This is a genomic window from Paenibacillus sp. NPDC058177 (assembly GCF_042883835.1).
Taxonomy (GTDB): Bacteria; Bacillota; Bacilli; order Paenibacillales; family Paenibacillaceae; genus Paenibacillus_AQ; species Paenibacillus_AQ agri.
In genome coordinates this window covers 230,926-271,533 of record NZ_JBHVVB010000003.1, presented here as the reverse complement: position 1 = coordinate 271,533, position 40,608 = coordinate 230,926, and the positions used below count along the sequence as shown (strand labels likewise).

Genomic DNA, 40,608 nt, shown 5'->3' with positions numbered 1-40,608 from the left:
GATCAGACGGCCAGCCCATAGAGTCACCTGAGTCCGTTAGCTTCCCTAGCGGTCGAATATATAGACAATAAGGTCTCTGGGGTCCGTTAGGCGGCGGTGTGAGCACCAGACTTTACTCGATACTTGCTAAAGTGACCTCACCAGATAGGCCTTAGCTTATGCAAGGAGTGTAACCAATCTTGCTAAAGTGGACCTCACCAGTGAGGCCATAACTAACACAAGGAGTGTAACGGACTGTACAGCCGCTATTTGCGATTACAACTGGGTTTTAGACATGTAACGGACTCCAGCGCCGCTATTTACTCCAAAACCTCGCATTTTGAACAGCCAGCCTGCCCATAGAGTCACCTGAGTCCGTTAGCCCCCCTAGCAATCCAGCATATAGATAATAAGGTCTCTGGAGTCCGTTACTCGGTGGGGCCAGCACCAGACTCTACTCTTTACTTGCTAAACTAACCTCACCAGAGAGGCTTTAACTAACGCAAGGAGTGTAGCGGACTGTATAGCCGCTATTTGCAATAAAACTATATTTTGGAACCAGTAACGGACTGCAGTAACTACTCGGCAACTAACACTCTATGCTCTCGTTACAACATCACCTTTTGCGGCAGGCGGATCTGAACTGTGGTCCCTATGCCCAGTCTGCTGTACACTTTTACGCCATAACGCTCCCCGAATTTCAGCTTGATTCGCCGATCCACGTTCGATATGCCATAGCCCCGTCCAGGCTTGTCCTCCAACAGTGTTTGTAACTTGTCTGGTCTCATCCCCATACCGTCATCGATCACGGACAGGATAATGTCGTTGTCCTCGATGATCCCTTTGATGTGAATATTCAGCGGGCTCTCCTGATTCCACACGGCATGAATGACCGCGTTTTCAATAAAAGGCTGCAAGGTCAGCTTCACCGTAGAGTAGGGCAGGATGGCTTCATCAATCGTATAGGTAATATTCAGCTGCCCTTTGAAGCGAATCAACTGAATGGCATTGTAGCTTTTCGTTAGCCTAATTTCCTCATTGATCGTCAGGATGCTCTTCCCCTTATTGAGAGAGATACGGTAGAACTTGGCTAAATTCAGGACCATATCCTGAATCCGTTGGTCTTGATGCTTGATAGCCAAGGAGGAGATGGAGCCCAGCGTATTGTACAGAAAATGAGGGTTAATCTGGGCTTGCAGCAAATCCAGCTCAGCTTCCTTGCCCAGCAGCTCTTTCTGGTACACCTCGGTAATGAGGCTTTTCAGGCGGTTCGTCATTTGCCGGAAAGCAAAATGCAGCTGTCCAATCTCATCATTGCCGAGCTGCTCGTCCTTGGTCGTAGTGAAATCGCCTCGCTCAATGCGCCGGATCATGCGGATTAACATGCGGATACGTTTGCTGAACAGCGACGCAGTGATATAAATAAGCAGCAGAGCCACGCCAATAAAGGCCAGCGAGATTTTGATGATCGTTTGCGATAATGAGCGGGCGTTCTTGATGATGCTGTCATACGGGAAGATGGACACTGTCTTCCAGCCGTTTTTGAGCGTATTGTAGACGGCAAAAGCCTTGACCCCGTTGTACGTAGTATCGAATCTGCCTGATGATGCCTCATCAAACTGATGGTCCAGCAGATCCGGCAAATTCGTGTTCAACAGCTGTTTGTCGGCGGAAGACAGGATCACACCGTCATTGTTGATGATAAAGATGTCTTTCCCTTCCCCGCCAGCCTCCTTCTCCATTAAGGAGTAAATTACCGATTCGGATATACTGAAGACCAGAATTCCGTACGGATATTGGTTGCGGTTATTATTAAGCTGCCTGGCCAGTGTGAACATGGCGGGACTATCCTGGGTTTGCGGCGAGGACAAATGAACAATATTACCGTAAGTATGCTGCAACTGCTTGAACAATTCTGTCTTTTCAACTTCCGGTGTAACCGGTTTGATATAGTAGTTGTCTTTGGGCAGCGATGCATTATTTGAATAAATGAATACGCTATCAAAATCAGGGTAAGCAGCCATCACTGTGTCAATTCGATTAGCAATGTATTTATAGACATCCAGGTAAGAAGGGTCATCCTGATATTCGCTTGTCAGATAACTGGCCAATCTACTATCCAAATAAATAGAAGCTGAAATATGTTCATAACTATCCAGCTTGTTCTCCAGATTCTTGGTGATCTGGGCGGTTGAATTCATCATATTGATATAGATTTGTTCTGTGAGCTTGGACTTTGTCAGCTCGAATGATATGTAGGCCAACAGCATCATTGGAACAATGGTGACCAGGACAAACACCAGGAACAGCTTGGAACGAAAGCTTAGATCCAGGAACGGCATGTAGAAGTATTTTCTATAAAACTGACGCATCGAAGAAGCCCTTTCTCTAAGGAGTATTTGGTGTACCTTAATGACTAACAGGCAGTGATATACATATTTTTCCTGACTCACAAAGACAAGTTTTCCAAGTTTATCATAGCAGACTGAATATCGAAATCCAACAATAGTTTGCGGCAAAACATCTTTAAAAAGCGGTATCTTTCGGAGGATTCAAGTATAGAAAGGAACCTGTAGCGGCCTTAAGATAAGGAGGAGAGAAGTAAAGCCAAGAGATGGCTAGGCATGCTGTGTAAAGAGAAAGGGAGGGTATTTGATGTATAAAGCAAGCGCTATCAAAACAGTCAGGGGCAACAGTCTGTGGTACAGACTAAAAGAACAAAAGTGGTTATTTGTACTTATGTTCCCTGCCTTTATTGCGACATTGCTGTTTTCTTACGGTCCTATGTTTGGATTGTATATGGCATTTACGAATTATCAGCCGGGTGGAGGATCATTTTTACATCAGTTCTTTGGTGCTGAATTTGTTGGCTTAAAGTGGTTTGAATATTTCTTTAGCACAGGAGATTTCTATCGGGTAATGCGGAATACGCTTGCAACAAGCTTGCTGACGCTGTTATTCGGATTTCCTGCTCCAATCATACTTGCATTGATGCTGAATGAAGCCAAACAAGGATTCTTCAAGCGTTTTACACAGACGGTTTCTTATCTGCCGCATTTTATCTCCTGGGTTATCGCAGCGAACATTGTAATTACACTGCTTGCCTCGGATGGAATGCTTAACAACTTCCTGGTTATGCTGGGAGTGATCAAAGAACCGGTAGCCTTCCTGCAAAATGGACCGTTGTTCTGGTGGATTATCGCCTTATCAAATATGTGGAAAGAAATGGGTTTTAGCGCAATTATGTACCTTGCAGCGATTTCGGCCATTAACCCGGAGCTTTACGAAGCAGCAAGAGTGGATGGAGCCAGCCGGTTCCGCCAAATGTGGCATATTACGCTGCCAGCTCTGCGCCCAACCATTGTAATTCTGGGAATTCTCGCAGTCGGTGGCATTCTGAACGCAGGCTTCGAACAGCAATACCTGCTGCAAAATAATACAGTCCTTGAATATTCGGAAGTTATCGATATTTATGCTTATAAATACGGACTACAAAACAGCATGTTCTCTTACGGGGCTGCCGTGGGGATGTTTAAATCAGTCGTCGCCTTTATTCTAGTAGTGATTGTGAATAACATTTCCAGAAAAGTGAACGACCAGGCGTTGTTCTAAATAAAAACAGGAGAGGAGCGCTTGCGATGGTTTCAAGTAGATTCGGAGATTATTTCTTTAAATTCTTTGTGTACCTCATTCTCACAATTGTATTGCTGGTTACATTCCTGCCTTTTTGGAACATTCTCGTTCTTTCATTAAATAGCGCGGAGGATACGGTAAGAGGAGGCGTCTACTTATGGCCAAGAGCGTGGACGCTGGACAGCTACAATCAGATATTGAAAGACAGTGAGATCATGAACGGTCTCTGGGTAACCGTGAAACGGACCGTGATCGGTGCACCGCTGTCAGTCCTCGTTATTACGATGCTGGCTTATCCGCTAAGCCGCCGGAATTTGGTAGGACGCAAAGGATGGAACCTTTACTTCGTCTTCACAATGTATTTTGCCGGTGGTCTGATTCCTTATTATATGGTTCTAAAAGCGCTGAACATGATTGATACGTTCTCCGTATTCATTCTGCCAAGTTTGATGAACGTCTTCTATATGATTATTGTACGGACCTTTATGGAGGGGTTGCCTTATGAGATTGAAGAGTCAGCAAAGGTAGACGGAGCGAACGATTTGACGATTTTCTTCCGGATTGTTCTGCCGCTGACAACGCCTGTGCTTGCAACCGTCGGACTCTTCCAGGCCATTGGACATTGGAATTCCTGGTTTGACTCCTATGCGTTCACCTACAGTTCAGACCTGAAAACCTTGCAAGCCGTACTCGTTAAAATATTAAGCCAGTTCCAGACCGGAAGTATGGTGTCACAGACGCAGATGCTAGCCAACTCGGCCAAGCGGAATGCCGTCTCAAGCGATACGATCCGAATGGCAGCGACGATGGTTGCGACCTTGCCTATCGTGCTTGTATATCCATTCCTGCAAAAGTACTTTGTCAAGGGTATGACTTTGGGTGCTGTTAAGAGTTAATATGGTTAAATAAAACCGAACGCCAGCTGGAGAAGACTTGTCCGGCTGGCGGCCCTGAAGGGGGGTGAGGTGACAGACTTGCTTGGTTGCTTGAACGACATGTAAAGTAACTTATTCAATGGGAGGAATTAGGGTGTCAATGATAAAGAAAAACAAATGGATGAGCGTAGGTATTACGGCTGCACTAGCTGCTGGTTTACTGGCGGGATGTGGTTCAAATGACGCAAAAGACAATACAAACCAAACGGCCGGAGACAATACAAAACAAGAGCCGATTACACTAACCTGGTTTGATTCTAATACAAAGGGAGAGCCCTTTACTGATGCTGTAGCACAGGAAATTACTAAAAAGACGGGCATTTCGCTCTCTATACAACAGCCTACCGGAAACCCGACAGAGAAGCTGAGCTTGATGCTTGCCAGCGGTGACTACCCGGACGTAGTGGTAATGAGCCGTGGGGACGCTTCACTCGATAAGTATATTACAAGCGGAGCATTCGTACCGCTCGATGAGTTGATTGAGAAATATGGTTCTGATGTGAAAGAAATGTATGGCGACACATTGACTAAAACACGCTATAAAGACGGCCAAAACTATTATTTGGCGAACTGGTATGGACTGGATAGTGATCCTGTCTTCGGGATGCTGATGAGAAAAAATCTGCTTTCGGAACTGGCTCCGGATAAGGCAGATGGTACTACACCACTCACAACTGACGATCTGGAAAAAATATTGAAAGATTTTAAAGAGAAACACAAAACTATTGATGGAAAAGAATCCGTTCCGATGACAATGAACGGTGAGAATATGGGAGCCAATCTTGGAACGTTCAAAGGTATGTGGGGCCTGAAAACCTACTACGATAACAATGGAAAATTGCAGTATGATGTAAAGGATCCGAAGTATCGTGAGATGCTGCTCTATGTGAACCGTTTGTATAGAGAAGGTCTGATCGAGAAAGAATTTGCTATTAGTAAAACGCAAACATGGATTCAAAAGCTGGCTACTGGCGCAGTATTCTCCTCACCAGGCGCTTATTGGGATCCAGGTAATGGTAATGCAGCTTTGAAGAAGGATGGCGGCGTAGATAACCAGCTCTTCCCGTACAAGGTTGTTGCACCAGGTACAGACCCTGCCCAAACAACATTTGGACCAAGAAGCTCGCTGGGATGGGATGCAATCGCTATCACGAAGAATAACAAGCACCCTGAAGAAACAATGAAACTGTTCAACTTCCTGGCAAGTGATGAAGGTCAGCATTTGCTGCTGTGGGGTCAAGAAGGAACCAACTACACGATGGTAGATGGCAAGAGAGAACCGGATCCTGCATTCTTGCAAAGCTTCAAAGATAACTGGGATGATACCGTGAAGAAGAGCGGCGTCCGCAAATGGCTGTGGTTCATCAAGAATGGTCTGGATCCAAACGGACAGCCTTACGATATGGCGGTTAAATTCCAACGCAACGAAGTAGATGAAATGGCGATCAAGAATCTTGGGGATTCCGTTTGGGATACAGCGGAATATGATAACCTGACTCCTGATGGCGGAACACCTGAAGCACTGACAGCTCAGAAGGTTAAAGATATTATGGAACAAAGCACTACCCGAGTAATCATTGCTCCTACTGAGGCTGAAGCTAATGCCACATTCGACAAGATGCTTGACGATATGAAAAAGGCTGGCGATGAGAAGGTAGAAGAGATTATCAACCAGAAGTATGAAGAACGTATGAAGCTTTGGGGCGGAAAATAATTAGCCCAGTTCTGAATGGATAAATAACCCGTAAGACGAACCTCTGCTGAGGCGACGGCTTACGGGTTATTTTTTTTGCTGTCCTTCATACCGGTGTTAAAATAGTACATTCTCTGCGGTAATCTACTACAAGAAATCAAACGCTTTAGCTGATACACTTTCTTTCAGCAATCAAGTTCCAATCATAACGACAAAAATCCAATCGTTGTTATATGGATGCGCTTACAGAACGGCACTATAATGACAATACAAGATGATTAACGTGCTGAAAGAGGTGATGAAATGCTTGCAAGACTCTCTAAATACCGCTGGCAATATGTAATGATTCTGCCGGCTGTAGTGCTGTTGTTTCTATTCAGTTATATTCCGATGGCCGGCATTCAAGTCGCCTTCAAGGATTTCCATATCGGGGGAACGATCTGGAACAGCCCGTGGGTAGGGCTGGAGAACTTTTCTTTCTTGCAGGATGACCAATTCTGGATTGTAGTGAAAAATACGATTTGGATTGCTTTACTCAAATTTATATTCGGATTCCCTGCGCCGATTATTCTGGCATTGCTCATTAACGAAGTCAGAAATAACGCTTTTAAACGTTTCGTGCAATCGGTCAGTTATCTGCCTCACTTCTTTTCATGGATCGTGGTGGCTTACATTCTACAGTCCCTGCTGACCCTCGATGGCGGTCTAGTCAACCAGCTGATCGTCAATATGGGCGGAGATCCGGTTTTCTTCCTTGGTTCGACCGAGTGGTTCCGTCCGATGATTGTGGCGAGCGGCTTGTGGAAGGAAGTCGGCTGGAATACGATTCTGTATCTCGCAGCAATCACGACTATTGACCCGCAGCTCTATGAAGCGGCGAAGGTGGAAGGCGCAGGCAGACTCGCACAGATTCGCCATATCACGTTGCCGGGTATGATGCCGACCATTGCGATTGTACTGATCCTCAGCATGCCGAGCTTGATTGCAGTGGGGATGGATCAGATCTATCCGCTGATGAATCCGGCCAACCAGCCGGTTGCAGATGTGCTGGATACGTACATTTTACGCAGCGGCTTGCAGCAAGGCTATTTCGGGATGGCTACTGCGATCGGTCTGTTATCTTCAGTGATCAGTTTGATTCTGGTACTCGTTACGAATCAGCTGGCCCGCAAATTCAATGGAGAGGGGCTGTGGTAGAGAGATGAAGACTTCGTTAAGAGATAGAACAGCCCAGGTAATCATTATTGTTCTACTGTCCCTGCTATGCGTATCGGTCATCTATCCGTTCCTGTATATGCTGGCAGTTTCCCTCAACGTAGGCAGCGATGCTGCCAAGGGCGGGGTGTATCTATGGCCGCGGGAGTTCACACTGTACAATTATGAAATTGTACTTGGCAACGTTGTAATCCGCCATGCCTACCTGATTACGATTGCCCGGACGGTGCTGGGAACGCTAATCGGACTGGCGGTGACGCTCCTGATGGCGTTCGGCATATCTTACCGGCTGCTGCCATTCAGAAAGCAGATTCTCGCTTACGTTCTGCTTACGATGCTCTTTAGCGGCGGATTGATTCCGCTGTATATTCAGCTGAACAATCTGTCTCTGCTGAATTCCTTCTGGGTATATATTATTCCGTCGGCCTTCTCAGCCTGGAACATGTTCGTTATGATGAAATTCATTCAGGGCATTCCCGAGGCGTTGATTGAGTCAGCAGAGATTGACGGCGCCAACCCGCTGCGCATTCTGTTCGTAGTCGTGCTGCCGCTCTCCAAGCCTATGCTGGCGGCCATCGGATTATTTACCGCAGTAGGTCATTGGAATGACTGGTTCGCCGGCGCATTCTATGTCAGCGATCAGAATCTCATTCCGGTGCAGACCTTCCTGCAGCAGCTCTTGTCCGCTCAGGATATCTCTACAGTGCTTGGCTCCAACAATAACCAGGAAGCACTGGCACGGGGAACGATGCTCTCCAACGTAACGTTGATGTCTATTAAGATGGCTACCGTAATGGTGAGTGCAATTCCGATTCTCTGTGTGTATCCGTTCCTGCAAAAGTATTTTGTCAAAGGGGTTCTGATCGGTTCCGTCAAGGGATGATGCAGCTCCTGTATTAGTGGGTATGAGGCAACAACAATATACCAATCTGTTATCCATGAGGGGGATAAATAGTGAATCTACGTGGCTGGAGAAATAAAGGGGCGGCGGTACTCAGTACTGCCATGCTAGTTTCTGTACTGTCCGCATGCTCAGGCGGTGCAGGCACACCTGGCACAGATGAAGGCGCCAGCGGTTCCAAGACATTCAAGCTGTGGCTCGGCTGGTCGGCGACCGTCAACAATGACAGCATGGTACAGAAGTATTGGAGAGAGAAAGAGCCGGGTATCAACGTTCAATTGGAGTCTACGCAGGGTGATGCCATGACCCAGTTAAATCTGAAGCTGAACACCGGCGGTTTTGAGGATGCAGCCATTTTCTCACGCGGAGATGTGGTGACCAATGCCATGATTCGTTCGAAGAGCGTTCTTCCGCTCGAGCAATATTTCGATATGCCGGACAAATATCCAAGTCTGGCAGCCATTCCTAAAGTATATCTTGATAAAATGAAGGATGCCGATGGTCACATCTGGTCGATCCCGACCTGGTTCGATCAGGATCCTGCAGACCCGTGGCCGGGCTGGGCTTCCTTAGGCTGGTTCGTCCGCAGCGACGTGCTGGAGCAGGTCGGCATGACCAAAGATGATCTGAAAACGATTGATGGTGTGGAGAAGTATCTGAAGCTGGCAGCAGGTCAGAAGGATGCATCCGGCAAAAATCTGCTTCCGCTCAGCTTCATGTCTGATGCCAATGACGAGAACGTTGTTCTCAGTACCTTTGGTGTGACCGTCAGCTCGGCAGGCGGTGTAATTCCGGTAGAGAAGAAGGGTAACGATTACGAATTCATCTATGACAACCCGGAGTACAAAGCGGCATACCAATGGATGAACAAACTGTACAGAGAGAACCTGCTTGATCCTGAAGCGATTACTGATAAGAAGGAACGCTACAAGGAGAAGAACAAAACGGGTCGGGTAGCTATGAACGTAGGCGGATTCTTCAACATGGACGCTTCCCTGTGGGAAACGTTGGATGGCCCAACCGAACCAGCCTGGTTCTATGATGTCATTCCTTACCCGAAAGTTCCGGGTGTTGACCATGTCGGTGCGAATCAAATCATTAATCCTTACCCGGCAAACGATGTATACATCAACAAGAACACCAAGAATCTGGATGCAATCCTGTCCTTCTTTGATTACACATTGCAGCAAAAACCAGAGCAGCAGCAGGTAGCGAACGAAGGACCAGCCGGAGTGTTCTGGGATTGGGTAGATCAGCCGCTGGGTAAATGGGTGTATACGGATGCCAAGTACAAAGAGCTGCATGATTCCGGAGACTCCGCCAAGAAAGCAAGTACGACACCGGAGCTATATGCGACCTCTTCTTACAGCAACAAATGGTATCCTTGGTGGAACTACGGCGTAACCGATCCTAAGGGCAGACTCAAGACGATTGAATTCACCGAAAGTATCGGTAAAATGGGCGGTGCCCGTGTGGCCGAGGACTATGATATGGTTAAAGCTAAACCGGGCGGTCTTTGGGAAAAGTATCTGCCGGAGCTGGAAAATGTGCGCAAGGAATACAAGGCCAAGCTGATCATGGCCAAGGATGAGGCCGGGTTCGAACAGGCCTGGACGGAATTCCAGGGTGCCTTGGAGAAGCGCGCACACTGGAGCGAGCTAAAGAATGAATGGCATGAGGAGTTGCAAGCTCAGGCAAGCAAGTAAAATGCAGCACCGCCGGATGACGGCGGCTCCTGTCAGGACATCGAAGAACGGGGACCTTCCTTTTTTTGGGGAAGGGCTCCCGTTTATTCCTGTTTTAAGACGGTTTTATACATGAGGGGATGGCGGGAGGAGGAACTTTCTTGAGACAATGGTTGGAGCGCAGGATTATCGGGTTCACACAAGGGATGGATCTGTACGGCAAAATTTTATCCATGTATATTCTAATCCTGCTGATTCCGACGCTGCTGCTTGGTAGCGGTGCCATTTACCTGGTCATTCAAAGCTTTCATAACAGCTTTCTGGCTACGGTTGATGAGGCAGTCCGGCAGACGGCGCGCAATGTGGATTTTGGCAAACAGAGCTATGATCTGTTAGCTGTCCGCACCGCCACCGACGGTGAGCTCGTGGCCCGGCTGGGGCGGGAATATACAGACCGGGCGGATATTGTGGATACGGTTAACTATGTGGATCGGACGTTTCTGGTTACAAGCAAATATTTGCCGGGAATCGCGGATTTCCGTATCTATCATACCAACGACACCCTGGTGCAGGACGGACAGCTGCTGTGGCGCCCGGAGGACCGTCCTCTGGCCGGACGGGATGAACAATCCTGGTTCGAAGAGGTGGTGAATTCCCCGGATTCACTGCACTGGGCTAGTGTTCCCGGTAATCCGAACCAGATTGTTCTCTCCCGTAAAATTATCAATCCGACGGGAAATATTCTGGGTGCAGTCTATATCCTGCTGAATTACGATGCTGTCTTCGGCGATTTGCTGGGTCAGCCGTTTAACGACAACGGGAGCCTGTATGTGATCGATAGCTCTCGTCAGATTCTGGCGGGGACAAACCGCGAAGTCATCGGGAACCGCATGCTGCCGGATGAAGCTGCCGGAGGGAAGGCGGCTAAACCGGTGAATGCCAATGTCTACAATCCGCATGAAACCAAAGCGATGGTGATCAGTAAGCCGCTATCTTCAGGCTGGCAGGTTGTTGCTGTCATTCATGCGAAATTTGTAGACGGCCAGAATTGGACTGTACTGATTCTGATGATCAGTATTATGGCCTTCTTCCTGCTCTTGTCCATCTTCCTGATGCTGACTATTATCAAGAACATCGTGCTGCGCATCCGCAGGCTGGGCAACCGGATGAGCGACCTGTCCCGCGGTGAATTTGAGGTCATGGTGCGGAGCTCCGGGCATGATGAACTGGGCGAACTGGAGAATATCTTCAATTCCATGTCTGGCCGGCTGGGCAAGCTGGTGCAGGATATCCGTATGGCTGGTGTAATGGAGAAGGAGCAAGCCTTCAAGGCGCTGCAGGCGCAGATTAATCCTCACTTTGTCTATAACTCGCTGGGATTGCTTCGCTGGCGGGCACTGGATTTGCAGGATGAAGAACAGCTTCGGATTATCGACGCGCTCACCGCCTTTTACCGGCTAACGCTCAATAATAACATCAGCGTGGTGCCGATTGCAGAAGAACTCCAGCATGTTCAGGCTTATATGGAAATTCAGCAGCTTCGTTATCCGGACCGGGTGCAGGTGGAATGGGAGATTGATGAGGAGGCGCTCCGTTATTTTACCGTCAAGACGATTTTGCAGCCGATTGTAGAAAATTGTTATCAGCATGGTTCCATTACCCGTAAGAAAGATGCCCTGATTATTATTTCTGTACGGTATGAACAGGAGAAGATCGCGCTAACCGTCTTTGACAACGGGAAAGGAATCCCGGCCGAGGAGCTGAAGGATGTCCGGGAGGGACGAACGGTGAGTAAAAATAGAAGCAACGGCTTTGGGACAGCCAATATTAAAGAGCGGCTCAGTCTTTATTTTGGCGGGGAAGCGTCATTTGAGATCGAGAGTGAAGCAGGCGAGTGGACGCTGGTGACGATCAAGTTCCCGGCTTGTACCGAACCAATGAGTCTGGGAAAGGATGTGTAGCATGCTGAAGGTACTGATTGTGGATGATGAACCGTCCAATGTCTATGGGCTGGTCCGTTATATAGAATGGGAGAGCCTTGGTTACGAGCAGCCGATGACTTGTGAATCAGGTGAGGAAGCGCTGGAGCTGCTTAAGGAGACGGCTTTTGATGTGCTGATCTCGGATGTGTCGATGCCTGAAATGAGCGGGATAGAGCTGGTAGCGCATGCCAAGTGGATGTACCCTCAGCTGCAGGTGCTGATGATTAGCGGATATAACGAATTTGAGTTTGTCCGCGACGCTATTGATGTGGGAGCTCAGGCTTATGTTTTGAAACCGCTTAAACTGGAGGAGGTCGCAAGCCGTCTGACTTCGCTGCGGGTGACGCTGGAGAAGATGAATGCGATTAAGGATCAGACCCGTGAACTGGAGCAAAAAGTATCGGAGAGTATCCGGGTGGCGAAGGAGCGCTTTGTCAGCGACCTCATTGCCGGGATTGCTCAGACGGAGGAGATGCTGTCCTCCTGGGAGCGGTTGTTGGAGCTACCGCAGATGGAGCAGGGGCTGCGGGTCATTGTCTTTGGTCTGGATCATTTTCTAACCTCGGGGCAGGAGGCGAGGGAGCGTGTTGTCCTTGGGGGGCTTTTTCGCAAAACGATTGATATCGGCCTATCCGACCTCGGTTCCCTGTTATTTCAGGGGCAAACCGCACCTGATGAGATCGTGGTGCTGGAGCTGAACGCAAGTCCCGAGGAACGTGCGCGGATGGAGAAGCAGTTTAGCTTTATCCAGGAGATGGTGCTGGAGCAATATGGATCCACAGTGACCGTTGGCTGCAGCAGAGAAGGCAGCGGCTGGGGAGAGGCTCAGCTGCTGTACAAAGAGGTCCGATTCATGATGGCTCAGTCGCGCCTGATTGCCGATGGGCAGATTGCCCGGTTTGAGCAGCTCGATTCTGCGGGCTTCAAGGATTACCGGCTGCGTGAGGAATTGATGCCCAAGATGGTGAAGCTGATGGAAGAGGGAGATGCCCCCGGCGTGTCTGGGCATATGCAATCCATCTTCGATTTGGTGCTGGGGCAGGAACCCATATCTTTTTCACATGTGCAGGCTTTCGGCATGAGCTTCCTTAGCGAGCTGATTCGGGCACTCAAGTGGCACAGCAAAACAGAAGGCGAAATCAATATCCTCATGTGGCGGCGGCTGCTGGATTGCAGCAGTACCCTGCAGATTGTTGAAGTACTGACCGAGGTTGTAGACCGTTATATGACCGAAGACCAGCATGATCAGCTCAACCAGCAGCGCAGTCTGATTCGCAGAATCGCCGTTTTTATCGAGGAGAAGGTGAAGGAGAACTGGACAGTAAAGCAGCTTGCGGAACAATTCAACCTGAATGCCAGCTACCTAAGCGTGTTATTCAAAAAAGAAATGGGCATCACCATCTCCGACTATGTCCAGGAGACCCGGATCAAGCTGGCACGGGAGCTGCTGCAGGACCCTAGCGTTAAAGTCTATGAAGTAGCCGAGCAGGTCGGTATCCAGACCTCGGCGTATTTCACCTACCTGTTCAAGAAGATCGTCGGCTGCACCCCGCAGGAGTACCGGAATTATCACTCTAAGGAGGAAGGGCGGGATAAGAGGTGAGCTTTTGAACGGTTCGAATCAGTACCGGCTTTTTCGGACCCCTCATATGATATAGAGTCTTTTACGCTTCAGTATGCCTGTTGCGCATCTATCACCCTTTATGTGTGCTGCGGTACTGCGAGGGCGAGCAACCCATAATCTTCTTGAACAGTCTGGAGAAATAGTAGGGGTCCTGAAATCCCAGCCGATGGCTGATTTCCTTGATGCTGTGATCTGTCAGGTCGAGATGCTGGCAGGCCAGCTGCACCTTGAGGCGCAAGTAATAATCGATCGGCGAATAGCCGGTCGTTTTTTTGAACCTGTGGGTGAAGTGCGGGACAGACAGGTTGCTCTCTGCCGCAAGCTCTTTGAGTGACAGATTATGCTCCAAATGCTCAGTCATAAACTTCACGGAGCGCTCAATATCGTGCTTGTTGCGTTGCTGCTGGCTAGTGAGCGGCTGAAGCTGCGAGAACTTCAGGATGGCCGCCAGATGACAGGCGAGCTGTGAGACATAGATGATATGGTGCAAGGTGTATCCTTTTTGCAGCAGCTCATAGCACTCATCGAACAGTTCTACGATCTTCAGGGATTTGTCGACCGGGATCGGAATCGGTTCACATGCCCCGTCGCTCCCCGAGAAGAAATCGGCGGCGTTCTCTCCTTTCATATGCCACCAGTAAATACTCCATGGATGCTCCGCGGAAGAGGCGTATTCATGCGCCATTCCTGCGGGGATAACGACTGCGGAACCCTTGTGCAGTGTCTGTGTTTTCTGGCCTTGCACCCTGTACCAGCCTTCGCCGCTGATGCAGTAGATAACGATATACGCTGCGCTGCCTTCCGGGCGTTCCCTGTAGTGATGCTGCGCCAGTGGAAAGTAGCCGATATCGGTTAAATGCAGCGGGCGGATCAGGGGATGCTGGGCATAGTCTCTAATAATATGATCCGGCAGGACGATTAATTTCTGGGCATTGAAGCCTTCCTCAATTCGTATATTTTCCATATATACACTATGCTCGAGCGGAATTTCTTTGTCAAATCTATCAATGGCTTACAATCATCATATAGTCCATCATCCTCATGAGATAGTCAATGGTGTCTATGCGTGTTCACTCGTAAGATAAAGGTAGCAAGTGAATCCCTTACAAGAGAGGATGGGCACCCGTGTCAACAATTCAAGAAGTGAAGATTTGGGAGGAAAGTATCGAGATTCCCACCTATGAAGTCGGACAGCCGGACAAGAATCCGATGTTCCTGGAAAAGCGGGTCTATCAAGGAAGCTCGGGACGCGTGTATCCGCTTCCTGTCATTGATAAAATTTACGATGAGAAGGTCATGAAGCCTTACCAGATAGTCTTTTTGGAAAATGAGTTCGTACAGATTCAGATTATGCCGCAGATCGGCGGACGGATCTACCGGGCGATTGATAAAACCAACGATTATGATTTTGTCTATCACAATCAAGTTATTAAGCCAGCACTGGTTGGCCTGACCGGGCCGTGGATCTCTGGCGGTATTGAGTTCAACTGGCCGCAGCATCACCGTCCCAATACCTTTGGTCCGGTAGAATACCGGCTGGAGCAGGGTGAAGACGGAAGCGCTACGGTCTGGGTCAGCGAGATTGACCGGATGAGCGGCACCAAGGTGACCGCAGGATTCACCCTGCATCCCGGCAAGGCTTATCTGGAGATTTCGGCGCAGATGTACAACCGGACACCGGAGCCACAAACCTTCTTATGGTGGGCGAATCCGGCGGTTGCCGTCAACGATCACACTCAGTCCGTGTTCCCTCCGGACGTAACAGCGGTTTTTGACCACGGCAAACGTGATGTCTCGCGCTTCCCGATAGCGACTGGCACCTATTACAAGATGGACTACTCCGAAGGTGTAGATATTTCCCGCTACAAGAACATCCCGGTGCCGACCTCTTATATGGCCTACAAGTCGGACTTTAACTTCGTAGGCGGTTATGATCATGGGGTACAGGCTGGATTATTGCACGTAGCGAATCATCATGTCTCACCGGGTAAGAAGCAGTGGACCTGGGGCAACGGCGAATTCGGCCAGGCGTGGGACCGCAATCTAACGGATGAGGACGGCCCGTATATTGAGCTAATGACAGGCGTGTTCACGGACAACCAGCCAGACTTCACATGGCTCCAGCCGTATGAAGAGAAATCCTTCAAGCAATATTTCATGCCTTATAAAGATATCGGCGTGGTCAAGAATGCTTCGATTGAAGCCGCTGTCAATCTGGAAGTGGATGAGACAGAACGCACGGCTACAGTGTTGGCCTATGCGACATCGGTCTTCGAGGGTGCCGTAATTGAGCTGAAGGGCCGGAGCCGCACCTATGTCTCCGATGAGGTGACACTCTCTCCAACCTCGACCTACAAGTCAGTCATCACGCTGGACGACGGCGACCTTCCGCATGATCTTACGGTTACGGTAAGGGATGCTTCTGGACGTCTGTTGATTGCCTACCGTCCGGCGAAGCCGTCCATTGAACAGGTCCCGGATGCAGCTAAGCCACTGCCGAAGCCGGAAGAACTGCTCACGAACGAGCAGCTGTATCTGGCCGGTCTGCACCTTGAGCAATATCGCCATGCCACCTTTGAGCCGGAGTCGTATTACCTCGAAGGGCTGAAGCGCGACCCGAATGATATCCGGATTAACACAGCTTACGGTACACTGCTGCTGCGCCGCGGGCGCTTTGCCGAGGCGGAGGGACATTTCCGCACCGCAGTGAAATCGCTGACTTGGCGGAATCCGAACCCTTATGATAGCGAAGCCTACTATCAGCTCGGGATGGCCTTGAAATTGCAGAACCGGAGCGAAGAGGCCTTCGCTGCGTTCTACAAAGCCGTATGGTCCGCTGCTTGGCAGGACAGCGGATACTTCTCGCTGGCTGGCATCGCTAGCGGCCAGGGGCAATACGGTGAAGCGCTGGAGCTGGTGGAGCGTTCGCTCATCCGCAACAGTCGCAACTATAAGGCGCGCCATCTGAAGGCGGCGCTGCTACGCAGGCTGGGCAAGCCTGCGAAGGGTCTGGCCTTTGCGGAAGAGACGCTGGCGCTCGATCCCGCTGACTTTGGAGCCGCCAACGAACGGTGGGCGGCACTGTTGGCGCTGGGCGAAGCCGCCCAGGCGGAAGCTGCGCTGGCTGAACTGCAGCGCTTCATGCGCGGCGATGTTCATAACACGCTGCAGCTGGCTGCCGATTATATCGGCTCGGGCCTGTATGAAGAGGCCGTGCAGGTCATGGCGCGGATCGCACCGGATGCGGGCACATCCGCCTATCCGATGCTGCACTACACCCTGGCCTATGCCTACGCACAGCTTGGCTCGGCTGAGCTTGCGGCAGCACACCGCCAGGCCGGCAGCCAGGCGCCTGCCGACTACTGCTTCCCGAACAGCCTGGTAGATCTGGCTGTGCTGGAGAACGCCATTGCGGCAAACCCTGCCGATGGCATGGCGAACTACTATCTGGGCAACTGGCTGTATGACAAGAAACGCCATGCGGATGCCATCGCCCGCTGGGAAGCGGCTGCGTCGCTCCAGAGCGATTTTCCAACGGTACACCGTAATCTGGCGCTGGCTTATTTCAACAAACGCAATGATCCACAGGCCGCACTCCAGTCACTGGAACGCGCTTTTGAATTGAACACAGCCGATGCCCGTGTCTTCTATGAATTGGATCAGCTCTACAAGAAGCTGGGTCGTCCTGCCGACTGGCGCTTTGCCAAACTGGAATCCCATTCGGACCTTGTCGGCAAGCGTGATGACCTGTATGTGGAGTTCGTGGCCTTGCTCAATTCTCTGGGGCGGCACGAAGAGGCCATCTCGGTACTGGAAAACCGCAACTTCCATCCATGGGAAGGCGGAGAAGGCAAGGTGACCGGACAGTATGTGTTCGGCCATGTGGAGCTGGGTAAGAAGAAATTGCAAGAAGGAAACTACGAAGAAGCGGTGTCCTTGCTGCTGAAGGCGCGTATCTATCCAGAGAATCTCGGGGAAGGCAAGCTGGACGGCGCGCAGGAGAACAATATCCTGTACTATCTGGGTAACGCGTATGAGGGCTTGGGCAACCGGGAGCAGGCCGAATTCTATTGGAGCGCCGCTTCGCAAGGGCTGGAGGAACCAGCGGGAGCGATGTATTACAACGATCAGCCGCCGGATATGATTTTCTATCAAGGGCTGGCTTGGCAGAAGCTACAAGTCGAGAAGGAAAGCAAACGCCGTTTTAACAAGCTGGTAGATTACGCAGAAAAGCATCTGTTCGATGAAGTGGAATTTGATTACTTTGCTGTGTCGCTCCCGGATTTCCTCGTCTTCGAGGATGATCTGAACAGACGCAATGAAATCCATTGCCGCTACATGCTGGGTCTCGGATTACTTGGATTGGGACGCACAGAGGAAGCCAAAGCCCGGTTCCAAGAGGTGCTGGCGCTGGAAGCCAATCATCAGGGAGCTTTGATCCATCTTAACCTGAGCTAGCGGCTCATAATGAACATCACTGACAAAATAGCGGCAGAATAATACTGGAAGAATACTAGCGGGTGTATACTGGAGGATGATTATTGCAGGGTCGTCTGCGATGATCATCCTCTGGTGGTCTAGAGGGAGGGATATCATGACACATTGGCGGGAAAGTAAAATCGAAGGCCATGACGCCTGGATTGGCGAATCGTCACAGCTCTTGGTCTGCATAGTGCCGGGGCTTGGGGCTAAAGCGGTGTCGCTACGGAGCACCCGGACCGGGCGGGAATGGCTATGGCGCAGTGAAAAAGCACTCGGGAATGAGGGATATGGTTCCCCTTTCCCGAATGGGGATGAGAGCGGCTGGGATGAGATGTTTCCCTGCATCGACGCTGGTGAGTATCCGCTGGAGCCTTGGCAAGGCCGGACCATCCCGGATCATGGAGAGGTTTGGTCTCTCCCGTGGGAAGCTCACAGCACAGGGGCCACCCTGAATTGCCAGGTAAAAGGTGAGCAGTTCCCATACCTGCTGGAGAAGACGTATTCCTTCGGCGCAGATGGTACGCTGCGGATAGACTATGCCGTCACGAATACATCCGCTGCACCGTTCTCCTTCCTCTGGGCAGCCCATCCGCTGCTGAAGGTACATGCGGGGATGAAGCTGCATGTGCCGAATGGTCTCGATGAGATTGAGATTTCTTATTCGGCAGAGGAAAGGCTTGGCGTTTTCGGGGACAGACAGCCTTGGCCTCTGGCCCCCAGCTTTGGCGGAACCGTCGATTTGAGTGTGACGGAAGCGAATGAGGGACGATTTGCCGAGAAATATTATTTCACCGGCAAGGCAGAGACAGGAGTCGCAGCAGTCAGCGATCCTGCGACTAGAGAGTCTATCACGTTCAGCTATCCCGCTGAACAGGTTCCTTATCTCGCCGTCTGGGCCAATTACGGCGGATTCGGCGGCAATTATCAGCTTGCGCTGGAACCGGCCACCGGACGAATGGACCATCTCGGGGAGGCCGTGCGGCGCAGCGAGGTCGCCGTTGTTGCAGGCGGCGAAGTGTACCGCTGGCACCTTGAGGTGAGTCTTGTTTAAACTGGGGAAATTTAATATATACAAGACGAATAAAAGAAATAAAAACTATATAAGCGAACGAAATTAACAAAAAGCGAAGATGAGTGAAGGGGAAAGTTTGGGACTGTAGGAGCGGGAGTGCTCGCCTGAAAGCTTTCCATAGGAAAGCTGGCAAAGGTAGCGTATGCCTGAAAGCATTCCATAGGAAAGCTCGCATCGAAATATAGATTGTCAGCAGCAAGACCTATAATCCATGGCTAATCAAATTCAGCGATGTCGCCAGAAGCGGTATATTTTCTTTCTCCAGTCGTCTTAACGGTGAATAAGAGGGGCAAATTCACAACTAAGAGCATTTTTGTACCTTATTTTTCTTGAAAATAGATAAATGAGTAAAATAAGTGCATTATTGTATCTTATTTTTCGAAAAAGTACGCTGTAATGGGGATTCTGGAAGATTTAAGGTACAATATTGCACTTAATCTCCATAAACCCTTAGCTGCAGAGGATTTAAGGTACGAAAATGCCGTTAATTACACTTCGGTCCTTCTTATATAAGCCCTCTTGTTCTTGGCAATGGTTGTTTTTTATGCGTTCTATATAGCGAGAAAGAATGCAAAGGGAAGGTTTGGAACTGTAAGAGCAGTAGTGTATGCCTGTAAGCTTCTATAGGAAGCTAGCATCGAAAGCGCACGACTGCAAGCTTTCCGCAGGAAAGCTCTCACCCGTAAGCGTAAGCATAAGCATAAGCTCACGTGATTTCGACCGCCAGAAGCGGTTCATAAAGTAGAAATCCGGGGACAACAGCGGCCGGAAGTCCAAACATCCACCCTAGTGGCGATCGAGCCTTACGTTTGGAACTTACGTTTGGAGCTTACGTTTGGAACTTACGTTTGGAGCTTACGTTTGGAACTTTCGTTTGGAACTTACGTTTGGAGCTTACGTTTGGAACTTACGTTTGGAGCTTACGTTTGGAACTTACGTTTGGAGCTTACGTTTGGAGCTTACGTTTGGAACTTACGTTTGGATCTTATGTTTGGATGTTAAGTTCGGATCTTAAGTTTGGAACTTAAGTTTGGAACTTAAGTTTGGATTTTAGGTTCGTCATATATAATAGAACAAAATAAAAGAAAAAGATCAATTTATACAGCAGGAGGGACACAGGAATGATCAAATGGCTGTTTATGAACCGGAGCATCCGGACCAAAATCGTATGGAGCAATATGGTGATTTCTCTCGTCCCTCTGCTGATTTTGTCCTATCTGTTTTACCAGACAAGCACCAGCTCGCTGGAGCAGGCAATGATCCGCAGCTCTGACCAGAACGCTGAATATGTGTCGGATAATCTGGACCAATATTTTCGCAATCTGTCCACCTCGGCACTCCAGGTCTACGGCTTCAAACGGGTCATAGATCTGATGGAGAACGGAACAAACTATAGTGACGCTAACATTATGGACATCAGGGAGTCGCTGGCGGGATACTATCGGCTTGTGGTTAGCAATAATGCCGATATTATCAAGATTACTGTGCTCGGAAGTGATAACACCGTTCAGGACAGCTGGTCCAGAGCCGACAGCTACAATGTCATTGCCCTGAACGATCAGGTTCCCCATTACCGGGAGATTCCTGATCTGCCTTTCCAGCACTCTCTGATGTTCACTTATACGGATCCTGTGATTGAGCAGGATCTTTTTGTGTATGCGATGACCATTTACGATCCTTTCTATAAGAAAAAGTTTGGTTCGCTGGTCTTTTATGTGAAGGGGAAAGACTTCTATAAGAAAATGGAAAAGTATAACCGCTCGCCGAATGTGATCGTCTTGCAGAATGAGCGCGGAGAGACCTTTTACCGTACCAGTGAGGCCTATGCCGGGGAGGTCAAGCCCTACATCCGTCCGGAGAGGATGATCGACAGCCATGCACACCAGCTGCATTTTTCGCAAAATCGTGAACTGCTAACCAGCACCTCTTACTTGGATCATGCCAACGTCGGACTGAGCGTCTTGTATCCCAGTACGGAGCTGGCGGATAACCGCAGGAACACGCTGCGAATTACCATTGTTGTGCTTATACTGGTCATGCTCGTCATTGCAGGCTTCTCTCTGCTGGCGCAGCAGTTCATCACAAGGCCGATTCAGTATCTCGGCAAAGCGATGCGTGCTGTCCGGAGAGGGAAATTTAACACCACACTAAAGCCCAATCGTTGGCATGATGATTTGTCAGAGCTGACGGCGAACTTTAACTTCATGACAGAGAAGATCCAGGAACTGATCGAGAAGGAATATAAAATGCAGCTGCGGAACAAGGAAGCCCAGTTTCTGGCGCTGCAAATGCAGATTAATCCGCATTTTCTGTACAATACGTTACAGACGATCGGCGGCAAGGCGGTGCTGATCGGGGATTATGAGATTCATGAGATGTGCCGCGCCCTTGGGGATATGTTCCGCTACAGCTTCTATGAAGGCAATATGGAATCGACGCTGGGGCAAGAGCTGGCGCATCTGAACAACTATTTGTATATCCAGCAGCTTCGGTTCGAGGAATCGCTAAAGACGGAGTTTGAGGTGCAGTCGGAGCTGATGGACTGCTCCATGATTCGTTTTATGCTCCAGCCGATCATGGAAAATACGATTGTCCATGCTTTAGGCCAAGAGGATCATCACCTACTCGTGATCGGCGTAACTGCTGTCCGTGAGGGGAAGGATGTGCTGATTGTCATCCGTGATAACGGAACGGGCATGGAGGAGGAGAAGCTGGCCGAGCTGCAAGCCGCACTTTCCAGTCCTTCGCCGGAAGTGTTCTCGGGAGTCTCTATTGGACTGAGGAATGTCCATGAGCGGATTCGGCTATTTTATGGCCCCCCTTACGGCCTTACGCTGGATAGCAGGTTAGGCGAGGGAACAACAGTGAAGATCCGAATTCCATATAAAAAAGCGGGGGCTGAGCATGTATAAAGTGATGGTCGTGGACGATGAGCTATGGGGCCGCAGGGCGATCAGCAAGATGATCAGCGAACTGAACCTGGATGCCGAGGTCATCGCGGAAGCTAGACATGGGGAAGAAGCGCTTAAGCTGATCGGGGTCAGCAAGCCGCATATCGTGGTTACCGATATGAACATGCCGGTCATGGACGGACTGCAATTTCTGGAGCATCTTCATGAGCACCACAGCGACATCCGGGTGATCGTGATCAGCGGGTATTCCCAGTTTGAGTATTTGCATGGGGCTATTCGTTATCAGGCCTGCGAGTATTTGCTCAAGCCGGTTTCTATCGGCGAATTGCGCAGCGCGATGATCAAGGCGGCAGAACTGAGCCGCACATACAGAAGTCATCAGCAGCAGAAAAAGGAAGCTGTAGATCTGCTCAAGCTGAAGCGGAGCGCTTTTTTGCAAAATGTCACTGCAGAAAGGATCACTAATCCATCAGACATCCTTAAGCATCAGGAAGAATTGCAGATTCCTTCTGGCCTGGAGCATTCCCGGCTGGTAGTGATGATGTTCCGGCATTTTCAGGAGACAGCCCGTACCCGGTTTCACGGCAACGCCGATCTGCTGATGTTCAGCATCGAGAACATTTTGCATGAGCTTTTGCAGGATGAACTGGCGCTGGTCTACAAATCGGATGATCGTCTGCGAATTTGCCTGGTCGTGAATGGGATGCTGACTACCGGGACACAGGGGCCTGCCTGGTTACCGGAGTTCCACAAGGCTGTTCAGCGGATGCTGAAGCTGGAGGTCTGCGCCGGACTCAGTCCGTCTTTCAGTGAACTAGCCGAGCTGCCGCATATGTTCCGTGCTGCCAATAAAGCCATCGGGGGAGCCCGGCTGCATGATTCCGGTTGCGGTCTATATCCTGCAGAGGATCAAATCGAGACCAGGGGCGGCGGTCTGCTAACTTCCTTTGATTTGCAGGCTCTCCGTCAAGCGGTGGCCTCCGGTAATGTGAAGGAGGTCCGGGAGCTACTGCACAATTATTTGACAAAGGTAACGGAATGCGGAGTGATTACGGTGAGCGAGGTTCAGCAGGAGCTGACGAGAATTATGGACGTGGCAGTCTCGGAGCTGAAGGTGATGGTATCGGCTTCTCCTACGGTCTTTGATCCCCAGTCCATCACAGGCATTATGGATGCCAGAGAAGTCACCTTGCTGCTGGGCCGCTGGCTGGAGGCGATTGAGGAGTACAGTACGGACCGGAACGAATCCGAATCAATCCAGATGATCCAGAGCATCGCCGCTTTTTTGGATGACCATTACTTTGAAGATATCAGTCTGATTGATGTTGCCACTAGATTTCATATGGACCCAAGCTACCTGAGCAAACTGTTCAAGTCGGTGACCTCAGAGAATTTCATCGAATATCTGACCCGCAAACGGATGGAAAAGGCGTGCGAGCTGCTGCTTGCTTCCGACCGGAAAATCAGCGATATCTCCGAGCTTGTGGGCTATGAGAATCAGCGTTATTTCAGCCAGGTGTTCAAAAAGAGCACGGGACAGACGCCTTCGGAATATCGGGACAGCCATCTGCGGCGGGACTGATTACAAAAATTTGAACATACGCTGCACCATTTATTTTATTACGGTTTCTCCCGGAAGCCGGTACGATAAAAGCAGGACATAAAGAGCCGTATAAGCTGAACTTAAGAATCACGTATCGCGAGCCGGCCATTCAGATTCTTAAGTTCACTCTGTATAGCGTCCAACGCTTGAACTAGATGAAGGGGGAAATTACGTTGAAAAAATGGATGTCCATCAGTCTTGGTGTCATGCTGCTGAGTACCTTGTTATCCGCATGTGGCGGAGGCAATAATACACCGTCTGCGGGCGGGAATGCCGAAGGCGCTCCCAGCAGTGGAGGCAATACGAATACGAAGTCTGAAGAACCGGTGACGATTAAGTTCATGCACTTCAAGAGCGATTTTACCGATCAGATTGCCAAGATTGTAGAGCAATTCGAGAGCGAAAATCCTAATATCAAGGTCGAAATACAGCCGGTCAAATACGATGATTACTATACCCTGCTCAAAACCAAGCTGGCAGGCGGTGACGTCATAGACGTCTTTACGCTAAATGCCGGTTTCAATACCCAGCTTTTTGCGGACGGCGGTTATCTGACAGATCTTACGGGCCAGCCTTTTTTGAACAACTTTGATGAAAGCGTAGTCAAAGGCCAGGCGACAGATGGCAAGAACTACGTGATGCCGCTGAATGCGAACCCGATTGCAGTGTTCTATAACAAAAAAATCTTCAAGGATCTGGGCCTGGAGGTTCCGAGAACCTATGATGCCTTGATCGCAGCCGCTGAGAAGATCAAAGCAGATGGTAAAACCCCGTTCGCTCTTGGCTGGAAAGACGGATGGACGATGACCATGTGGAATACCCGCGATCTGCCGAGCAACAGTGCCTTGGTAGAAGGTCAGCCAGATTTCTTTGAGAAGATTGAGAAAGGTCAAGCGAAGTTCGCAGACAATCCTGCGGTCAAAACAACCATAGAGCATGCCGCGAAGCTGTTTGAGCTCGGTAACAAGGATCAGCTGGGCGTGGACTACAACGGCGCTGTCGATCTTTTTGCTAAAGGAAATGTCGGCATGATGTATATGGGCACTTGGCCACTCCCGGATATTGAGAAGAAGAATCCTGATCTGTACAACAATGATTTGGGCTACTTTCCGTACCCCTTCAGCAACGACGAGAGTCTGAACAAGCTGGATTTTAACGCAGACGCATCACTGGCTATCGGCAGCAAGACCGAGCACAAGGAAGCTGCACTCAAATTCCTGGAATTCATGTCCAGCAAAGAGGGCGGGGATGCCTGGGTGGAGAACATCAAATCCTTGAGCTATGTTAAGGGAACCTCTACCGATATTGCCCCTGCCATCAAGGATTTGCAGCCGTACTTCGATAATGGTCAAACCTATGATTCCCAGCTTTATTTGGCGAAGACGACCATTGACTGGCGGGCTCCATTTGATCAGAACCTGCAAAATCTGTTCTTTAAGAAAGTTACGCCGGAGCAGATTATTTCCAATATGGACGACTGGTTGAGCAAGAACCATAAATAGCGCTCAGTAGACAAAGAGACGTGGGGGAAGGCATGGAGGAACACTCTGTGTCTTTTACCCTGCGGGAAGAAAGGATATGAGACTTATGGGGAATCTCCAGCGTGCCCTGCGAAAAGAGATGTGGTACCTTCTTTTTATTGTGCCGGGTGTTTGTCTGTTTATTATGGCGGTTGTTATTCCGCTGATCATGGGAGCGCGTTATTCTTTTACAAACTGGGATGGTGTGTCTAATAAGTTCGCTTATGTTGGCTGGGATAACTATGTAAAAGCGTATCAGGACCCCAGTTTCTGGGCTGCTCTTGGCAATACAGCCAAATACGCGCTCATACTGACGCTGCTTGTGAATGTGTTCTCTCTGTTGCTTGCGCTGGTACTGGATGCTTTTCTGCCACTGCGCAATGTATTCCGGACGATTTTTTTTCTACCGAGTGTGATTTCAATCGTTCTGTCGGGGTTTATCTGGAGCTATAACTACAGCACAGGGATTCCCCAATTGCTGAGCCACTTCGGACTGGATGTCACAAGCCCGCTCGGCAATCCTGATTATGCCTTGTTCGGGCTGATTCTTGTAGCGCTGTGGCAGGGGATTGGCTCGCCGATGATCATTTATATTGCCGGTCTGCAAGGTATTCCGCAGGAGCTCAGCGAAAGTGCCAAGATTGACGGTGCAGGGGTGTGGAAATCCTTCCGTCATATCACCTTCCCCTTGCTCGCGCCTTCAGTTACCATTAATTTGCTTCTGGTGCTGACCGGGTCGCTGAAGGTATTTGATCTGGTCTTTGTAACTACGAACGGGGGTCCCGGCTTCGCTACAGAGGTTGTGTCCACGTATATCTACAGAACTTCCTTTTCTTCCTTCCAGGGCGGGTACGGGATGGCGTTGTCCATGATGTTCTTCCTGATCCTGGTGATCGTTACAGTTGTGCAAATGTCCATTTCCCGAAGACGGGAGGTGGAGATGTAATGAAAAAGACGCGAATCGCGGTTTTTGTACTGATTTTGGTGTTGGCCTTGATTTTTTTGTTTCCTTTATATATTGCCGTATTGATGTCGGTCAAAACAGCCAAGCAAACCTTTGATTCTTTTTATGCTCTGCCGTCCAGCCTTGATTTTTCTAATTATCTGCACGCTTGGCAGACCTCGAAATTCCCGGTGGCGATTAGCAACAGTCTTATCATCACAGGTTTATCTGTGGTGCTGATTGTACTGGTATCTGCCTTAGCTGGTTATTCGATTGCAAGAAGGAACAAGCCTTTTTATAACATCATATTTCTGCTGTTTCTGTCGGGAATGATGATTCCGTTTCAGGTGACGATGCTCCCATTGTATAAGCTTGGAAAAACCCTGCATATGCTTAATACGCATTGGGGTATTATCCTGATCTACGGGGGATTTGGTATCCAGATGGGCGTGCTGTTCTATACAGCTTTTATCAAGCAAATCTCGCGGGAAATCGAGGAAGCGGCCACGATTGACGGCTGTTCTACACCGGGAATCTTCTTTCGTGTAATTCTTCCTTTGTTAAAGCCGGTGACGGCAACGGTGGTTGTGTTGAATGCACTGTACATCTGGAATGATTTTCTGCTGCCTTTGCTTTATTTACAGGACAATCAATACCGGACCATCCCGCTGCAGCAATATTTCTTCTTCGGTCAATACAGCAGTGATTTGAACCTGGCGTTCGCTTATGCGGTCATGGGAATGATCCCGGTCATCGTCTTCTTCCTGCTGATGCAGAAATTTATCATTAAGGGGATCGCTGCAGGCGCAGTCAAAGGATAACCTGATAAATGAATGGAGTGTTTTACGTTGGCGATTCAGTATTTGGAACAGGAACGAATTTTTGAAATCCGGATGAAGCAATCCTCTTATATTTTGGGCATTAATGAAAAAGATAGTGTGCAGCATCTGTTCTGGGGCGAGCCAGTAGAGGCACGCGACTGCGCGGGCCTGCTGGCTGCGCGCACTCACAGTTCCTTTGACGCCGACTTGAACGGCGAGCTGGAGGAGTACGGCGGTTGGGGAGGTAGCAGCTATACCGAGCCTTGCCTGAAAGTGAAATTCGGTGATGGGGTCCGTGACCTGAAGCTACAATACACAGGACATGAAATTGTCAGTGACAATGAACTGGTGATCATCCTGACCGATGCCCATTACTCGCTGCGGGTGGAGGTCTGCTATAAAGCAGTTATTCAACATGATCTGGTCGAAAGAGTTGTGAAGGTCACGAATGAAGAAGATCTGCCTGTGGGTATTAACCAGGTTATGGCGGCGGCGTGGTCGCTCCCGGTATTGCCTGCTTACCGGCTGACGCATGTCACAGGCCGCTGGTCTGGAGAATATCAGCTTCGCTCCCAGCTGCTGACCGAGGGCAAGAAGGTGCTGGAATCCAGAAGAGGATTCACGGGACCGCATGCCAATCCATGGTTCGCGATTGATGGAGGCCAAGCAACGGAGACTCAGGGCAAGGTCTGGTTCGGAGCCTTGGGTTGGAGCGGTAACTGGAAGATTGTCGCAGAGAAGTCCAGCTTCGGCCGACTGCGTATCGTCGGCGGGATCAATGATTTTGACAGCTCGTTCACACTTGCGCCGGGAGAGAGCTACACCTCGCCAGTATTTACAGGCGGGTTCGCTGCGAACGGCTTCGGGCAAATGAGCCGCAATCTGCATCGCTATCAAAGCGAATGCATCCTTCCAGGCTCGCGGATTAGAACAGTGCTCTATAACTCCTGGGAAGCGACGGAGTTCGCTGTAACTGCCGAAGGCCAAAAAGCGCTGGCCCGACAGGCGGCCCGAATGGGCACGGAGCTGTTCGTCGTGGATGACGGCTGGTTCGGTGGCCGGAACAGTGACCGGGCAGGTCTCGGGGATTGGACCGTCAACCCGGAGAAATTCCCGCTGGGTCTTCAGGAACTGATAGCTGATGTGAAAGGACTGGGCATGGATTTCGGATTGTGGGTAGAGCCGGAATCTGTCAACCCGGACAGCGATCTGTACCGGGAGCACCCGGATTGGGTCTATCAGTTCCCGAACCGTGAAGGGACATTGCTTCGCAATCAGCTGTTGCTGAATTTAGGCAAGCCTGAGGTCAAGGACTTTGTGCTTGATTTTATGACTGAATTGCTGAGTACCCACGACATTTCCTTCATTAAATGGGATATGAACCGGACGGTCACAGAGCCAGGGGTGCTGCCGCTGAAAGAGCATGAAGACCAGTCCGTGTGGATCAAGCATGTGGATCACCTGTATGAAATTTGGGCAGAGCTGAGACACCGCTTCCCGCAGGTGGAATTTGAGACCTGTGCCGGCGGCGGTGCACGGATCGATCACGGCATTTTGCGGTTCGCCGACCAAGCGTGGATCAGCGACAATACGGATGCCCGCGACCGCTTGAGCATACAGGAGGGCTTCACTTATGCCTACAGCCCATCCATTATGATGTGCTGGGTGACAGAATCGCCGCATGGTATGAACGGCAGAAATCTGCCGCTCTCGTTCCGCTTCCACAGCGCCATGATGGGCGGCCTTGGCATCGGAGCGAATATCGGCAACTGGTCCGATGAGGAAATAGCCGAAGCAGGGCGGTATGTGCAGCTGTATAAAGACATTCGTCATGTCATCACGGAGGGAAGCCTGTACCGGCTGTCCTCGTTCCGTGAAGGCGATATTTCAGCCAGCCAGTACATCAGCCAAGATGGACAGGAGAGCGTGGTCTTCGCCTTCCAGCAGGCCCAGTATTTCGGTTCCGCAGAGAAAAGACTGACTCTGCAAGGGCTTGATCCGCAAGGCGTATATCTCGTGCAAGATGAGAAGGGCGAAGCCGGTACGACATGGCATGGCTCCAGCCTGATGAATCTTGGCCTGCCGCTGACCCTGTGGGGCGATTACGCCAGCCAGCTGTTCCGCTTGACGCGCCAGTCGTAAGCGGGCGGATCTATGGGTGAAATGTGAAAGAAAAGAAGCGACCCCGATGCACGATTGGGGGCGCTTCTTTGCTTTATGGTGTTTTGCTAGTTGCTGTTATGGTGTTCTGCTACTTGTTGTTGTGATGTTTTGTTGCTTGTTGTTGCGATGTTTTGTTGCTTGTTGTTATGGTGTTTTGCTGCTTGTTGTTGTGATGTTTTGCTAGTTGTTGTTATGATGTTTTGTTGCTTGTTGTTATAAATAGCTGTGCTACAGCACGATGAGCCACACTATTCGCTGTCGGGGATAAGTGCTTGATGATTGATTTCTATAAGGGTTCATGTTGTTGTCTATATAAAACGCATTTGAAAACCAACGTAATTTCGAAAATGACTTCGACGTCTCAATAACGGGTTTCTTGTATCCCTAAGGTGCAAAATGAACCCTTGGTTCAAAAGGATTTCACTCATTCAAGTGACAAATACGCCGAAAAGCTCAACTTCACTCGATAGGGCATTGGAATAACGGGAATAACTCCTGTTATTTTGAATAAATTCTCTTCTTTTCTAAAAATAACTGGAAAATATCCCGTTAGTCACCTCAGATTAGACCATATTACGGATAAAAGAGGTTTTTAACGGGAGAAATTCCCTTTATTGATGACAAATAAGCTGAAAAGAAACAATTAACGGTATATTTTCCTGTTATCAAAGTCCTCTTAAGCTCGAACTTGGCCTCAGGTGAATAGTCCGGTGAAGTGTGGACCAAGAATTTCGGCCGCGCAACCGAGACGTTAGATTATTAAGTTCACACTATATAGCTATCACAATTCTCTTCTTAATGTGGGTACTTCACTATGGTGATTACTTCACCTGGCGCGGTCATGATCCGGCCCACTTCACCCAACAATGCAAGCTGTTCCCCTGACGAGAGTGTACATAGCGCACCATCTTCCCAAGGGATGTAGAAGGAGAGAGGAGCGCCAGCTTCGCTGATGATCTCAATCCATCTGGCTCACCATCGCCGAATGCAGCGCTGACCAGGAAGCCGCCCACAGCGCGCAGCGTATGGAATTCTGCGTGCTGTCCATCCGGCCAATTGGGGAAGAAGCGCAGGTGCCCGTTGTAGCTTTGCAGCAGGCATTCATTAATAACCGCAGGCAGGGAGAAATTCTCGAACCACACGCCCATCCGGGACATGAAATCGAAATTCTCTGTGTCTGTATAACGCCCACCACTCATTAGAACACGGTCCGTACAGGTTCCGTTCGGCAGCAGGCAATATTGGATTTGCCGCTTGAATCGCTCCAGATCCAATACACCAAGGCGGGCACCGGCAAGATGATAGAATACCAACTCATTACCTCCCTCATTGCGGTGATTAAGATAGGAATTCACTGCTGTCTGGTAGTCCTCTTCAGAGGAATGCAGACCGTGGTCTTCTCCAGGGAAGACGGTAGTGAGCGGAACAGGCACGTTATAGACGACCTCGGGATTCTCGCCTTCCACCGATACGAAGACGCGTCCGTTCCGGGATTCGGCTGTAGGGTAGGACGGGAAATGGTTAAGGATTTCTTCCACCTCACCCAGCAAATCAGCCTCCTCTTGTTCTGATCCAAGCACGACACAGGCTTGAATGAACGCCCGAAAAATAAACCTGGTCAATGTCAGGTCGATGAGGCAGTCGCTGTTTTTGGCAAAACCGGGTGTGATCTCGTACAGCTCCGGCACAACTGTCGGGAAAATATGATAATTCTCGTCTCCCCACTGTTGTCCGCGTGCTTCCGGGCGTTTCATATAATCTACCATGAACAGAACAGCTTCCTTAATCGGCTGGAAAGCCCGGTCACGCAGGAAGACAGCATCCATGGAGTAAAGATAGTGCCACCAAAGACTTTGCACAGACCACGGCGTTTCGCAGATTTCCCAGCCCCAGTGCGGTACAGGGTAAGGCATCATCGTCATTTCCACCGGATAGGCTGAGTGCGGGAAATAAGCTCCGCGCAGGCCGTAGTAATCTCGCGCCCAGGTTTGGCTGACGGGCAGTACGTGATCCACCATATCGACATAAGGCAGGTGCTTGTCGAGATGATTGCTGGAGAACGCCAGCCAGAAGGGCTGCTGTGTATTGTAGTTCATATGATAGTCGCCATGCCAGTCCGCACCGATTTTCCGATAGCTCCAGTTGGCGAACAGTCCAGGACAAGTAACCCCTTCCTTCACGGAGCAGTTGAAGAAATACAGATTCCGATACCAGATACGCTCCAGAAATTCATCCTCCAGTGCGACGGAGGAACGACTCCAGTATTCTCGCCAGAGTGTTGCTGTTACTTCTTTGGCTTCAGCGAAGCCGTAAAGCTCAGGTGGTGCCGCGGCTGCTGTCGCCTGAACTTCGCTGCTAAGACCTTCCCACAGCTCGACGCAGGCAATGAAGCCTTGCTGCTCTTGCTGCACTTCAGATTTATCCTGAGATAAATGATCCTGCGCGGCTGCGCGGATCTTAGTTATTGGCGTTGCTGCTGTCTCTTCCTCTGAAATGACCGGTTCGCCCGAAGTGTGCTCCGGATGCAGACTGGGCACTTTCGAAACGCCAGCCACACTGGAAACGCCAGATACGTCGAACACGCTAGAAACGCTAGAAACGCTAGAAACGCTAGAAACGCCGCAGACATCAGAAACGCTGGAAACGCCAGCCACACCAGATATTCCAGTCGCTCTAACCGCAAGCCGAAACGCCTTGTCGCTCGCCTGTCCGATATAAGGAGTAGGTGGTTGTTCCACACGCGGCAGTATCTGCGTGAAGTGTTGTAGTCCTGTTACGGTGTCGGTTAGACTTTCTGCTTGTGGGAATTCCGCCGGTGTTTCCGGGTCGGGAATCAGCTTGACCTCCGTGAACAGCGGAACCGCCATACCACTAGCGGCATCGGTTACCTTCATCCAGACACGGTCATGGTCTCCTTCTACGAACAACTCGAGCACGGCAGGTTTACCTTGTATCAAAAAATCAATCGTGCAACGCCCATCAGCAATATGCACAGTATGGCCCAGCACCTCGGCATTCCGCCGATCATACCGAAGCAGCAGCGAACCGCAAGGCATCGGCTTGGGATAGGCTTTGCGGTAATTATCACCGGCCATTTCACAATATTCCTTATACCACGGATTATCGGTGACTTGCGCCAGATCAGCCGGGAGAGCAGCGAACCGGTCAAACACCTCCTGAAAGGTCATAATCTCATCCTTATGCTCCTCCGCAATCCGGATATCCCACACATTGTTATGTCCAAAATGTAGCATCACCGCATCCGGTCGGGTCGTGACGACCACGCCCAATCCACCGTTGCCTAGCAAAGCACCTTCAAAAAAATCGGTTGCCGGTCCGTTGAACTTAATATCATGCAGGCTGGCCCGTTCATGGCCCATGTGCTTATTTTTTAACTTGCCAGCTTGTTTAACGTTCTTATGCATCTTGTGTTCCTCCCTGTCATGTCATGCTATTCACAGTTCCTAATGTATCTGAATGTCGGATTGCTGTATTTAGCGGGAGGTCCAATAGTTGCACGATTGGCGGATGAATTGATAGAGCCGGAGAAGTGTACCCAGGCTTCCCAATTGTACCTTTCGGCCAAGGAGGGAACACGGTAAGATCGAAATATAGAAAGCGCTAACATTATATAGCGCAATTGTTAAGTCGGCAGGGGAGGGGTACCTTGTTTCACCAAGAGTAGCAGCTGGTTCCGGAACAAAAACTCGGGCTTGAGCTAGAATATTTTTTTGAAAAGAATGTACTACTGCTTATCCTATCGTACTTTTGTATCGCAAATCTATCCGTAACTATTCTATCAACCATGAAGGAATGAATAACAAATGGCCAAAAATTCAAAGACAAAATCGGGATTTCCTTATGTTTTTACCGTGATTGCAATCAGCGTGCTTATTCTTGCCGGGGCGCTAATCTTTCTGAAAGGCTCGGGGACAGCCTCCGATCTGAAGGGGCTACCTAACTATACGGAAATCAAAGGGGATTATGACGCGAAAGGTCTGAAATATGAGAAGCAGCCCCATCTGGGTAGTCCGGACGCCAAGGTCAAAGTCATCGAGTTTGCGGACTTTAAGTGCCCGGCGTGTAAGAACTGGAAGCAGGCTTATTTTGAACGTTTTCAACAAGAGTTTATCGAGACCGGTAAGGTGGAGCTTTTCTTTATAAACTATGCTTTTATTGATCGTGATTCCATTATGGCCGCCAGTGCAGGGGAAGCTATTGCCGCACAGAACAACGAGAAATTTTGGGAGTTCATGAGCAAACTCTATGACCACCAGGGTGATGAGACCCAGATTTGGGCGACCCCCAAGTTCTTGAAGGATTTCGTTAAGGAGAATATCAGTGGTATCGACTATGACCGGTTTGCCAAGGATCTGGACGATCATACGTATATGCTTTCGGTAAAAGAAGACTTCAAAACAGGAGCGAACTACGGCGTGAACGGGACTCCACAGTTCATGGTAGATGGCAAGCTGTTACCTAGCTCCTCCTATGAGGAACTGGCTGCAGCTATCGAGTCACAACTTGCCGCCAAATAAAATCGCCTGGATTGACGCTGAGGAGACTATCCTGCGGAGGGCCGATTTGAACAAGCTATAGTAAATTGTATACAATGGTGTTGTTTGGTCACGCTTACCTTGATCAAGTAATTAAATGGAATATTGGAGGGACTTACCTCATGAACTTTACTTCCTTGCATCCCTATGTATATCTTGCGACCCGATACCCTTTTTCCAAAGGGCAGTCCAGTTCTCCGCGGATATGCTACACCAGTTCTATTTACTTGATCAGCGAGGGGTATGGCGTGCTATGTACGAATGGAGAGCGTACCCGGCTTGGTCCGGGTGCGCTCGTCTATCTTCCGGCCGGGCAGCCGCATGAATGGCTGGCTGATTCGCAGGAGCCAATGGTCCACCTATGCTGCTATTTCGATTGGTCCTATGTCGAGCGAGCGGCGGTTTTTGATACAGCTTGTCCAGTCTGTTACCCGCCCGAGCCGTTGTTGGAGGAACTTGTGGGTCCGCCATTCCCTTATTCGCTTACGGAAATCGTCACGGTGGAATCCGTGCGTGTTTGGCAGGAGCTCTTCCAGAACTTTTATAAAACCGCTAGCTTTACCAATGAGCAGACCTTCATGCGCAGCCTGACGATTCAGCGGAATTTCCAGACCTTCATCGATTACTTCCTGAATAGCTTGCTGAAGGACCAACAGATTCCAGACCGCAGGATCAGTCAACTGCTGGAGGTAATGGAGCAGGATTTGCTCCACGATGCTCCAAAACCGTTGGAGGTTTATTACACCAGTCTTAATATGAGCCGCGGGCATTTTTTTGAACTGTTCCGCAAATCTACCGGCTGCTCACCCATTCAGTATATGAATCTCTTTCGAATCGGCCGAGCGAAGGAAGACCTGCTCCACACCACACTCAGCATCACAGAAATCGCCGAAAAATATCATTTCAGCTCTGTGCATTACTTTTCCCGGTTGTTTCACCAGCTTACAGGTCAGTCCCCACGGCAGTTTCGTCAGAAGTAGATTTGGGCATATCCATCAGCACCCCTTAGTACTCATTGGATCTATTCCATGGGGCTTGAAGGGGTGTTTGCATTGTAATTAGTAGTAGGGAGATATTTCTAATAGTGCCTCCAAAGAGTAAGATGGGATGTTAGAAGAATGAAAGTGGAGGATAACAGAATGAATTACTTACAATTAAGCAAAGAAGTATCTTATGCACTTAGACATGCGCTGTGGGAGTACCAGTTGGAATTGGACCCGGAATGCTGGGTGAGAATGGAGCAGCTGTTGTCCGCTTCACGGCTGAAATCTGGTTTACTATCACGGTTTCCTCTGCTGCAACATATTCTGTAAGAGAATATGGGGAGGGGCGATTGTTTGGTGTTAACTTTGGCGGTAGCTAAGCATATGGCAGAAGTTGGGGAGCATAAAGCTCGGCAAATGGGAATACGGATTGCGATTTCAATTGTGGACGATGGAGGGCATTTGCTTGTCTTAAATCGGATGGAGCGAACCCGGATTGCCAGCGTTGAAATTTCGAAAAACAAAGCTTGGACAAGTATCAGCATGCAGCAGCCAACTGCGAATTTGAAACAGTCTGCGCAGCCGGGAGGCCCTGCATTCGGCATTAATACGACCCATGAAGGCAGACTCGTCATTCTTGCAGGCGGTATTCCGTTAAAAATTGGCGATCATTTCGTCGGCGGGGTTGGCGTAAGCGGAGGGAGCGCTGATCAGGATATCGAAATAGCGACTGCTGCCGTTCAAGCCTTTGAATCGATGGTTGCCGGGAAGTCGAATGGAGTCAACGTCAATGCCCGTATCGGCTCGTACCGGTATTAAGGATTGCGGACCGGATTTACATTGCAGAGCCTTCGGGTGACTGAGGTTCTGCTTCTGTTTGCGGCTGGACAAGCCGTGATTTTCAAACTTGGCGCTTGTATACTAGACTAAAGCTGAGCAGCAGGCAACCATTTGCCGGACTCTTCACATCCTAAAAAGCATCGCGCATAATCATATAATTGGTTCAAACGGAAACATCCCGAATGCTAGTATGCTAATTGGGATGTTTTTTTAATTCTACGGAGATGAAATGGAAATGTAGAATCACGATGAGAAAAGGAGGTTTTTCCATGATACAAGCAAACTGGCATACACCTTCCGTGTAGTCACCCGCTGCCGAGATGTTCTATACATGGAGCAGAGGAAGTGCTAGAGCGCCAGTGCCAGTCAATCCCCAAAGTAAAATTTATTAGCCAAAAATCAACGAAAATAGTTGACTTGTAACATTTTATTGTATTTTAACAGGATAATATTTAAAAAATGGTTTTTTGATGTCATTTTAATTGGTTCATCCCCGATTTTGCCCATTCTATTTCACAAATCATCCATCCTTCTGGCTCAAAATCACCATCCGAATTCATTTTTTGACCATATCGCCAGCCCTCCATATTCATTATTCTGTGGAAGAGATGCATCTCACCACCACCATAACCTAAAGTAGCGGAGGTCATGTAATGAAAAAATGGTTATCTTCTGTGCTGGTCCTCATGATGCTGGGGACGTCGCTGACCGCGTGTTCTTCCAAAGAAGAGACGGCAACGAACAGCAAGAACACAGGGTCAACGAATGATACGGAAACGAGCAATGAAGCAGTGACCTATCCTATCAAGACAGACAAAAAGCTCACCTATTGGGGAGAAATCAACGGTAACTTGATCGGGGTTGCAGCAACGCATGAGGATGTTCCTTTTTTTAGAGATTGGCAAAAGCAAACCGGGGTACTGCTTAAGTTCACCGCTCCGCCGACCGGACAGGTGAAGGAAGCACTGAACGTGATGCTGGCTTCCGGTGATTTGCCGGATATGATTGAATACAACTTTTTGGGCGACTTTCCAGGGGGGCCTGAGAAAGCAATTAATGACGGATACATTCTGAAGCTGAACGATCTGATCGACAAGCACGCACCGAATCTGAAGAAATACTTACAGGACAATCCTGATGTGGACAAAATGGTGAGGACCGACAGCGGTAGCTATTATGCCTTCCCGTTTGTGCGGGGTGACGATTTCCTGCGGGTGTTCCAGGGACCGATTATCCGTCAGGACTGGCTGGATGAACTAGGTCTACCGGTACCGGAAACTATCGACGACTGGACCAAGACACTAACGGCGTTCAAGGAGAAAAAAGGTGCCAAGGCTCCTTTTGCAGTCGTAAGCAAGCCGCGTTTCTTCAATGAATCTGGTAACGGTGCTTTTCTGGGTGCCTTCGGTGTGACGAGAGGTTTCTATCAGGAGGACGGAAAGATTAAGTTTGGTCCTTCTGAAAGCGGATTCAAAGAATACCTGAAGCTGTTCCGTCAGTGGTATGCCGATGGCCTGATCGACAAGAACATTGCAACCGCTGATTCCAAAGCCTTGGACGGCAACATGGCCTCCGGTGCAACCGGCGCATCTGTAGGTAACGCAGGCGGCGGGATTGGCAAATGGCAGCCGCTGGTAGAGGGCAATGACCCGAAAGCCGTGTTGGTGGCTGCACCATACCCGGTCCTGAACAAGGGAGAAACTCCGAAGTTCGGTCAAAAGCATCAGGCATATGCTTCTGAAGGAACGGTCGCTATCTCGACTTCTGCTAAGGACCCTGTCCTGGCTGTAGAAATGCTGGATTACGGCTATAGCGAGGAAGGCCGGCTGTTCTTTAACTTCGGGACAGAAGGCGTCAGCTATAACATGGAAGACGGTTATCCGAAATATACCGACCTGCTGATGAAAAATCCTGACAAGCTGGCTCCGGCACAAGCCATTTCGATGTATGCCCGCGGCAGCTATAACGGTCCATTCATTCAGGACAAACGGTATGCTGAGCAATTTTTTGCCCTGCAGACCCAACGTGATGCGGTGGGCATCTGGAAGAACACGGACGCAGCCAAATACAGCTTGCCGCCGATCACACCGACACCAGAAGAAAGCTCCGAATACGCAACGATTATGAACGATATCAACACGCTGGTGGATGAGATGACGCTGAAGATTATTTTGGGTCAGGAGCCGGTTGATCAGTACGAGAGCTATGTGAACAAAATGAATTCGCTACATCTGGACCGCGCTATTGCGATTCAGCAGGCCGCACTGGATCGTTACAAAGCACGTTAAGATCATCAGGATAAGAAGGAGGGGGCGTGCCTGCCCTCTCTCTCAAATTGGATAGAGGTGAGACAGCCATATGGCAAAAACACAACCCGCAGTGGGCAAGCAAGCGCCGGGATCTGCTAGAAACACCAACCGTTTTATCCGCGACTTCCGGATCAACAAGTATCTCTATCTCATGATGATCCCGGTGGTCGCGTACTATCTGATCTTCCACTATGCCCCGATGTACGGGGCGCTCATCGCCTTTAAGGAATATTCCCCCATGAAGGGGATTCTGGGCAGCGATTGGGTCGGACTAAAGCATTTTTATGATTTCTTCAACAGCTATTACTTCTGGCGGATTTTGAAAAATACAATCGTCATCAGCCTGTATTCGCTGATCTTTGAGTTTCCCGCACCGATCATCCTGGCGCTTCTGATCAACGAGGTGCGCAGCAAATCCTTCAAGCGGGTAGCGCAGACGATTACCTATATGCCTTATTTTATTTCACTCGTGGTCATTTGCGGGATTATTACCGACTTCACGAATGCAGACGGCATTATCAACACTTTGTTCACTTATTTCGGCTATGACGGTCAGGCCATGCTGCAAAAGCCGGAGCTGTTCCGTCCCATCTACATTCTGTCAGAGATCTGGCAGCGGATCGGCTGGGAGTCGATTATTTATATCGCCGCGCTGATGAGCATCGATGTGGAGCAATACGAAGCGGCCCGTATGGACGGTGCCAGCCGTCTCAAGCAGATGTTTTACATCACATTGCCAGGGATTCTGCCGACCATCTCCATTATGCTCATTCTGCGAATGGGGAACCTGCTTAATGTTGGCTTCGAAAAAATCATTTTGCTCTACAACCCGATCACGTACGAGACGGCCGATGTCATATCGTCCTTTGTCTATCGTAAGGGTCTGCTTGAATTCGGCTGGAGCTACAGCTCTGCCGTAGGTTTATTTAATTCAGTGATCAATCTGGCACTGCTGGTTACCGCGAATTATATAAGCCGTAAAGTGAACAAAAACAGCTTGTGGTGAGGTGAAACCCATGAAGGAAGAAAGCTCTATTTTCGATAAACTATTCTATGCTGGCATCTATGTATTTCTGACTTTTCTTGTTGTGGTCACGCTGTACCCGCTGCTGTATGTGCTGTTCGCCTCCTTTAGCGACTCCGCGCAGCTGATGGTGCATAAGGGGATTCTGTGGCGGCCGCTTGGTATTAATTTTGATGCGTATAAAAGCGTGCTGGCCAACTCCGGCATCCTGACCGGTTACCGCAATACGATGTTCATCGTGGTGGCCGGCCTTGCCGTTAACCTCGTCATGACCGCGCTGGGCGCTTATGTACTGTCCCGCAAAAACGTGCTGTGGAATAATGCCTTCATGGTGCTGATTATTTTTACGATGTTTTTTAATGGTGGACTGATTCCATTGTATCTTGTGGTCAAAGGGGTTGGGCTGCTGGATTCGCTCTGGTCGACGATCATCCCTTTTGCCATCAGCACGTTCAATCTGATCATTATGCGCACGGCCTTTATGGGCATTCCTGACAGTCTGGAGGAATCGGCCAAAATCGACGGGGCGAACCATTTCACCATCCTGTTCCGCATTATCATTCCACTTTCCATGCCGGTCATCGCCGTGATGATTCTGTATTATGCGGTGGATAAATGGAATGGTTGGTTTTATGCCTCCGTATTTATCAAGAGCCGGGAGCTGTACCCATTGCAGCTGGTACTGAGGGAAATCCTGATCGCCAACTCCACGGACAGCATGTCCGCCGGGGCCAGCGCCGGAGACCGTCAGCAGATCGGCGAAACGATCAAATACGCGACGATTATGGTGGCTACAATCCCGATTCTATGTGTATATCCGTTCGTACAGCGCTTTTTCGTTAAGGGTGTTATGGTGGGTTCGCTGAAGGGATAAGTGGAGAGTGGCGATATAAGCAGAGGCAGAGAGTTGGCGATAGTAAAGTGCTAGTGAACAGCAACAGTAAAGAGCTGGTTAATTGTCCAGAGCTGATAAGGATTAAATAAAACTATATAAGCCGAACAAAATATGCCCAACAAAAGAAAGTGACGAAAAGCGAAGAGGGAGGAGAAGTTTGGGACTATAGGAGCGAGCCGCCCGCCTGAAAGCTTACCTCAGGAAACTCCTACCCGTAAGCATAATCTGGCGCCAGAAGATTTAGCCGTTAGAAGTGGTTGAAAAGAGATAATCTTCGAGACAAAGCGACCGGAAGTCTAAATTATCCACGGTAGTGAGGTAGGGCCTATGATTGTTTCTCAAGCTACTTCCAAGCTGCTCAAGTAACTCAGGTAACTCAGGTAACTCAGGTAACTCACGCGAACTCAAGCGACTTAGGTAACGCAAGCAACTCACGCGAACTCAAGCAACTCACGCGAACTCAAGCAACTCAAGCAATTCAAGTAACTCAAGCAACTTAGGTAACTCAGGCAGCTCAAGCAACTCACGCGAACTCAAGCGACTTAGGTAACGCAAGCAACTCACGCGAACTCAAGCAACTCAGGCAACGCAAGCAACGCAAGCAACTCAGGCAACGCAAGCAACGCAAGCAACGCAAGCAACTCAGGCAACGCAAGCAACTCAGGCAACGCAAGCAACTTAGGTAACTCAAGCAACTCAGGTAACTCAAGCAACGCAAGCAACTCAAGCAACGCAAGCAACTCAAGCAACTCAAGCAACTCAAGCAACTCAAGCAACTCAAGCAACTCAAGCAACTCAAGCAACTCAAGCAACTCAAGCAACTCAAGCAACTCAAGCA

The 40,608-nt window shown here is 49.5% G+C and carries 26 protein-coding genes and 1 pseudogene; 23 read left to right on the top strand and 4 right to left on the bottom strand.

The genetic code is table 11. The annotated features are described in order from the left end of the window. Positions 1–587: 587 nt before the first annotated feature. Positions 588–2,351, bottom strand: a complete 1,764-nt coding sequence (locus tag ACFVU8_RS15230) for a cache domain-containing sensor histidine kinase (protein ID WP_175370240.1) — start codon at positions 2,349–2,351, stop codon at positions 588–590. Between the two features lie 283 nt (positions 2,352–2,634). On the opposite strand from ACFVU8_RS15230, the gene ACFVU8_RS15225 reads away from it, so the two are divergent. The 8 genes from ACFVU8_RS15225 to ACFVU8_RS15190 all read left to right on the top strand — a co-directional run bounded on the left by ACFVU8_RS15225 (position 2,635) and on the right by ACFVU8_RS15190 (position 13,626). Next, entirely contained in the window at positions 2,635–3,591 is a 957-nt protein-coding gene (locus tag ACFVU8_RS15225; RefSeq protein ID WP_175370241.1) for an ABC transporter permease, read from the top strand. Positions 3,592–3,617: 26 nt separating this feature from the next. Further along, positions 3,618–4,508 (top strand): carbohydrate ABC transporter permease, encoded by an 891-nt coding sequence (locus tag ACFVU8_RS15220; protein ID WP_175370242.1) that lies wholly within the window; start codon positions 3,618–3,620, stop codon positions 4,506–4,508. 139 nt (positions 4,509–4,647) lie between these two features. Continuing rightward, complete coding sequence (locus ACFVU8_RS15215; protein WP_217622249.1) at positions 4,648–6,261, top strand: extracellular solute-binding protein; 1,614 nt, start codon at positions 4,648–4,650, stop codon at positions 6,259–6,261. Between the two features lie 282 nt (positions 6,262–6,543). Further along, positions 6,544–7,437 (top strand): ABC transporter permease, encoded by an 894-nt coding sequence (locus tag ACFVU8_RS15210; RefSeq protein ID WP_175370243.1) that lies wholly within the window; start codon positions 6,544–6,546, stop codon positions 7,435–7,437. A gap of 4 nt (positions 7,438–7,441) precedes the next feature. After that, positions 7,442–8,338 (top strand): carbohydrate ABC transporter permease, encoded by an 897-nt coding sequence (locus ACFVU8_RS15205; RefSeq protein WP_379465151.1) that lies wholly within the window; start codon positions 7,442–7,444, stop codon positions 8,336–8,338. Between the two features lie 71 nt (positions 8,339–8,409). Then, positions 8,410–10,062 (top strand): type 2 periplasmic-binding domain-containing protein, encoded by a 1,653-nt coding sequence (locus tag ACFVU8_RS15200; protein ID WP_379465149.1) that lies wholly within the window; start codon positions 8,410–8,412, stop codon positions 10,060–10,062. 140 nt (positions 10,063–10,202) lie between these two features. Beyond that, positions 10,203–12,002, top strand: a complete 1,800-nt coding sequence (locus ACFVU8_RS15195; RefSeq protein WP_387428220.1) for a cache domain-containing sensor histidine kinase — start codon at positions 10,203–10,205, stop codon at positions 12,000–12,002. Between the two features lies 1 nt (position 12,003). After that, complete coding sequence (locus tag ACFVU8_RS15190) at positions 12,004–13,626, top strand: response regulator (protein ID WP_387428218.1); 1,623 nt, start codon at positions 12,004–12,006, stop codon at positions 13,624–13,626. Between the two features lie 91 nt (positions 13,627–13,717). Here ACFVU8_RS15190 and ACFVU8_RS15185 read toward each other — a convergent pair whose 3' ends face one another. Further along, positions 13,718–14,611 carry an AraC family transcriptional regulator gene (locus ACFVU8_RS15185; RefSeq protein WP_387428216.1) on the bottom strand — a complete coding sequence of 298 codons (894 nt, stop codon included), beginning with the start codon at positions 14,609–14,611 and terminating at the stop codon, positions 13,718–13,720. Between the two features lie 161 nt (positions 14,612–14,772). Between ACFVU8_RS15185 and ACFVU8_RS15180 the strand changes: the two genes are divergently transcribed. The 8 genes from ACFVU8_RS15180 to ACFVU8_RS15145 all read left to right on the top strand — a co-directional run bounded on the left by ACFVU8_RS15180 (position 14,773) and on the right by ACFVU8_RS15145 (position 29,142). Further along, positions 14,773–18,105, top strand: a complete 3,333-nt coding sequence (locus ACFVU8_RS15180; protein WP_387428214.1) for a DUF5107 domain-containing protein — start codon at positions 14,773–14,775, stop codon at positions 18,103–18,105. Between the two features lie 136 nt (positions 18,106–18,241). Continuing rightward, positions 18,242–19,180 (top strand): aldose epimerase family protein, encoded by a 939-nt coding sequence (locus tag ACFVU8_RS15175; protein ID WP_387428212.1) that lies wholly within the window; start codon positions 18,242–18,244, stop codon positions 19,178–19,180. Between the two features lie 1,142 nt (positions 19,181–20,322). After that, the gene (locus ACFVU8_RS15170; RefSeq protein WP_387428210.1) at positions 20,323–22,113 is read left to right on the top strand and encodes a sensor histidine kinase; all 1,791 of its coding nucleotides are present in this window, start codon (positions 20,323–20,325) and stop codon (positions 22,111–22,113) included. After that, the gene (locus ACFVU8_RS15165; protein WP_387428208.1) at positions 22,106–23,695 is read left to right on the top strand and encodes a response regulator transcription factor; all 1,590 of its coding nucleotides are present in this window, start codon (positions 22,106–22,108) and stop codon (positions 23,693–23,695) included. Before ACFVU8_RS15170 ends, ACFVU8_RS15165 begins: the two co-directional genes overlap by 8 nt. Positions 23,696–23,889: 194 nt before the next feature. Next, on the top strand, positions 23,890–25,218 hold the full coding sequence (locus ACFVU8_RS15160; RefSeq protein WP_387428207.1) for an ABC transporter substrate-binding protein: 1,329 nt from the start codon (positions 23,890–23,892) through the stop codon (positions 25,216–25,218). Between the two features lie 76 nt (positions 25,219–25,294). Continuing rightward, positions 25,295–26,182, top strand: a complete 888-nt coding sequence (locus ACFVU8_RS15155; protein WP_387428206.1) for a carbohydrate ABC transporter permease — start codon at positions 25,295–25,297, stop codon at positions 26,180–26,182. Then, positions 26,182–27,000, top strand: coding sequence for a carbohydrate ABC transporter permease (locus ACFVU8_RS15150; protein ID WP_246316925.1), 819 nt, complete (start codon positions 26,182–26,184; stop codon positions 26,998–27,000). The genes ACFVU8_RS15155 and ACFVU8_RS15150 overlap by 1 nt, the downstream gene beginning before the upstream one ends. Before the next feature lie 27 nt (positions 27,001–27,027). After that, positions 27,028–29,142 carry an alpha-galactosidase gene (locus ACFVU8_RS15145; protein ID WP_387428204.1) on the top strand — a complete coding sequence of 705 codons (2,115 nt, stop codon included), beginning with the start codon at positions 27,028–27,030 and terminating at the stop codon, positions 29,140–29,142. Positions 29,143–30,002: 860 nt separating this feature from the next. Here the strand turns inward: ACFVU8_RS15145 and ACFVU8_RS15140 are convergent. Then, on the bottom strand, positions 30,003–32,588 hold the full coding sequence (locus ACFVU8_RS15140) for a glycosyl hydrolase family 95 catalytic domain-containing protein (protein ID WP_387428202.1): 2,586 nt from the start codon (positions 32,586–32,588) through the stop codon (positions 30,003–30,005). Between the two features lie 399 nt (positions 32,589–32,987). Between ACFVU8_RS15140 and ACFVU8_RS15135 the strand changes: the two genes are divergently transcribed. The 7 genes and pseudogenes from ACFVU8_RS15135 (at position 32,988) to ACFVU8_RS15105 (ending at position 39,749) form a co-directional block, all read left to right on the top strand. Beyond that, positions 32,988–33,701: a DsbA family protein gene (locus tag ACFVU8_RS15135; RefSeq protein WP_379465123.1), complete on the top strand. Its 714-nt coding sequence runs from the start codon at positions 32,988–32,990 to the stop codon at positions 33,699–33,701. A 140-nt stretch (positions 33,702–33,841) separates the two neighbouring features. Further along, the gene (locus tag ACFVU8_RS15130; RefSeq protein ID WP_387428200.1) at positions 33,842–34,699 is read left to right on the top strand and encodes an AraC family transcriptional regulator; all 858 of its coding nucleotides are present in this window, start codon (positions 33,842–33,844) and stop codon (positions 34,697–34,699) included. Positions 34,700–34,858: 159 nt separating this feature from the next. Then, positions 34,859–34,981: pseudogene (locus ACFVU8_RS15125) on the top strand (RNA 2'-phosphotransferase); the annotation flags it as partial. A gap of 78 nt (positions 34,982–35,059) precedes the next feature. Continuing rightward, on the top strand, positions 35,060–35,521 hold the full coding sequence (locus tag ACFVU8_RS15120; protein ID WP_379465529.1) for a GlcG/HbpS family heme-binding protein: 462 nt from the start codon (positions 35,060–35,062) through the stop codon (positions 35,519–35,521). A gap of 674 nt (positions 35,522–36,195) precedes the next feature. Continuing rightward, positions 36,196–37,830, top strand: a complete 1,635-nt coding sequence (locus ACFVU8_RS15115; RefSeq protein WP_387428198.1) for a type 2 periplasmic-binding domain-containing protein — start codon at positions 36,196–36,198, stop codon at positions 37,828–37,830. A gap of 70 nt (positions 37,831–37,900) precedes the next feature. After that, entirely contained in the window at positions 37,901–38,857 is a 957-nt protein-coding gene (locus ACFVU8_RS15110) for an ABC transporter permease (protein ID WP_387428196.1), read from the top strand. A 10-nt stretch (positions 38,858–38,867) separates the two neighbouring features. Next, positions 38,868–39,749, top strand: coding sequence for a carbohydrate ABC transporter permease (locus ACFVU8_RS15105; RefSeq protein ID WP_066373602.1), 882 nt, complete (start codon positions 38,868–38,870; stop codon positions 39,747–39,749). Positions 39,750–40,330: 581 nt separating this feature from the next. Here the strand turns inward: ACFVU8_RS15105 and ACFVU8_RS15100 are convergent. Beyond that, positions 40,331–40,608, bottom strand: a 278-nt coding sequence (locus ACFVU8_RS15100; RefSeq protein ID WP_387428195.1) for a hypothetical protein, incomplete at its 5' end; no start/stop codon positions are given.

Coding starts and splice junctions, on each gene's coding strand:
- ACFVU8_RS15225 (WP_175370241.1), top strand. CDS start 2,635: ATGTATAAAGCAAGCGCTATCAAAACAGTCAGGGGCAACAGTCTGTGG.
- ACFVU8_RS15185 (WP_387428216.1), bottom strand. CDS start 14,611: ATGGAAAATATACGAATTGAGGAAGGCTTCAATGCCCAGAAATTAATC.
- ACFVU8_RS15210 (WP_175370243.1), top strand. CDS start 6,544: ATGCTTGCAAGACTCTCTAAATACCGCTGGCAATATGTAATGATTCTG.
- ACFVU8_RS15170 (WP_387428210.1), top strand. CDS start 20,323: ATGATCAAATGGCTGTTTATGAACCGGAGCATCCGGACCAAAATCGTA.
- ACFVU8_RS15115 (WP_387428198.1), top strand. CDS start 36,196: ATGAAAAAATGGTTATCTTCTGTGCTGGTCCTCATGATGCTGGGGACG.
- ACFVU8_RS15105 (WP_066373602.1), top strand. CDS start 38,868: ATGAAGGAAGAAAGCTCTATTTTCGATAAACTATTCTATGCTGGCATC.
- ACFVU8_RS15230 (WP_175370240.1), bottom strand. CDS start 2,351: ATGCGTCAGTTTTATAGAAAATACTTCTACATGCCGTTCCTGGATCTA.
- ACFVU8_RS15205 (WP_379465151.1), top strand. CDS start 7,442: ATGAAGACTTCGTTAAGAGATAGAACAGCCCAGGTAATCATTATTGTT.
- ACFVU8_RS15140 (WP_387428202.1), bottom strand. CDS start 32,588: ATGCATAAGAACGTTAAACAAGCTGGCAAGTTAAAAAATAAGCACATG.
- ACFVU8_RS15190 (WP_387428218.1), top strand. CDS start 12,004: ATGCTGAAGGTACTGATTGTGGATGATGAACCGTCCAATGTCTATGGG.
- ACFVU8_RS15130 (WP_387428200.1), top strand. CDS start 33,842: ATGAACTTTACTTCCTTGCATCCCTATGTATATCTTGCGACCCGATAC.
- ACFVU8_RS15165 (WP_387428208.1), top strand. CDS start 22,106: ATGTATAAAGTGATGGTCGTGGACGATGAGCTATGGGGCCGCAGGGCG.
- ACFVU8_RS15135 (WP_379465123.1), top strand. CDS start 32,988: ATGGCCAAAAATTCAAAGACAAAATCGGGATTTCCTTATGTTTTTACC.
- ACFVU8_RS15220 (WP_175370242.1), top strand. CDS start 3,618: ATGGTTTCAAGTAGATTCGGAGATTATTTCTTTAAATTCTTTGTGTAC.
- ACFVU8_RS15110 (WP_387428196.1), top strand. CDS start 37,901: ATGGCAAAAACACAACCCGCAGTGGGCAAGCAAGCGCCGGGATCTGCT.
- ACFVU8_RS15150 (WP_246316925.1), top strand. CDS start 26,182: ATGAAAAAGACGCGAATCGCGGTTTTTGTACTGATTTTGGTGTTGGCC.
- ACFVU8_RS15215 (WP_217622249.1), top strand. CDS start 4,648: ATGATAAAGAAAAACAAATGGATGAGCGTAGGTATTACGGCTGCACTA.
- ACFVU8_RS15155 (WP_387428206.1), top strand. CDS start 25,295: ATGAGACTTATGGGGAATCTCCAGCGTGCCCTGCGAAAAGAGATGTGG.
- ACFVU8_RS15175 (WP_387428212.1), top strand. CDS start 18,242: ATGACACATTGGCGGGAAAGTAAAATCGAAGGCCATGACGCCTGGATT.